This window comes from Methylobacterium sp. CM6246, assembly GCF_054818005.1.
In genome coordinates this window covers 167,596-220,894 of the sequence record NZ_JBTXKY010000003.1, presented here as the reverse complement: position 1 = coordinate 220,894, position 53,299 = coordinate 167,596, and the positions used below count along the sequence as shown (strand labels likewise).

The following is a 53,299-nucleotide window of genomic DNA, read 5'->3' as shown; positions in this document are numbered from 1 at the left end:
TCGCATTCGCGAAAAGCTTCCTCGACGGGGGCAAGCCGGTCGCCTCGATCTGTCACGGCCCCTGGACCGTCATCGAGGCTGGCGCTGCGCGCGGGCGACGCCTGACCTCCTGGCCGTCGCTCCGGACCGATCTCCGAAACGCGGGGGCCGATTGGGTGGATGAGCAGGTGGTCGTGGACGGGAACCTGGTCACCAGCCGCAAGCCCGACGACATCCCAGCGTTCAACCGCGCGGTGATCACGCTGTTTTCAGGTGCGCGCGGCGGCGTTCGGCCCGCGTGAGCCGCGACGAACGCGTCCGGGCCGCTCCGGCACCGCCGTCCGGCCCGCGGCTGACGCAGGTCGTCGCGTGCGCTCCGGATGGCCCGGGCAACGGGAGACGCCCGACGACGGGGCACGATCAAGCTGCTGCGGCCGCTCTCCCCTGGAGCCGACGCGGCGAATGATCATCGATCGTCGAGATCCTGTTTGAGGCGCTCGGCCGCCGGCCCGGACGAGGCCGGGTTCTGACCGGTGATCAGCAACCCGTCCCCGACCACGTAGGGCTGCCAGTCGCCGGCCTTGGAGAACAGGCCGCCCTCCGCCTTGAGCTCGTCCTCGACGAGGAAGGGGACCACCGCGGTCAGGCCAACGGCCTCCTCCTCCGTGTTCGTGAAGCCGGTGACGGCCTTTCCCGCGACGAGCGGCTGGCCGTCGGGCGCCCTGGCATGACGCAGCACGCCGGGGGCGTGGCAGACGAGGGCGACCGGCTTGCCGGCCCGGAGCGTCGTCTCGATCAGCCGGATCGAGGCGGGGTCCTCGGCGAGGTCCCACAGGGGGCCATGGCCACCGGGATAGAACACCGCGTCGAAGCCCACGTGGGTGACGCCGTCGAGCCGGCTCGTGTTCGACAGTGCGGCGTCGGCCTCAGGGTCCGCCTCGAAGCGCCGGGTCAGGTCGGTCTGGAAGTTCGGCTCGCTGCTCTTCGGGTCGAGCGGCGGAGGCCCGCCCTTCGGCGAGGCGAGGACCACCTCCGCACCGGCATCCTTGAACACCTGGTAGGGCGCGGCGAGCTCCTCCAGCCAGAAGCCGGTCTTGCGGCCGGTGTCGCCGAGCCAGTCGTGGGAAGTCAGCACCATCAGGATCTTCATGGTCATTCTCCGGGGCTGGTCTGGGTCGGTCGTTCCGGATGCTGTCACCCTCTTCCGCCGCTGATCGCGCGCGGAATCCGGTCGCCGGGGGCATCAGGGCATCAGGGCTGCCAACCCCCATTGGCGTCGGCCTCAAGCTCCTCCCGCAGGTACGGTGCCGTGCGGCTCGCCCGCGCCCGGGCCACCACCTCGGGCCGGCCGGCCGCCACGACGGTGCCGCCCAGGCTTCCGGCACCGGGCCCCACATCGATGACGTGATCGGCCCCCGCGACGACGCGCATGTCGTGTTCGACCATAACGACCGTGTTGCCCGCATCGACCAAGCCGTTGAGCTGGAGCATGAGGCGATCCACGTCGGTCGGGTGCAACCCGGTCGTCGGCTCGTCGAGGACGTAGAGCGTGCCGCCGCGCTGCCCCCGCTGCAACTCGGTCGCGAGCTTGATCCGCTGGGCCTCCCCGCCAGAGAGTTCGGTCGCCGGCTGGCCCAGGCGCAGGTAGCCGAGTCCGAGATCCCGCAGCACGCGGAGCGGCCGCAGCACGGAGGGCTCGTCCGCAAAGGCCGCGCAGGCGCGCTCGACGGTCAGCCCGAGCACGTCCGCGATGGTCAACTCGTTCCAGGTGACCGCCAGCGTCTCCGGCGCGTAGCGGGACCCGTGGCAGGTCGGGCACGGCGCGTAGACGCTCGGCATGAATAGGAGTTCGACGCTGACGAATCCCTCGCCTTCGCAGGCCGGGCAGCGGCCCTTCGCGACGTTGAAGGAGAAGCGGCCGGCGTCGTAGCGGCGCCGGCGTGCCTCAGGGGTGGCGGCGAACAGCTTGCGCACGCCGTCGAATAGGCCGGTATAGGTCGCAAGGTTCGAGCGGGGCGTGCGCCCGATCGGCTTCTGATCGACCTGGACCAGACGCCGGACCCCGTCCATGCCGCCGACGATGCGTCCCTCGGTCGGACCCGGTGCCGCGTCGAGGGGATCCTCTGGCTCGTCGTCCGTGTCGATCGGCCGGCCGAGACGGGCGCCGACGAGTTCCAACAGGGCCTGGCTGACGAGGCTCGACTTGCCGGAGCCCGAGATGCCCGTGACGGCTGTGAGACATCCCAGTGGGAACGAGACCGAGACGTCGCGCAGGTTGTTGCGGACGATCCCTTCCAGTTTCAGCCATCCCGCGGGCTTACGCTGCGGACGCCGCGGCGGCTCGGCGAGCCCGAACAGGTGAAGGCGCGTGCACGACGCCTCCACAGCGCGCAGGCCCTCCGGTGGGCCGCTGTAGAGCACTGTGCCCCCGTGCTCGCCCGCCGCTGGGCCGACATCGACCAGCCAGTCGGCGCGGCGCATCGTGCCGATGTCGTGCTCGACGACGAACAGCGAATTGCCCGAGGCGAGCAGCCCAACAAGTGCTTCGTGCATGGCATCGCCGTCGGCGGGGTGCAGCCCCGCCGTGGGCTCATCGAGCACGTAGGCCACGCCGAAGAGCTGCGAGCGGAGCTGGGTGGCGAGGCGCAGGCGCTGCAGCTCGCCCGACGACAGGGTCGTGGTGACCCGGTCCAGCGACAGGTAGCCGAGGCCCAGCTCTGTGAGCGTCCCGATCCGTTCGATGAGATCGGCGGCGAGGCGCTGGGCGGCGAGCCGCTTCTCGATCGAGAGGTTTGGGGTTGCGCGCACGTCCGGGGCACCGGCATGGGCCGACGCCCCGGAGGCGGCTCGCCGGGCCCGATCCCGCCAGCCCGCTTCGCGATCGAGCGTCCCGGACTCGGCGTTGGCCGCGGTGTCGTCATCGAGTAGCCGGTTCTCGGCAACCGGCCGCATCACCGCGGCGAGGTCGGCGAGCGGCATGCGCGACAGGTCGCCAATATCGAGGCCGGCAAAGGTGACCGAGAGCGCCTCGGCCTTCAGGCGCTTGCCGTGGCAGGTGGGGCAGTCCTCGCTGACGAGGTAGCGCGCTGCCCGTCGGCGCATGAGCGCGCTCTGCGACTTGTTGAAGGTCCCGAGCACGTGGCGGCGGGCGCTCGTGAACGTGCCCATGTAGCTCGGCTCCAGGCGGCGCTGGCGGGCGAGGCGCGTCTGCTCCGGGGAAAGCCCGGCATAGACCGGCTCCTGCGGCTGGTCGTCGGTGAACAGGATCCAGTCCCGGAGCGCCCGCGGCAGGTCCTTCCAGGGTTTGTCGACATCGACCCCCCGGCTCACCAGGATGTCCCGCAGGTTCTGCCCGCCCCAGGCCTGCGGCCAGGCCGCGACGGCGCGCTCGCGGATCGTCAGCGACGGGTCGGGCACCATGGAGGCTTCCGTGGCCCGGTAGATGCGCCCCAGCCCGCCGCAGGACGGGCAGGCGCCCTGGGGCGTGTTGGGCGAAAAATCTTCCGCGTAGAGCATCGGCTGGCCCGGCGGGTAGGTGCCGGCGCGCGAGTACATCATCCGCACGAGGCTCGACAGGGTGGCGACGCTGCCGACCGAGGAGCGGGCGCTGGGTGTGCCGCGCTGCTGCTGCAGGGCGACGGCCGGGGGGAGTCCCTCGATGGCGTCGACATCGGGCACGCCGACTTGGTCGATCATCCGCCGCGCGTAGGGGGCGACCGATTCGAAGTAGCGCCGCTGGGCTTCCGCATAGAGCGTCCCGAAGGCGAGCGAGGATTTTCCGGAGCCCGAGACTCCCGTGAACACCACGAGGGCGTCCCGCGGCAGCTCCACGTCGACGTCGCGCAGGTTGTGCTCCCGGGCGCCCTTCACGGTGACGTAACCCGGCCGTCCCGCGCCCGATCGCGCCATCCCGACGAGGTCTCTCGGCTTCGGCTGGTCCATGACTGTCTTTCCCTCGATGCGCCCTCTCCCGTAGGACACCGAACGTCGCCGCGCCGACGAGAAATTCAGGAGCGCGAGAGCAGCCCTCTGCCGAAGTGCACCGAGGGGTTGACCTGCCCTCGGATGCCAGCTGAGGCTGCGTAATCTCCGAGGCCTTGTCGAACACCTCCGGCTCAAGGCGAGTAGAGATAGTGTCGGCCGTCCGGCGTAATACCCGGATCCGTCCTACGTGACATGTCGGACGGGCAAGCGCTCAAGCCTTCGCCGCAGGCGGCGCCTGGAGTTGGCGCGATGAGCGCCACGCCGTCCTTGCGCACGCAGCGAAGCAATCCAGAACTGCGCCACACTGACAGATGGCGCACTACCCTGGGTCGCGTCGCTGCGCGCGATGATGGGTTGGATCGGACAGGTCTGCGTTAAGCACCCTGAAACGGCAGGCTCTCGGGCTGTGGCGATGGTTTTCGCCGCCGGATCGCCCCGCGAAGCGTGCGTCGTCGAGCGGATGACATCAGCGGCGCGTGCCAACAACGGGACCATCCTTAGGGACACCCCTCATCAAACTAACCCGCTTCAGCCGATGTTCTCCAACCGCGACATGGTCGGGCTGTTGGGAGCCGGTCACGCCGCATCTCGACGCGCCGCCTGACCATCGCGCCGGCGCGCGTCGCAGCAATCCGATCGAAGGGGGGGCCCATGGCAGTTCGATACGGCAACGGCAGAACGCGCGACCAAAGGGAGTTCGATCGCGCTGCGACAGGCTCGCGGGCGCATGCCGGGCTCGGCTTCGGTGGCGTCGGATGGGCGCTGGCCGGTGCGGCCGGTGTGGCGGCCCTCGCCGTCCTCGGCGCCCAGCGGCTCGATCCGGCGCATCGCGGGCGGGCGCGGGAGACCGGCGCGGCAAACGGCTGGGGCGACGAGCCGGAGGTCGCATACGCCATCCCCATCGAGCGCCCCGCCGATGACCTCTATCGGGTGTGGCGCGACCCGGCGACCCTCCCGCGCATCCTGGGCTTCCTGGCCGGAATCCGCCCGACCGGAGATGGACGGAGCGAATGGCGTGTCGACGGCCCGCTCGGCCAAAGCCAGGCCTGGGTTATGCAGATCACCGAAGACCGGCCCGGCGCGCTGATCCGCACAAGCTCGGACGGCGGCGGCCTCGTGACCGAATGCGAGATCCGCTTCCGCGCGGCATCGGGTGGCCGCGGCACGATCGCCACGTTGCGCGTCCGCTTCGATCCGCCCGGGGGCATGCTCGGCGACGTGGCCGCCCGCCTCTTCAACGGTGTGGTCCCGAAAGAACTGGCGTCGAAAGCGCTGCACTCCTTCAAGAGCCTTGTCCTGACAGGCGAGATTCCCACCACCGATCGTCAGCCGGCGGCCCGGCGCGATACCCGTTGAGGAGCCTGATCATGCGCGCGCTCTACTGGAACGGCGTCAACGACCTGCGCGTCGGAACCGTCAAGGACCCCGAGATCGTCAACCCGCGTGACGCCATCTTGAAGGTCAGGTTGTCGACCACCTGCGGCTCGGACCTGCACTTCATCGACGGCTACATCCCGACCATGAAGGCCGGCGACGTGATCGGCCACGAGTTCATGGGCGAGATCGTCGAGGTCGGACCCGCGGTTAAGCGGGTGAAGAAAGGCGACCGGGTCGTCGTCCCCTCGTTCATCGCCTGCGGTGAATGCTGGTACTGCCAAGAAAATCTCTTCTCCCTCTGCGACTGCACGCACCCGAAGCCGGAACTCCAGGAGCCGCTGCTCGGCTATCCGACGGCCGGAATCTACGGCTACACACACGCCTTCGGGGGTTATGCGGGCTCCCACGCCGAGTATATCCGCGTGCCGCATGCCGACGTGGATTGCTTCAAGGTGCCCGAGGGTGTCGCGGACGAGACTGCGTTGTTCCTGTCAGATGCCGCGCCGACGGGCTACATGGGCGCCGATTTCTGCAGCATCCGGCCGGGCGACACGGTCGCGGTCTGGGGCTGCGGCGGCGTCGGCCTGATGGCGCAGCAGAGCGCGCGGCTGATGGGGGCCGAGCGGGTGGTCGCGATCGACCGCTACCCCGAGCGGCTCCGGATGGCGCGCGAGCACGCCGGATCCGAGACGCTCGACTACACGCAGGTGCACAGCGTCCTGGAAGCCTTGAAGGAGATGACCGGCGGGCGCGGGCCGGATGCCTGCATCGACGCCGTCGGGATGGAGGCGCACGGCACCGGACCGCAATACGCCTATGACCGCGTGAAGCAGGCTTTGCGCTTGGAGACGGACCGCGGCCAGGCACTCCGCGAGGCCATCATGGCCTGCCGCAAGGGCGACACGCTGTCGGTGCTCGGCGTCTACGGGATGATCGACACGTTCCCGATGGGGGTCATCATGAACAAGGGCATGACGGTGCGCACCGCCCAGCAGCACGGGCAGGCCTACATGGACCGGCTGCTCGCCCATGCCGCGAAGGGCGAGCTCAACCCGGCCTACCTTGCCACGCACCGCTTCAGCCTTGAGGACGGACCGCGCGGCTACGACATGTTTAAGCACAAGACGGACGGCTGCGTGCGCGCGGTATTCGCGCCGTAGGCGCCGCCCGGCGCAGGCCTGCCCGTGTCGAGCCGACGGGGCAGTCCGGCCCTATACCCTACGATGTTCAAATATCGCGATCCGAGGGCACTCTCCTCCCCCGTGCGGGGAGGAGTTGGAGGTGGGAGTGGTGCAGGAGGCACCGTCACGCTCAATCCTGCGCCACCCCCACCCCCTGGCCCCTCCTCACAAGGGAGAGGGAAAAGCGCCTTTTTTTCAAAGCGTTGGTGTCAGACCCGGACGTGTGGATCCGCTAGGCCTTCTTCCGGGGGTGATCAGGCCGACACATCCGGCGCTGCGGAGCACGCGCCGTCTACGCGAGGAGGGGAGAGCATGGAGCAGCGCCCGTTTGGTCCCGTGCCGCGCGCGGTGGCGGTGATGGGCCAGGGAACGTGGTACATCGACGACGCGTACCGGCCCACCGCGGTCGCGGCCCTGCGCCGCGGCCTCGACCTCGGCATGACTCATGTCGACACCGCCGAGATGTACGGCGACGCCGAGATCGTGGTCGGCGAGGCGATCGCCGGACGGCGCGAGGAAGTCTTCCTCGTCTCCAAGGTCGTGCCCAGCAACGCCTCGCGGGCCGGGACCGTGGCGGCCTGCGAGCGCTCCCTCGCGCGCCTGCGCACCGACAGGCTGGATTGCTACCTTCTGCACTGGCCCGGTCCGCATCCGCTCGCGGACACCTTCGCCGCCTTCGAGCGGCTTCGCGAGCAGGGCAAGATCCTGTCCTGGGGGGTGAGCAACTTCGACGTGCCCGAGCTGGAGGCCGTCTGGAAGGCCGGGGGCGAGGGTCGGATGGCCTGCAACCAAGTGCTCTACCATCTGGAGGAGCGGGCGATCGAGCACGCGGTGCAGCCCTGGTGCGAGGCGCACGGCGTCGCCGTCGTCGCCTACAGCCCCTTCGGACACGGCAGCTTCCCGAGCCCGCGCACGCCGGGCGGCCGCCTGTTGGAGAGTATCGCAGCCCACCACGGCGCGACCGCCCGTCAGGTCGCACTGCGGTTCCTAGTGCGGCGGCCGTCAACCTTCGCGATCCCGAAGGCATCGAGTCCCGAGCACGCCGCCGACAACGCGGGCGCGAGCGCGCTGTCGCTGGCGGAGGCCGAGCTCGCTCGGCTCGACGCGGCGTTCCCGCTCGGTCCGCGGCCGCGTCGTCTGCCCATGCTGTAGGGCCGTGGTGCCCGCGCGGCCGGAGCCGGCCGCGGGCGATCCCATTCCAGGCGCTGCCGGCATCGTTCGCCTGGAGGAGGTCGCACTCAGCGCTGAGGTAGGAAGCCGATCGGTTGGCGCTGCGGGCCCTCCTGCTTCAGGGTGCGCACCATTTCCTCGTAGTCCCGCTCCATCTCGGGGGTGACCGAGGGCCGGGTTTCGCGGGTGGCCTGCTCGAAGTGCGCGCGCTGCACCTGGGTAGCCTCCAGCGATTCGCGCAGGGCCAGCAGTCCGGCACGGCGGGTGAGATCCTCCAGATCCGCGCCGGTGAAGCGGGCGGTGCGCTCCGCGATCACGTCGAGATCGACGTCGTCCGCGAGCGGCATGTCCTGCGTATGAATGGCCAGGATCCGGCGACGGCCCTCGATGTCCGGAACCGGTACGTAGATGAGTTCGTCGAACCGTCCCGGGCGCAGCAACGCCGGATCGAGCAGATTGGGGCGGTTGGTGGCCGCCATCACGACGACGCCCTGCAGTTCCTCCAGCCCATCCATCTCGGCGAGGATCGTGTTGACGACGCGCTCCGTGACGGCAGGCTCGCCGAGAGCCCCGCCCCGCACAGGTGCGAGGCTGTCGATCTCGTCGATGAAGATCACCGTCGGGGCAACCTGCCGGGCCCGCTGGAACAGACGCGCGACCTGCTGCTCGGATTCGCCGTACCATTTCGACAGGAGGTCGGAGGATTTCGTCGCGACGAAGTTCGCCTCCGCCTCCCGCGCCACCGCCTTGGCCAGTAGCGTCTTGCCGGTACCGGGTGGCCCGAACAGCAGGAAGCCCTTGGCCGGCCGGATGCCGAGGCGGCGGAAGGCCTGCGGCGACCGCAGGGGCAGCTCGACGCCCTCGCGCAGGCGCATCTGGGCTTCGGCCAGGCCCCCGACATCGTCCCAGGTCACGTCCGGAACCTGGATCATGATCTCGCGCAAAGCCGAGGGCTGAATCCGTTTCATTGCCGAGTAGAAGTCGTCGCGCTCGACGCTCAGGCCCTCCAGGATCTCCGCCGGGATGCCATCGCGCAGGTTCACCGCCGGCAGGATCCGGCGCACCGCATCCATCGCGGCCTCGCGCACCAGCGCGCCGAGATCGGCCCCGACGAACCCGTAGGTGGTGCGCGCGACCTCATTCAGGTCGACATCCTCCGCGAGCGGCATGCCGCGGGTGTGGATGCCCAGGATCTCGCGCCGGCCCGGCTGATCGGGCACGCCGATGATGATCTCGCGGTCGAAGCGGCCGGGACGGCGCAGGGCCTCGTCGATGGCGTCGCGCCGGTTGGTAGCGCCGATTACCACGACGTTCTGGCGCGGCTCCAGCCCGTCCATCAGGGTAAGGAGTTGCGCCACGATCCGCCGCTCGACCTCGCCGGTGACCTGCTCGCGCTTCGGGGCGATCGAGTCGATCTCATCGATGAAGATGATCGAGGGCGCGCTCTGGGCGGCCTCTTGGAAGACCTCGCGCAAGCGCTGCTCGGACTCGCCGTACCGGCTGCCCATGATCTCGGGGCCGGCGATGTGGAAGAAGCGCGCCTCGGTCTCGTTGGCCACGGCGCGGGCGAGCCGCGTCTTCCCGGTGCCGGGCGGACCGTGCAGCAGCACGCCCTTCGGCGGGTCGATGCCAAGGCGCTGGAACAGCTCCGGGTGGCGCAGGGGGAGCTCGACCATCTCGCGGATCTGATCGACGATGTCGCCGAGGCCGCCGATATCGTCGTAGGTGACGTCGGCGCGCCGCCCATCCTTCGGCTCCTCAAAGAGCGGCCGGAGCTCGATCTGCGTCCCCTCCGCCACGTAGACGATGCCGCGGGGCTGGGTGGCGACGACGACGAGGCGGATCTCCTGCAGGCCGTAGGGCGGGCCCTCGAGATAGGGACGCAACTCCGGCGGAACGCGCGGGTCGGACGCGGCGCGCGACGGGGTGGATGTCGAGATGACGTCGCCCGAGACCAGCGGCCGCCGGAACAGGGTGCGGCGCAGGGCCTCGCCCGAACCCTGCAGGCGCATGTTCTTCTGGGCCGGCGCGACGGTGACGCGGGCGGCAGGTCGGATCTCCGCGGGGTGGATCTCGACATGGTCGCCGCTCGCCGTGCCGGCATTGACGCGCTGGAGCCCGTCGAGGCGGACGAGGTTCAGGCCCTCGTCTTCATCATAGGGACCGACCGCGATCGCCGCCGTGTGGCGCTTGCCGACGATCTCGACCACGTCGCCCTCGCGCAGGCCGAGTTGGATCAGGGCCGCGTGGCCCAATCGGGCGATGCCCCGCCCCGAATCCTGGGGGCGTGCATTGGCGACCTGCAATCTGAGCGCCTGCTCCTCGGCTTCAGCCATCTGAACACCCGGGCGGGACCTCTGTCATGAGCACATTTGATCAACCGTCTGGTCCCCGGTTGATTCGGCCCGGGTCAGGAAATCCCTACGATACGACGACCATGGCGGCTGCGTCGTGTCGCGACGGCCCGAAGCGACGCTACTGTCATGACGTACTCTTCTATGGACGTAGAGGTGAATTGGGCCGGCCGGCACACGTTTCAGCCGGAAGATCCCCTAGGGATTCTCCGCGAAGAGCTGTTTTCTGGGGCCGAGCAAGAACTTAATGCGCAAGGACGTTAGAACCGCGTCACTCCTACGGGAGTTTCCGGATCGTCTTGCGAGACGTAGGTCGTCACGTTCCCGCCCCTGCATTGTTTCAGCCCCCCGCACTACGCTAACCTCGACGCACGTCTCCCACCTTTCCGTTCAAATTTGCGCGCCTGTGCAGATGTGCAGCCCTGCTATCGTGCCTTTCTATCGGTGTTCTCGACGCAACGACCGTTGCCGAACCTACAGTCCCATTGCGTGAGGTAATTGAAATACAGGTTCATGATAGTAAGAATGAAGGTGAGTGGGGGATTTTACAGTAGGATGTGTACCATGAATATTTCATCGTTTCTTGCTTCTATCGTCCCGATCCTTGTGTGGGCGAGCACTGCAAACGCTGAGACCGTTATCCGGCCTGCTCCTGGACAAGGTGGTAGTATTATCCTAGGAGATGTGGCTGGCTCGGGTTATTATACCTTAGAACAGAACGGGTTTCATATCGTAATCACGCTTACTAAGGATGATAGTCGACCGGTTCGCTTCGAGACCGTGCTGACGCAGGGGCAAAGCATCACGCTTTCAGCACCAAACAAACTTGGTTCCAAAGCAGATACAATTAAAATCAATCGCGTGGGAGACACACTGGTTGTTAATCAAACACCCTAAACGTGGATTTTATTTGTTTTATAGCACCTTTCTAGCGGGCTGAAACGAATGTGTTACAACGGGACCGCACGCTGGCGGACCTCAGGCACAAAGGGTGTATTACGCTTCGTCATGTCTCCATCTTCCAAAGATTTGGAGCATTCAGGAGCCCCGGCTGCGACACACGCTATCCGCCGTGCTTGCGCCTTCGCGGAGGGCAAAGGCTATGGTGGCCCGATGCTGGGTGTTCGCGGTTGAAGCAGCGGCTTACGCGGATCGACCCAGGCCCAGTGGGCTTCCTCAATCCGGCCATGCCCATTGAACACAGACCGCACCTAAGCTGGTATTGATCCATGCTGCGCATCGCTAAGATTTGATCGAACACTGCCACGGTCGAGCTGATGGGGCTCTCGCCCTAGATTGCTGCCTTGCTGTGTGCCGAATCGGCATCTGACGTAAGGGGGATCCGGCTATTACGCTGAACAGCGGGCATCATCTGAAGTCGCTCTGGAGAGGAGGATTGGGATGGAAGGGATCCATGTCTAACACCGGTCAAGTGAAGCCACCCGCCGCCGACGGCCCCGGTAAGCGCGTCTCGAACCAAGGCGGCCCCGACCGAGCTGCAGATGCGGCCCCGGAGCCCCGTGTACCCAACGAGGATTTGAAGAAGCGCCAAGACCAGTTGCTCGACGAAGCCGTCGAAGAGACCTTCCCGGCGAGCGACCCCATCGCGCCAAAGCGCATCATTGAATAGGCGCCGAATAGGTTAAGTCACCTCACCGAACGGTCCGAATGGGCAAGCCCTATTGGAACGCTGCCTCTTTCATCCGCGCTTGGGAACAGCGCGCGTCGGCATTAGCGGCAAGACCCGGTTGGAGGTTGCACGTCCGCTTTGGGACGAAAGGTCAAGGTCCGATTGCCACCCCAAGCCGAAGTTGCCTAGGGTCTGGACTCGATCAGCACCAGAACGCGATGACGGCGGCGAGAGCGACAGCTGAGGCGTAGTTACGGGCGAGCTTGTCGTATCGTGTGGCGATGCGGCGGAAATCCTTGAGGCGGTTGAAGGTCGCCTCGATCCGCCAGCGTTCGCGGTAGCGGCGCTTGTCGTGGCGGATCCTCTTCTTCCGACCGCGCTTGCCCGGGATGATCGGCGTGATGCCCTTCGCGCGCAGGTCAGCGCGCAGCCAATCGGCGTCGTAACCCTTGTCGGCGCTCAGGCGGCGGATCCGGCCGGGGGCCTCAGCCAGCACGGCTGGAGCTGTGGTGACATCGCTGGCGTTGCCGGGCGTCAGCAGGAGGACGCCGGGCCGGCCGAGGACGTCGGTGAGGGCGTGGATCTTAGTCGTCTGGCCGCCGCGCGACGGGCCGATGGCTTGCGCACGCGCCCCCCTTTGCCGCCGTGGGCCGAACGGTGCGCCCGCACGTAGGTGCTGTCGATGGCCGTCGCCTCGCCCGACCATCCGGCTTGGGCCATCGCCGCCAGCATGGCCTTCCAGAAGCCGCGCCGTGACCACCTGTTGAAGCGGTTGTAGACGGTGGTACGTGGGCCATACGCGGCCGGGCAGTCGCGCCAGCGGCAGCCAGAGGTGAGTACGTGCAGGATGCCGGAGATGATCTGCCGGTCGTCCTTGCGCGCCGGTCCGGGTTGATCCTTCGGCATGAACGGTTCGATCACCGCCCACTGCGCATCCGAGAGCCAGAACAGCTCCGCCATCGTCGCCTCCGTGCTGCACGCGGCGGCCCTGAATCACGAAAGCGCAAAGCTCGCAAGAGCTTGGTGCGGTTCACACCCTAGCGGGCCACGGATGACCGCTTTCAGGAAGCACTGGCGGCTCTCCGCACGACTGGCATGGGTCGCTACAAGACCGTCCGCTTTTCCAGCGAGCGTTCTCCGAAGCGGCCATTCCGCTTTCGGCCAGACTACGCCACACCGGATCGCCGACGGGCGCAAAAGCGGTCGTTCGGCTTTGCGCCCATTGCTGCCGTACAGCACTGCTCGACGTTAGCCCGCAAGCAGACCTCGTGGAGGCTCGCACCTGCAGTCTAGGTCTTGCAGGCAGGTGAGGATCGCTGCTGGCGTGAGATCCTCACACGCGAGATCATACCACAGTGCCTGATCCGTGACGCCGCACGAGCAGCCGGCGAATGACCCAGCCGATAACGGCTTGACGACCGCCCAAGGCCAAGGGTCTGCGCTCAGAAATGGAAACGTTGCGTTTCGCCGGTTTCCATATTCGACGCTGACAGGATCACGCAATGTGCTTCCGGTGACGCGTCGTCAGGGCGCATCCCGTCTCACCCGGTCGGGCTTGGCCAAAACAGGAGAAAGAGTGATGAGCTGGCACAGTGCGGATGATCCGGTTCCGGGCGACCATTTCAGCTGCGACGCGATCCAGACCTTGATCGTCCCGCGCTCGCGGGACCTCGGCTCCTTCGCAGTGCGCCGCGCATTGCCCTCGACCGAGTGTCGGATGGTCGGGCCGTTTATCTTCTTCGACCAGATGGGCCCCTCCGAGTTCCTGCTCGGCACCGGGATGGACGTGCGGCCCCACCCGCATATCGGTCTCTCGACCGTCACCTACCTGTTCGACGGCGAGATCATGCATCGCGACAGCCTCGGTACCGCGCTGCCGATCCGGCCGGGCGAGTTGAACTGGATGACCGCCGGACGCGGCATCACCCACTCCGAGCGCACCGCACCGACCCTTCGGCAGACCGGCTCGAAACTGTTCGGGATCCAGAGCTGGGTTGCCCTGAGTTCAAAGGACGAGGAGACGGCGCCAGCCTTTGAGCACTACGACGCGCCGTCGCTACCGGTCCTGACCGGCGAGGGCAAGACTGTCCGGCTGATCGCGGGCGAGGCCTTTGGGGCGCGCTCGCCGGTGCGGACCTCAAGTCCAATGGTCTACGCCGACGTGGCGCTGGAGGCGGGCGCTGTGCTCCCCCTTGATCCGACCTACGACGAGCGGGCAATCTACACGGTCTCGGGCGCTATCGAGATCGCCGGCGACGGCTTTGGGCCCGGGCAACTGTTGGTATTCCGCCCCGGTGACCGCATCAGCATCCGCGCCACGGAAGCTGCCCGGTTCATGGTACTCGGCGGCGAGCCGATGGACGGGCCGCGTCACCTATGGTGGAATTTCGTATCCTCGCGGCCCGAGCGGATCGCACAGGCCAAGGAGGATTGGCGCCAGGGCCGGTTCGATACTGTGCCGAACGATGCCGAGTTCATCCCACTGCCCGAGGATCCGCCTCCGGTCCGCTATCCGTGAGTTGACGCCAGCGCCGCCCCCGTTCACGGCGGCGTGATCGCGGCTCATACAAGGTTCCGCGGACCATCGCGGGCGCTCCCGCACGCACGAGGTTGGACAACGCCATGGCTGTCGAAGCGTCCGGCGCGGGAAGCGATCTCGTGCAAGTCGTCGCCCTGCTGGCGGCGGGGGTCGTCGCCGTGCCGCTGTTCAAGCGGCTCGGCCTCGGCTCGGTCCTCGGCTATCTTCTGGCGGGGCTGGCTATCGGCCCCTTCGGCCTCGGCCTGTTCAATGACGCCCACGCCATCCTGCACGTCGCCGAACTCGGCGTTGTGATGTTCCTCTTCATCATCGGGCTAGAGATGGAGCCCTCCCGGCTCTGGGGCATGCGCCGGGCGATCTTCGGGCTCGGCCTTGTTCAGGTCGGTGCCTGCATCGCCGCCCTCACCCTGGTCGGGATCGGCCTGGGGTTCTCAGTCACCGTGGCCTTCGTGGCCGGCACCGGCTTCGTGCTGACCTCGACCGCCATCGTCATGCAACTGCTGGAGGAGCGCCGCGCACTCTCCACGCCGAAGGGCCAGCGGATCGTGGCGATCCTGCTGCTCGAAGACCTCGCCATCGTTCCCCTCCTCGCCATCGTCGCGCTGCTCGCGCCAGGCGGCGTCGAGTCGAGCGGGACGGAGCGCGCTGTCGCAATCGCCATCGCCCTGGGCTCGGTCGCGGCGCTTGTGGCCGCGGGTCGCTGGCTGCTCAACCCGCTGTTCCGTATCCTCGCTGCCGCTAAGGCGCGGGAGGTAATGACGGCTGCGGCTCTTCTGGTAGTGCTCGGCTCGGCGCTCGCGATGCAACTCGGCGGCCTCTCCATGGCGATGGGCGCCTTCCTGGCCGGCGTGCTCCTCTCAGAGTCGAGCTTCCGCCACCAACTAGAGGCAGATGTCGAGCCGTTTCGCGGTATCCTGCTCGGCTTATTCTTCCTCGGCGTCGGCATGTCGCTCGACCTAACCGTGATCGCGGCGAATACGGGCCTAATCCTCATGGGCGTCGCCGCCTACATGGCCGTCAAAGCCCTGCTCATCTACAGTGTCGCCCGGCTCTTGCGCGCCTCGCACGCCGAATCGCTGGAGCGCGCGGCCCTGATGGCCCAGGGCGGCGAATTCGCCTTCGTCCTCTACGCGGCGGCCGCAAGCGCGGGCATCATCGACGGCACGACCAACTCCGTCCTGACCGCGACCGTCATCCTGTCGATGGCGATCACGCCCTTGATGGTGATCGCCTTCGACCGGCTCGTGCCGAAGGCGGTGACCTCGACTGACGGCGTTGATGCGCCGGAGGACCTCGTCGGGAGCGCCCTGATCGTCGGGTTCGGCCGCTTCGGGCAGATCGCCAGCCAGCCGCTGATCTCGCAGGGCTGCTCCGTATCGATCATCGACACGAACGCCCAGAACATACGCCTTGCCGAAGGCTTCGGCTTCAAGGTCTATTACGGCGACGGCACCCGGCTCGACATCCTGCGCGCGGCGGGCGCCGAGACCGCACGGGCGATCCTGATCTGCGTCGACGATCCCGCGATGGCAAAGCGCATCGCCGAACTCGCGAAGGCCGAGTTCCCCCTGGTGCCGGTTCTCGCCCGCGCCCGCGACCGGGAACATGCGGTCGCGCTCATTGAGGCCGGAGTAGCCTACCAGATCCGCGAGACGGCCGAGTCAGCCCTGGCACTGGGCAAGCAGGCGCTCCTGACGGTCGGGGCCGAGCCTGAAGTGGCGAGCGCGATCATGGAGCAGGTTCGCCGTCGCGACACGGAGCGGCTCGATCTGGAAGTCGTGGGCGGCATCTACGCTGGTCGAGAACTGCTCCAAGGCAACATGGAAGGCTCGGCGCACATGGTAGGTTAGCACTGCAAGCGACTTGGTACTTGGCCAGGAAGCGGACGTTCGGCGCCGCGCCCATCTCGGTCATTCAGCCCGTTTCGAGAAAGCGCCGAAGCGGACATCCCATCAGAAAAGATCCCGGGCCGGAAAAGCTCCTACACGGTGAAGATTTTCGCGCCTTCGACCGGTCGCCGCTCGCAGGCATCGGCACGGATCAGGCTGGCGCTGACCGCGAAGGTCCCGCCATCGACCAAACGCTCGCTGATGCGGTGCTGCACAATGATCTTGAACACCGATCGAGGAGGTCGTCCCGAGCGCCCGCGCTTCATCCGGAGCAGCCACGCTTCACAGCCCCCTCACGGGTTGCTCGGCACCACGGCCCCGATGCTTGCCGCCCGACCTTTCAGCCTTGCGGCGGCCGCGGCGTAGCCTCCGCCAGCGCCATCGATGAAGTGCATGTGCCCGCTGCCGGGCACCGGAGGGCTGATGCAGGTCAACTGCGCAGCCAATTGCCGCTCCAGGCCGAAATGGCAGATCCCCTGCGCCTCGGCAGCGGTGAGCTGCGCCTCCAGCTGATCCGCGAAGACCTCGGTGCAGTCCAGTGTCATCCGCAGCGCATCATCGTATTTGCGGAAGTCCGTGTTCCCGACGATCTCGTGCCGAAGCACCGCGGGATCGAACGCTCCTAACCTCAAGCCTGTGCGATAGATCAGGTATTCCGGAATTGATCGTGCTACGAGGCGAAGCTTGCGCCAGAGGCGGCTCCTACGAGAGCCCGGCACGGCGCGCAGTTCAAGATCCAGCCCCGCCCACGGTCCGCGCATCTGCGGTCCCTCATCCTGCATCGGACGTGCGACCTCGTCACTGATATCCAGGCTGTGCAGGATCTCCTGCACGAGTTGCCGGAAGGCCGGCGCGTCGCCGCTGTGCTGCGGCACAAGCATGAGCGAGAGCATCAACGCGTGGCGGGGACGGATCTCCTGCCAGCGGCAGGAGAGGCCGGTCAGGTCAGGCTGGCTGCCGGGCTCGGCCGGCGCGACGGCATAGTCGCCGGCCTTCATGGCGGCTTCTGCCCAGGGAAGGCCGCCTCCGCTGAACATGGCGTAGGACACGTGGGGACTGGGCGCGTAGCGCGCGACGCGCACGTCAAGCCCGCGATCGCGCACGGCTGCGACCGGCAGGAGAGCGGTGCGCAGCTCGAGTTGCAGCGCCTCACGGACCCAGACGGCCGTTGCCGCCAGCGCGTCTCTGGCGGTGTCAACGTCTTCCGAGGCAATGGCGAGGCTTGCTCCGTCACCGCCGAAAACGAAGGGGAACTCGCGCCGGCCGAGGGCATTCGAAACGGCCGCGATGGTGGCGGCGCCGGCCGCATTGACCGCCTTGTAGCGGCCGAGCCCGATCTGCTGCTGGGAGCGGACGACATCGGCCACACCGAGCCACCAGGTCGCGGGCAGCGGCCGATACAGGCCTGGATCCATTAGGCTGGAGAAGGCGGTGAACCGGGGCAGGCTTCCGTAGAAATCAGGGGCCGTGCGGCGGATGGCGGCCCCGCCCTGCCGAGCTGTACCTGCCGATTTCCGCATCGCCGCCATCGCCCTGCTCCCCGGCGCAGCCTCCGGCCGCGTGACGCGCCCGGATCCCGGCACCGACATCATCCTCGGTGGAACCACCATCACCACGGTTACGTGCACGCTTTCAGGCGAACGCGCTACGGTGGCGACACACTCGCGACCGCTCCGCGCAGGAGCGAGCCACACCTCTAACGCGCTTGCGGTTCGCGTTTCGATATTCGCGCGGTGTCTTCGGGACGAATGGGGCGGGGGTGCCGTCACTCAGTCCCTCGTCGCAGCAGGCGGTGGTGTCACGAGATGGGCCGACCGGCCGCCGCTGCGTGTGCAGCGGCGGCCGGTCTCTGGCCGAGGGCTCAATGAGCCGGGATGGATGCTTGGTCAGCTACAGACGCGCTCGTGTCCGAAGAACAAAGGGTTGTAGACGAAGCGGCAATCCCCGAAAGCCGAGCTGAGGAAGTAGCTGCCCGCGGGATAACCCCAGTCGAACCCACCGAAGCGCCGACGGACGCCACGGTGGTGGAAGTATTGATGGTGGCCGAACCCGCCGTACCCGTATCCGCGATGGCCGAAGCCGCCATGATGGCCGAACCCGCCGTGATGGCCGAAGCCGCCGTGACCGACCCCGCGGGCGTCGGCGCTGGCAGCACCGCCGGCCAGTGTCGCGAGCGCGAGACCCGCGACCATCATCGTCTTCGTCGAAATCGTCTTCATCGTGCTTCTCCCTGTTGGGGTGACAGCACGTTGCGCCCGACGATGGCCGGCCGCTGTGACCCCGGTCACAAAGACCCGGACGCGCGGCGCGGGATCTACGGCAGGGGCGCAGGCTCGCGCTTCAACCAAACCTCGATGGGTTGGGACCGTCCACGGATGGCCGCTATCCGCCGCTCGTCGAAGAGGCCGCCCGGCTCAACGATGCCGGCAGCCGTCAGGAGATCGGCGCTGACGGCGAGGCGGGCCTTGGCCTCCGACGCCACGGCCAGCAGGCGGCTCGCGACGTTGACGGTATCGCCCGTCGCCGTGACCTGCTGATTGGTGTCGCTGCCGAGACGCGATAGGATCGCCGGTCCGGAATGCGCGCCGATCCGCACGTCGAGCGCACGTCCGGCGCCCGCCAGTTCGGGATCGCGCTCGATCCAATCGCGGGTGCGCGCGATGAGATCACCGGCTGCCCACACGGCGTTTTCCGCCTGCGCGGGATCGGGGTCCAGCGCGCCGAACACGACCATCGCACCGTCGCCCATGAAGTTGACGACGAGACCGTTGTGCGACGAGGCGGTCTCGTCCACGAGATCGTGGAACGTCTTGAGGAGGGCACGGGTGCGGACCGGGCCGAGGCGCTCACTCTGGCCGGTGAAGCCGGTCAGATCGATGAAGAGCACCGGGATCTCGCGCGTAAGCGGTGCAGCCAGATAAGTCGGGTCCCAGGCGAGCCGTTCCGCGAGCGCGGCGGGTTGAAGCCGGCGCAGGGCCTGCTCCGATCGCGCGAGCCTCAGGCCCTGGCGGCGATCCAGCGTCTGGCGGGCCACCGCGCATAGGAGCGTCGGGAGGCCAGCGGCTGCGAGCGGCAGGGCGGCGCTCAGCCAGATGCCCTGGCTGAAGGCGACGGTGCCCAGAGCGAACCAGGCGGCCAGGAGGAGGATCACGAGGATGGCTGCCGGGAGTGGAGGGGCCAGCGCGATCAGGAGCACGGCAGCGCCCGCGAGAACCACGGCCGCCACCCCGTCGAGCCGCCGAACGCGCGCATCGCGCACGAGCCCGTCGCCCGTGGTCAGATGGGCGATGCCGGTCGCGAGCAGTTCGACGCCGGGCATCACGGGATCGAACGCCGTCGCGAAGGTGTCGCTGCCCCCGAGCGCCGTCGCGCCGATCACGACGATACGGTCCGCCAGAGCGGCGACCGGAGCCGTGCCATCGAGAAGTGCGGCGGCGCTCACGGTCTGGATCGTGCGCCGCGGCCCGTAGGGACGGAGCGGAAGATGATAGCCGAGGTCGAGCCGGATGACGGCAGGCCCGATGCGTACCTGTCCCTCGGTCAGGACCGGATCGCTTCGGGCGGCCAGGGCCGCTGTGCGCAGGACAAAATGAGCCGCAACGCCACCGTCCGCCCTGGCAACGAGAGGAAGGTGCCGCGGAACGCCGGCGGCGTCCTCGGAAAGGTTGACGAGTCCCGTCAGCGCGGCCGCGCCGATCGCCGGGATCGGGCGGTGCACGGCGGTGGCGACCGGGATGCCCCCCTCGTTCGTGGCCTCGTCGAACACGGCTGCCGCCGCCAGGACGGCAGGCAGCTTGCGGAGGGCGGCGGCGAGGGCACGATCCGCCTCCGGCTGGCGCCCGTCTTCCAGGAACAGGACATCGACGGCGAGCGCGCGGGGGTGGGCGGTGGCGATCGCTTCGATCAACCGCGCCATCGTCGCGCGCGAGACGGGAAAGCCTCCTTCCCGACGGACGATCGCGTCGTCGATGGCGACGATCGCGACATCATTGGGCGGCGTGCGCGGACCGGCCAGCCGCATGCGCAGGTCCGTCGCCGCCGCCTCCACGTAATCGAGCGGCGTCGCCTGTCCGGCGATGTGCAGGTGCGCGAGCCAGCCGCTCCACCCCAGCGCGGCCACGAACACGAGGAGGGCGAAGCCTCGCTTGGTCCGCCGGGAGGTTGGGATCGACTCAGGTCCCGGCTTCAGACCCGCGGCTCTCACCGCCCGAAGCGCTCGAGCAGGCTTTTGACGCGCTCCTGCGGCCACCGTCGCACGTCCAGGGGGCCCTGATCCTCACCGACATCGACGCCCTCACCCGGGCCCAGTGTGACGGCCACGGCCGGGGTGTTCCGGCGCGCGACGGCGACGCGGCCCCGGGCCACGAAAACCGACGTCTTGGCGGTGGTCACATCGACGGCGTACATCGTGCCGCGCACGGAGGCGATGGCGTGGGGGGTGAGGATCTGGAAGCCGCCCCGCCGCGTGTTCGAGGGCGGTGGCAGGGTCACGAGTACGGCGCTGCCGTTGATCTCCGCCCCCTCAAGCTGCCCGTCGCCATCCCGATCCACGGGCCGTAACGGGGCCCCTCGCTCGGCTTCGAGGGTGAGACCGTCGGTGCATCGCAGGATCCGCAGAGGCGGGTCGAAGCGGGTCGATTCCGTACAGCGCGTCTGGGCGTGGGCGGTGACCGGGACGACGACGGCCGCGAATGCGGCCGCGACTCGCGCGAGAGGCCTCATATGGTGGATCCCTTCCGTCGCCTCAGATCCGTGAGGGCTCGCCGAGGGCCGCCAGACGCGGCGCGACCTTCACACGCACGCGTGAGCGCCCAAGATCGATGATGCCGGACCGACGCCAATCCTGAAGGACGCGATTGACGCTTTCCCGCGCCGCACCAACGTACGCGGCGAGCTCTTGCTGTGTCACCTGGATTTCTGCGCCGTAATCCTCTGACAGCATAACCAGACGCCGCGCCAGCCGAGCATCGAGGGGAAGGAGCGTGGCCTCCTCCATGCGCTCGCTCATCCAGCGCAACCGTCGACACAGGAAGCCGATGATCCGCGCCGCCAGGGTCGCGTCGTGCGACAGGAGTTCGAGGAAATCCCGCCGGTCGATGACGAAGAGATCCGTCGCCTCGAGCGCGATGGCCTCTGCGGTGCGGGCATGGCCATCGAGCAGGGCGATCTCGCCGAAGACATCGCCCGGGCCGAGGAGGTTGAGCGTCACGGACCGCCCGTCCTCGGTGCCGGTGGCAATGCGGATCTGCCCGCGACGGATCGCGTAGAGGTCATCGCCTGGATCCCCCTTCTGGAAGAGGATCTCGTGACGCGCAACGCTACGCATCCGGCAAAGGCCGGCGATGGCTTGAAGAGCGTCTTGGCCCAGCTCGGCGAAGAACGCGTTGGCGGCCAAGAGCCCGACAAGCCTGTTCGGCGCGATCACGACATCCTCTCTCGACTGCGCCGACCCAGGCTCGTGTGCGCTCCGCAAAGTTTTCCGCGGCGCAGCCTCGTGTCAGCATGACGCCGCACCGTGTCGCCTCTGACCGGCCGGCGGGTCCGTGACAAATCTCACAGCGCGGCTCGCCACCCCGTCCCACAAGGCCCAGCTATTGGCCAGCGATCGGCGTGTGGCTGCCACCGCCTCTCGGGGTGACTCGATCCAGGTCGCCCGCTGAACCTCCGGACGGCCCTGCTCGGTTGGAAGTTCCTAGAGCCAGGATGCGGCTGTGACCGAGGATCGGTTCGCCACGAGGCTTTGCAGAAGATCGGACTAAGACGCATCTCCGACCGCAAGATCGACGACAATCGCGTGGGGGTGAACGGAGCCTCTCATGAGACGCGCGGCCTGCAGAACCGCGAAGATCTCTGTAACGCATTCGGGGGCCGAAGCGAACAGGCCCTCGTGAACTTCAGCCCGCGCTTCCGGTGTGACGACGATCACAGTCGCGGAGGTCGAAGGCATGGAACATCCACCCGAATTCCTGCGGATTAGGATAAATTTCGCGAGACCCGCAGTGTTGGCGGAATAAACCGTGCCGTTTCTCAGCAACGGCTGCGGAGCAGAAGAAGGATGTTGCCTATCATGAGCCAGTCTCGTCGCGAGGACCGCGATTCATCCCGGCGCGCGCAGGAGAACCAGCAGCGCCTGGTCGCCGAGCTGCGGTCGCAATACGATGTCATCATTTGCGGAGCCGGATCCTCGGGCTCGGTCGTGGCGCGGCGCCTCGCAGAAAATCCCGACCTGCACGTGCTGCTGATCGAAGCCGGAGGGAGCGACGATGCCGAGACGGTGCTCGACCCTGCACAATGGCCGGCCAACTTGGGCAGCGAGCGGGATTGGGGATTTCAGGCGCAGCCGAACCCGCACCTGAACAATCGCGCCCTGTCGATGTCGATGGGCAAAGGTCTCGGGGGCGGCTCCAGCATCAACGTGATGGTCTGGGCGCGCGGACACCGCAGTGACTGGGACTACTTCGCTGCAGAGGCTGGCGATGCGGGGTGGAGTTACGACAACGTCCTCCAGATCTATCGTCGTATCGAGAACTGGCAGGGTTCACCCGATCCTCGGTATCGCGGCGATGCCGGACCGGTCTGGGTCCAGCCCGCCTCGGATCCCAGCCCCATCGCACACGCGATGCTCGATGCGGCCCGCGAGGTCGGCATCCCGACGTTCGCGCATCCGAACGGCGTGATGATGGAGGGGCCGGGCGGCGCCGCGATCTCAGACATGCTGGTTCGCGACGGCCGGCGCCAATCGCTCTACCGGGCCTATGTCCACCCTTGGCTCGGCCGCCCCAACCTGACGGTCCTCACCGACACGACCGTGCGGCGCGTCCTGTTCGAGCAGCAGCGCGCGGTCGGCGTCGAAGTGGTTCGCGCCGGGCAGGTCCTGGAGATCAGAGCCCGGGCCGAGGTGGTGCTGTCGCTGGGCGCCATCCAGACGCCCAAGGTTCTGATGCATTCCGGCATCGGGGACCAGGCGGAGCTGACGCGCTTCGGCATCCCGGTGGTGCAGCACCTGCCGGGCGTCGGACAGAATTTTCAGGACCACGTCTCGTTCGGATGCATCTGGGAGTATGCCGAACCCATCGCCCCCCGTAACAGCGGCAGCGAGGCGACCCTGTACTGGACGAGCCGCCCCGGGCTCGATGCGCCGGATGTGCTCTTCTGCCAGGTCGAATTTCCCGTGCCGAGCGATCGGACCGCGGCGCGCGGCGTGCCCGCGCAGGGCTGGACCATGTTCGCCGGTCTGGCGCACCCAGCGAGCCGCGGCCGGCTTCGGCTGACGAGTGCCGACCCCTTGGTGCCGTTGGCGATCGAGGCCAACATGATGTCCGATCCCGCCGATATGTCGACGGCTGTCGCCTGCGTGGATCTGTGCCGCGCGCTGGGCAACGCTCAGGCGTTTCGGCCGCATGTCCGCGGAGAGGCCGTGCCGGGCGACATCAAGGGAGACGCGCTCGAAGACTTCATCCGTGATGCTGCCGTGACCTATTGGCACCAGAGCTGTACGGCCAAGATGGGCCGCGATGCCCTATCGGTGGTCGATGCATCGTTGAACGTCTACGGTATCGACGCTCTGCGCATCGCGGATGCTTCGATCATGCCGCGTGTGACGGCGGGAAACATTCAGGCCCCTTGCGCCATCATCGGAGAGCGGGCGGCACAGCTGATCGCCCGGGCTCACGGCCTGTGATCACCCTGCGGGTCGCGGCCCGGCATGGTTCTGAGGCTGCCGGGCCGCGTTCTTCTCCTTCTGGCGCCACACTTCGTCGTAGTGATCATCAGACTGGCGGTCGCGAATGACTTTCCAAACTCTTGAACGCAAGCTGCGGCAGATGGGCGATGAGGCAAGAAGCCTTGCCGCGATCGGTGCAGCCTTACGCCTGCGGCAAGAGGCACCGGACGTTCATCCCGAAGTCGCGCGCCGGTTGCTCGACGTGGTTGCCGCCGTGGTGCCCGGCGGCCTCGACGACCTTGATCAGGCGCAGATATTCGCGTCCCTGGCATCTGTCACGCACGCCCTGCAAGAAGCGCGGGATCTGTTGGAGTGTCTGGAACGACCGCCGGTTTGGCAGGTCCGCGATCCTGCGATGTTGCAGGCCCAAGGCCAAGCCTCGCGCGTCGTCGTACGACGCTTGGCGGGCCTGGCAGCCGAGCGCCCAGCGCTTGCAGCCGCACTCACCGGGCGCTTACTGGATGTCGGCACGGGTGTGGGCGGCATGGCTCTCGAAGCCGCAGCGCAGTGGCCCTCGCTGCATGTCGTGGGCCTGGACATCTGGGAGCCGGCCCTCGAACTGGCCCGTGCGAACGTGGCGGCAAGCCCATTCCGCAGCCGTATCGATCTCCGCCTGCAGGATGTGACCCAGGTCGATGATCCAGCCGGCTACTCGCTGACGTGGCTTCCGGCACCCTTCCTCTCTGCGGACGCGGCTCGGACGGCGCTCGACCGGCTGACGGTTGCCCTCGAGCCGAAGGGATACCTTGTTGTCGGGCTCTACGCTCCGCCTCCGGATCCGGTCGGCGCCGCGCTTGCAGCCCTGCGGCTGGCCCGAAGCGGCGGCCACCTATGGTCGTGTGCTGCTATGGAGGCTGAACTTCGCTCCCGTGAGTTTACCGCCATCGAGACCTGTGCGGGACAGCCGGTCACGCTCGTGATCGGACGACGCGCTTAGAACGCTTTCCGTCGAGGCGGTGGCCTGCCGCGATGCGGCGCATTGAGCCAGCCAGTACCGGCCGGGTCTAAAGGCAGCGCAATCTGGACCGAAGATCGGGTAGCGCGAGAGGCGCTGCCGCGTCGCGCCTTCGAATGACTTTCGAAGCAGCGATCCGGTTGATGGCGCGTACTCTGAGGCCTCTGCCTGAACCGCTTCGAGTGGCCGCTCCCGTGCAGTTGCCCCCCAAAGCGGACCGGTGGGTATCGGCCAATCTCGCCCTTTCTAACGCGATCAGATCGCAGGCAAGCAGCGCTTCCGAATGCCAGCGGCGACCGACCGTTGTGGACATCCGGAAATCGCCGTATGCGCGACGGCGATGCCCAGGCGATCAACGCGCACCATCCGGTACGATAGCCTCTTTGACGAGGTCAGCTTGCGGCTCCCGCTGTTCGAGGGCCTCTCAGCCGACAACATTCAGCATCTCTCAGCCTTGGGATTCGGTCGCGGTTTCCTGACAGCTTCCCTCCGAGCGCGCCTGCGCAAAGCAGGATTTCGCGACCTATCTCATTTAGCTCAGTCTTCCCCGGACGAGATCGCTAGCGTCAGAAAGTTCGGACCGGTCCGGGTCGAGCTTATTCGGATTTTCATTCTCGATGAGATTGCACATTGGCTGCCAAGCGCACGTCAGACGCACGCAGTCGCGGCTACCAGGGAACGAAGGCTCGAGCTGTTGTGCGAAACGCAAATCGAACGTCTGGCACTGGACGCCGACATAATCGCAGCGCTCGGGTTCGCCGGCGGCTCTTGTGCGGATATGGCCGGCCGTTCACGCCTCAACCTTCTCGGTACAGGAATTGTGACGCCCATCGAGGTAGACCATTTCGTCATGACGCTCGCCCGTTTTCTGGGAGCGTGCAAGACGACCGCTCATTGCCCCGGCGACGGGGCTAGGGAAGCGCTGTCAGCGGAATTGGAGACAATCGAGGCCCGTCGTGCCGCATTGCTGGCGGACCAGGATCGTGAATGGGAGGAGGCAGCTCCCGCCAGAGATCGGCGTCGGAGTGGCACGGTTCGGAGGGTTTAGGGCAACGACAACGCGGGAGCACGGCAGAATCGTGAGGAAGTGGTCAAGCTAAGCAGTATCGATCACAGAGTTGGATCAAGCTATCTGCAACCGGGCCTCTGAATTTCGGAGAGGGGTGGCAATCGGACATGTCCTTCGCGCATAGGGAGACTACGCGGGCAGGACGAGACAGCCATCGTCAGCGAGGATGAAATCCGGGTTCCAAGCGACCTCCCACAGGAAACCGTCCAGATCGCAGAAGTGCCCGTGATGGCCACCCCAGACTGCATCTTGCGCGTGTCGCGTGATTTGCCCACCGAGAGCTTCCACCTGCGCGAGCACCCTGCCCACCTCGTCGCGGCTGCGTGTGTTGTAGGCGAGCGTGAAGCCCTGAGAGGGCCGGTTCTCCAAGGGCACGCCAGTGTCCTCGGCGAGGTTGGCACGCGGATACAGCGACAGGCCCAAGCCGCCGAGTTGAAAGAAGGCGACACCCTGCGCCAACCGCACGCGCCGGGGCCATCCCAACCCTTCGTAGAAGGCAGTCGCTCGACCGAGATCGGCGACGCCGAGTGTGATGAGGCTCAGTCGTGGTTCCAAGGCCGATGCCCTCCGGCCGTAGGCGCGAAGCCTTTATGGGCCTCTGTCGGTGACAGCCGTCAAGGTCCGCTCCCGGTCGTGAGTCACCGTTGGGTCGCTGCCAGAAAGCCGACGTTCGGCCTTGCGCCCATCGCGGTCATTCAGGAGGCCTCTGCCGCTCCTCCATAACGGACATACAGCGCAACGGCTGTCTCGCCGGATGATTCGCATCAAGGCATTTTGTGGAACGGGACTCCGGGCCGTTCGGATATACTCGTTAGCTTAAGACTGACGGGTCGGGTGACACTGAGCCGACCCGGGGGGGGCTGCAATTCTGGTCTGTGCGGACGGGCGCTGAGTTCGAATCAGGAGCGTGATCCGGTAGCTTCGAAAGCGTTGCAAAATTGTCCTGGGTTGGAGCGGTGGGCCGGTAAAGCGCAGTAGCTATCCGGTATGGCCAGCTCCCCGATCCTGTCCGACCTCGTGAAATCCAGAGAGGTCACCGGTGCGCAGTTGAGCGCCGCGGTCGATGCGGTGCTGGCTAATCCCAAGACCGGCCCGTTCGAGTTGGCTTCCGGCTGGATCATCGACCTGAATGCAGCCGTGAAGACAGACCGGCATGCAATGGCTATCTTGAAGGAGCCTACAGCTAGGCCGGGCAGCAAGCGAGCTGCGGTCAAATCGGCGCTCTTGCTGACGCATCCGGTGAAGAAGTGATCCCTGAAGAAGATCCCGTCGCCGAGGCCATCACCGTCCTCACAACCCGCGGCCACATCGTCGAGCCGGACGAAGAGTTCAAGAACTGGCGCGTGGACGGCGGTGACTAGCTTACTGCTGGGGACGTGCTGGTGCTGGCTATCTATCTGGGCTTGCGTGCCGGGGTTGGGAGGTTCCAATAGCGCCGCGCGTCGAACCCACAGGTGCCCGTCGGCGCCGGAATGTCCGCGTCCGGATCCGCGTTTTGGCGGCGCTCACATCAGAGCCGGCAGCCGCTGCCCAAATCGCTAAACGTACGGGCATACCGGGCTGGGAACGGGGTAGGGAGGCCGCCCTGGCACTGATCCGGCTTGAGGCTGACGGTCTGGCGATCAGAGAGGTGGGTCGACGGCTGGCACCGCGCTGGCGTGCGCTTTCGGCCGCTCTTGCCGCGATTCGATCCAGCAGCGATGCCGAAGGGTGACCCCGTGTGCGGGTCACAGCAGGCCCGCAGGCTAGCCTTCGGTTCTGCCGGTACCCTCTGCGGCATCCCGGACATACGCCAGGCACGCCTGTCTGATTTTCGGATCGGCAATCTTTGAGAACAAATCCAAAAGTTCTAACGTCTGCGCGCACCTAAAGTCGCCATTAAAGTTTTTCGAATCGTCGGCAGCACTGTAAAATACATCCGCCGAAACACCTAGGGTATGTGCTATTCGTTGCAATCTGAGGAGGGCGGTGGAATATTCCATCTCTCTTCCTAGCAGCATCAGGCCGGGTTGAATTCTACACATTTGCGCTGATTGATATCATTACCCCCATCGCAAAATAATCCGCCTGCGCAAATCACAATTGTGTCATTTGACATAGCGACCGGGCGCGGATCAGCTGCGGTTTTATAACCTATGTCAAACGATTACACCCAGGTCTGAGATGGAAGCTCAGACGTAGGAAAGCGCAGCCCGATGGTATCTATGACTGCGTCGGTGCCAGCTTTGCGGGCAGCCGGGTTGATCGGTATTTGGAATACGGACGTCGCCGCAGGTCGCTCCGTGCTTGATGAAGGCGCTGCTGCCGTGTTGGCCGGCAATGCCAGCCTCGCCGGCCAGCCGCTTCCCCTCGAAGCCGCGCTCGGACGTACACATCCGGACGACCGAGATTGGGTCTTTGAGCGTATTCGTCGCGTCCGGCGAACCGGTGGCCCGTTCTCGGCTGAGTTCCGGGTCCTGACCGAGTCGGGCGAGGTGCGCTGGATCCTCAACCGAGGCACCCTTTCGCACAACGAGAGCGGCGTGATGCAGGGCCTTGGTGCCTACATCGATACTACGGACAGCCACCGCAGGTCCGCGATCTCGGCAGCCCTGCTCACGACAGTTGTTGAGGATCCGCTGTTCGTGGCCGCCGATCACTGCCTGGAGGCGCACACGGCGCTCAAGCAGGGTACTCTTGTCGATCTGCGCACCCTCTCCGAAACGCTGCTGATAGGCATCGGTCGAGCCATCGCTCGGCGTCGGTTAGATTGATGTGCTGAGAGGTCGCGACGGGTTGGCCCCGGCTGTCGCTTCGCGGTGGCTCGGCCCATACCCTCTGAGATCCGGGCTGCGATCCGCGGCCTTCAACTCGAAACCCTCTGCGCCTGCATCCTGTACCCGCAGGGCATGCGGTATGGGCGCACCCGAGCGTCACGCCCGTTTCGCGGGATAGCCGAGGTGGTAGACCATCTGCCCGTGCGGCCGCCCACAGCTCTCACCGCGGCCCTGCGCTCGGCCGAAGCGGATCGCCATCGACAACTCGCGCCAGTCGATCGGGTAGAAGAAGCGGTGCTCGGGCCGGATCGGCATGGTGCCGGCACTGTGCCACCCATGGTGAAGAAAGCGTATCAGTGAGGCGCCTTCACGGATCGCATGAAAGCACTCATCGGAACGCAGGCGGCTGCGGCTGCCTCAGTCGTTCGCCAGAAATCAGTCATGCCACTGGGCCTAGGTCAAATCCCGATCCTGCCCGACTGGCTGCTGGAGGCCGACGATGCCGGGGACAACGCGAGCGATTGACGCCCTGTACCTTGGCCACGTTTGAGAAGAGCCGCGAGAGCCGGGCGGCCATGCACCCTTAGGCCGCAACTCAGAGTGGGCGCGGGACATTGGGACAATACAGCCGCTTGGCATCCCAAGGTCTTTTCATGTTGTTGATCTCATCCCTAGTAGCAGGCACGTTCGTGCTCGCCACGTCGTTCTCGCTCATCGCGGTGCTGACGGACTGAAGGTGCCCGCTCACCGCCTCAGTTCTTGAAGATCCGGGGCTCGCCCTCTGCAAACGCTGCACGCTGTTCAGTGCACCACTGTTGCTCGCCGACCTCTTTCACCTCGGCGTAGCGCCGGGACAGTTCGTCTTTGAAGGCGGCATTGGCCTGTTCCTGGCCGAGCACCTTGGTGGCCACGTCACGCGCCGTCTGAGAGATCCGCAAGGCGGTCGTACCGTCGATCGCATAGTGCTTGCCGCAGAACGTGATGATCGCCGACTGCGCGCTGGCGGCGCGAAGCAGGCCCAGGGCTTGCTCATCCTGACTTTGCGCGTGAACGGGCGCGACGTGCACACCGACGGCAAGGGCCAGGGCTACGAGGGCTCGGCTGCGCACGACCGTCTCTCCGGCAATCGCCAGCACATCGAGATGATCGCCGGCGGCAAGCCCCAACGTAGACGATCTGTTCCAAGCTACGCCAGGATCTCGGAGTTAGGCCGGCGTTACCTCATCGCCTGTGGGGTCCGTGATGGGGTGCCGGAGAACGTAGCAGGCGTCAGCGGGCAACCGGGATGGCTTCGGCGGTGGTATATCGTGTAGCCACCGGTAGGAGTGAAGTTGCCGGCGATGGTCACCTGGCCGGGGCAGGCGGGGCAGCGCCTGGAAGCTGCACCATAGATCGTGCGTGCCTCCGTCAAGCTAACGGGCTGCCACGCCTCTTCGATCTTCACCTCGCAGGTTGGTTCTCTAACAGCCGGCATGCTGCGTTCAGTGTGCCGCTGCTACGTCATGCCGAGAACGTGCAAACAGGCTGGCGCCGATCGTGGCCCCCGCCGCTCGGATAAGACTCGCCTCCGCGCAGGTAGAGGCTACACGCAGGTCTAGTGGTTGCAGCCGCTCCGTCTCGGCACAGTAGGCAGCAACCCGCGCGCGCCCGTGCTCGGGTAGGGCAGACAGCAAGCGGTCGCGCTCGCCATCGTCTGCGCGGTAGAGGGACGAAATCAGTCCGATCGGCACTGGGTACCGCGCCAAGAACGCTGCCGTTGGCCAGGGTAAAGCTGCCATAGGATCCTCGCCGCTTCGCTGCTGCAGCAAGGGTCCGCCGATATGGTTAACGGCTCGTTTCCGTAGCGATTTGATACGGGTACCGGAAGCATCTGGGGGAAGCCCCAAATGCTCTACAGTGTCAGGCGAAGTGCATCGGCAGGGCGAGGCTGACGAGGGCAACGTACGCGCCGACGAGGAAGGCACCAGCCGGGACGACAACACCGCTGAGCAGGACGAGGCGGGATGAGAGGGGCATGACGATCTCCAACAAGGTGGGCGGCGGCTGCCGTCGTTGAGGAAGATCTATGCTCAAGCTCCCCGGCTCGATGTGCTGTTGGACACCGTCTGATTGCTGCAGGCGTAGGAATGATTGTGAGCCGAGAGCCAAGAGCGAGCAGATGTCCCAACCCCTCAGGTTGGGCGAGCGCGCGCTGACTATAATGGCTCGATTGGCAGACAGGTCTGCTGCGAGCCAACGGATATCTTAATCCAGATTGATTTGAGCTCTTTCGTCGTCCTAAATTTCGTATAACCCTCAAATCAAGTATTGCGCCACATAGCAGATAATGCGATCACAACGTCAGTTCGCGGACGGGTGTATTTTGCCGTCCAGGATTGATTCCATGCAGGTTATAATTTCACCCAGCCCGCAGCGACGTGGGCCGATCACGCATCATCGTACTGTAGCTGTTGCTAACGTACGATGGTTTCGCGCTATGGCGTGGCGCGCTCTGCGTGATGGTCAACCGCATGGAGAACTGCGCGCAGCCAACGCGCGGGCAGCTGCCGGCATCGTGCTGCGTCAGGCAAAACGGCACGCTGTCATCAACCGGCTGGTGACCGATGCGCTGGCGATCGGAGGGTAATCACTCGATCCCCTTGCGCCCCGCCTTGCAGCGATCTGCTCGCTCGGCCGGTGAACTGGTTCGAAGCTCATGGCGCGCCTGCTCAAGGTACTCCTGTCGCTCAAGCTCCGACAGGCAGGCGACGTTGTGGCCCTGACGGGCCTCGCGGTCGGTGAACCCTGCATCCCACGCGCGGTCGTCATGGTTCTTGGCGATAAACGTGCGCTTGGCGCGCGCCAGCACGTCGTCTTCGGTGGGCTCGCTCATGGCTTAGCTCCCGTCCAGCCAAAAGCTTACTGGAATGGCGCGGCCCGTGCGAACCGATATCCGCGGTGAACGGCGGCTTTTGTGAGCTCCCGGCCCTGTGCCAGCTGCTGATCGAGCGTACGGCGCACGATGCCGAAGGAGACCGCATCCGCATTGCGGATCTGCCGGGCGTCGTGGATCGCTTTGCGTATCAGGCCAAGGTCGATGACGGGTGCTGGGCGTTCTCCGACCGGAACGCTTAGCACTACCGTCGCGCGGACCCGCTACCTCGCACCGCTCCTGCGGGGCGTCTTACCCACCGGCAAGCCGGCGCTTCGCGGTTAGCTATCTTAGCCAAGGCCATGGATCAGGCTGCCGATCGGATCGAAACGGTCGGCAACCTTCGGAGCTGCTTCGAGTGCAGGGACTTGCTCATCCCTAGCGAGTGATCTCGACGCACTGCGGGCCAGTGAGGCTGGGCGCAAGTGGGGCCGACGCTGTGCCATCTTGTGTCGCCGCGGCGCCGCAGGCTTCCGCAGCTGTTCCGGTGATGCTGGTGCCAGTGATGCCACCGGCTTGGATGCCGCGAGCTCGGACGCGATCAGCTGAGGAGCTACGGGCCTACCCTCGGCCGCCTGAGCGGTCGTAATCGGCGTTGGACAAGGCGCTGAGGGCGCTCGCAAGTGCCGGCGGATCGACTCAATCCTCGTCATCGTCCTCACGGCGTAGGCGCTCGTCGCGACGGAGCGGATCGCGCCGCCCTTCGCGGAACTCCTCACGACGGTCCTCGCGGCGCATTTCATCTCGGTCGCGCTCGCGCGATGAACGCGGATCGACCCTCACCCCACCCGGTCCGATATCAATGCTCTGCGCGGAAGCCGGCAGGCTTGGGACGGTGAAAAGGCCGACTGCAATGAGCCCACCAGCAATGATATTCCTCACGACGGTATCCTCCAAAGCTCGGGCAGTAACGGACCTGGCAGGTTCGCGTTCCACTCAGGCCGCCACCCACTACGGTCGCCTACGGCGCCTGCACCAGGGTGGTACGGCAGATGGCACTCATCACCACCGTCACGATCGAGGCTCAAACCCAATCGACGAACTCGACGCCGACCTGCCCCTCCTCACGCCACACGGTTCGGCACCGGCGCAGATTACCAGATAGGTAGGTCTGAAGCTCAAATTGGTCTGGCACCGTCACACAGCCTGACACCAGCAGCCGCGCTCCACCAACGGAGATATCGGCGACAGAGCACCCGGTCATCCACCCGTCGTGCGAGATGACCGCCGATCTGGATACGGATTGGCGATGGGAACGTGGAAGAACTGCGGTCATTAAGCGGGTCTCAGCGGCGTTGTACGCTAAGAGTAGGTCTGAAAGGTTGCCTAATAGCCGTTGTAGAGGGCGTCATTAGGCTAAGCTGTGTATGAGCCATGGATAAGAGGTGGCCGGCGGGCGAGCTCCGTTCCGGATCCGGAACTGCAGCACTCGCCAGCAGGCATAGCCCCCCTCCTGCGCGACCAATCTCAGCGTCGGTTCGTCAGACTGAAGTGCGCGAAACCGGTCAGCGCCGCGAGGCCAAAGGCAAGGGAGCGGTTGGCCTGAACGAAGTCAGCAGCTCGCTCTCCAAAGTGTCGCAGATCGTTGCCCAGCGGCGAGCCTGTCAGGATGCGCTCGGCACGGTCTCGGTTCTCCTCGCGGGTGTTGATCGAGACCTCGAACGCGTCGCCCTGCCGGTCGATGTCAATGCTGTTGCGGGCAAATCCCGCGCGAGCGAGGCGGTCGCGCGCGGATCGTGCTGCCTTGAGGGATGGGAACGTCACTGAAGCTAAGGTGCTGTCCGACATCATTTTCCTCCGCGGTGCGGGTCGAAACTCGTCGGCGCTAAGCCGGTTTCTTCCAAGCCAGAACCAACAGGAGCAGGACGCACTGGGGTGCACCTACGAGGGGGCAGAATGCTTCCGGGGTACTGTCGCCTGTTTGCAATCCTCAAACGTCCGTTTCTCGCTTCACGATCGCGTCCTCATCGGTACCCTACTGCGTCAGGCCGACCTCCGGGCCTTCAGCGGGGTCTGAAGGCGCCTTGGGGGTGATCGGCGGAAGGGACTGTTGCTCGGCACCGACCTGAGCCCAGCGCTCTGCGTCGTACTCGGTGTTGGCGAGATCCTGCGTGTTGGCGGTCAGCGGCTTGTCGGACATCGAGCGCTCTCCGTGTTTGAGAGAAACACGGTGAGTGATGGCTAAGGTCCGTGACGCCGTGATCCGAGCCAGCCACCAGGCCGCTGCCGATGCCCTTCAGGCGCTGGCCGAGTGCTTGCCGAGATAGCTACGTTCGAACGGCCTTACGGTTTGCTGTCCCCGGACCCGCAACACGAGCCGGGTCGTCCTGCCGGCAGATTGAGCAGAACCGCATCCCCGAGGGGAGCACGCAGCTCGGGGCGGCCACCGCAGCATTCCTCCATCAGGTACGCAACGAGCTCGCCCAGTGCCTCGGGAACGGCCGTGTAGATCACCGATGTCGCCTGACGTCGCGACCGGGCTAGGCCGGCCTGTTCAAGCTGCGCCAGGTGGAACGACATCGTCGAGGGCGTACCTTCGACCGCAGCAGCGATGCGTCCAGCGGCCAAGCCGACTGGGTGGCTCCGCAGAAGCGCGCGCAGGACCTGCAAACGCGTTCCCTGGGCCAGGGCGGACAGTACGGTTAAAGCCTTATCGTCGTTTAGCATGCGTTCATGTTTCGATTGATATCGAAATTGGAGTTGTTACAAACAGCTTGGCCGTAGTGACCTGGATCTGATCACATTATGCGCGATATTTTTCAAGAAAATTCGCCAGAGGTCTGCCAGACAAACAACGCGGGACTTTCACCGGTTCTTTCGGAGCCCCTGACTTCTTCGTTACGAGAGTACTTTAGCGGCATTGAGCAAGAGCCTTTGCCGGTAGCACTGGCGGAACTCGTCACTCGGTTCGAGACGGCGTTCGCTCGGACTGGGCGGACGGTCGCGAATGAGTTCCGCGACGATCTGGTGAAGGCACTGCCAGCCCTGCGCACCTTTGCGCTCTCGCTCACCGGCGACGTGAGCCGTGCCGACGACCTCGTGCAGGAGACGTTCGCACGCGCCTGGACGAAGTGGCACCACTTCACTCCCGGAACGAACTTCACGGCTTGGCTATTCACGATACTGCGTAACCAGCTCTACACCGAGATGCGGAAGCGCAAGCGTGAGATTGAGGACGCTGATGGGGTCCAAGCCGGCAAGCTGACGGCTCTGGCAGATCAGGAAGATGCCAGCACGCTCAAGGTCGTCTGGGACAAGATTGGTAGGTTACCATCGACCCAACGCCAAGCCCTCCTCTTAGTCGGCGCCGAGGGTCACACCTACGAAGAAGCGGCGGCGAAGCTCGGGTGTCAGGTCGGCACGGTCAAGAGCCGTGTCAGCCGAGCGCGTGCAGTCTTGGTTGAGCAGCTTGGGACGCAGGACCGGCGTGTGTCGGCCTGAGGCGCCACCCACCGCCGCAATCGTAAGCATCTCACCCTGCGCCGCCGCGCGGTAAGATCCATGAGGATGGCCTTGTCTGAGATCGAGCGTCGCTACGTTCTGGCCGCCACAGGGGTGCAGTCGGTCGAAATCACCGACGGTGGTGATACGTTGGCCGTTCAATTGTACGAGGCGGATGGCGGTGAGACCTGCGTCCTGCTGCCGATTGGTGTCGTGGGTGAGCTGCTGTTCCAGCTCGCAGAAACGATGGTCGCCAGCCCCCAGAGCGCGTCACAGTCGTCTCGGTGACAGAATGCTCGTGAGGGACGATCCGGTCCTGATCGCGGTGGCTGTCCTCCAGGCTTGCTGCCATACCGTCGAACCGGACGTCGAGTTTGAACTCTGGCAGGTCGATGGTGGGGAGTGGGTCTCGCTCAGCGCCTTGCTAGCACTGGCTGTGCATCTGGGTCTGCGGGAAGGACCCGGCCGAACGCAGTAGCCTCCTGTAAGTCGACCCTCCCGATCCTTGGGAACTTCGTCGACCAGTTCCTTGGCCACGTCGATTGGGTATCTCTCTAGGGGCTACTCTAAGGTCGAAAGCCGCACCCTACTGCCCGAGCCGTCGAAGCATCTGCCGGTGCAGCGCCTCTGCCTCCCGCAGCTCGGCGTTGGTGGCCCGCACCATGTCGCGGAGTTGCACGAAGGCCGCCCGCATCTGCCGCTTCATGGCCATGTGAGCCGCCGAGCGCCGGCCGTGGGTCAGAGGCGCCTTCCTGGCACGCTCACGCCCCTCCAGCGTCCTCGGCGCTGTGCTGGCACCCCCATGCATCCGGCAGCGCCCGTTCGGCATGGCCGGGCATTGGCAGGAACCGCCCGCTCCGGTCTTGGCTCCACACCGAGCCGCCTCGCGGGCCCGAATTAAAGCGCCCCGCCAATCGGGTTCATAAGGTGGTTTGTCGAAATCAGGCTGCACCCCGCCCCCCTCTTTTCCGCCGTCCGGCCCCTCCCCCCACCTGCTGCTGGCCACCGATCACGGCCTGGCCCCCCTCGCCGACGTAGTTGTGCTGAACAACCACCGTCTGCTGTCCGCCTGCTCGCACCCGCTGCAGGGTCTGCATTCCGGGCTGGAACGACCCGTTCATCCGGGCCACCGCGCCCGCCATCCGGGCCGCCTCGACGCACGCCGCCTGCTTGGCCGTGCCCATCGTCCTGTCCGCGATATCGAGCTGCTGGCCCATGACGGCTGCCGCCTTCATCGCCAGGACGTGCGTGGTCGCGAGTTGATGGGCGAGCTTCCGCTCCAGGGCATCACCGGCCTAGATCGCGTCGGCGGTGTCGAGGGCGAGTTCGAGCGAGCCCGTGTTCTTGGCTAGGTCGAGCCGGTCGCGGCTGGCGTCCGCCGCAACCGCATCCAGGCTCACCAGCGTGTCGAGGATGGCCGGCAGGGTCCTGGTGGCGAAGTCCTCGCCCGGCACGAGCTCGCCGCCCACAGTACGCTTCGGAGCCTCCACAGGCGCCCGCACGGTCGCCTCCTGCCGATCGGCGTAGCCCGACGGTCCTCCGCGCTCCTCGACGCGGCAGCGTGAGGCACCGAGGAGGGCATCTCCGGATCGTAGCCCCGTCATGATTATCCCCATCGAAGATGCTGGCCGAAGCAGTCAGCCAGATATCACACCGGCCAACAGAAAGCTCATCGTCAAGGTGAGGTCTGCGCTGATTGATTAAATCATTTATCAGTAGGGCAGCTTGTCATTATCGATGAGGTGTGCGCGGATGCGGCGTCAAAGATCTGGAGCTAATGACGTGGACGAAAACGCAGAGACCATCGACGCTCCGGCCGTCGATTTCATCGAACTGACGGCTGATATTGTCTCGGCCTACGTCTCAAAAAATTCTGTCCGACCTGGTGACATGCCGGAGCTGCTTGCCAGCATTCACGGCGCGTTAACTGCGCTCAGACAGGGCAGCGCACCCGAAGCGCCAGCGGTCGACAAGCCCACCCCCTCGCAGATCCGGAAGTCGATCACCCCTGACGCGTTGATCAGCTTTGTCGATGGCAAGCCGTACAAGACGCTGAAGCGCCATCTCAGCGGCGCCGGTATGACGATCGAGCAGTACCGGGAGCGCTACGGTCTGCCGCGCGACTATCCCTCGACGGCCGCCAGCTACTCCGAGCAGCGTTCGAAGCTCGCCTTGGCTCTCGGTCTTGGCAACCAGCGCAAGAAGGCCGCTCCGAAGGCTTCCGACCCCACTGAGACCGTCTCCGACAAGCCGAAGCGTGCCGGGCGGCCGCGGAAGGCTAAGGACACTGCTGAGGCGTAGAGCACTGGTAGTTGAAAGGGTTACGGGATCGGTGCCGTCATCTCGACGGCGCCGTTGGGCGTGAACCGTTCAAGTCGGGGGCCTGGCTTATCGGTTTCGCCTTCCAACCGATCTAGTCGGGCATTGATGGCCTCGATCCACTCCGCGTTGGTACACGTGCCCAGGAGTGGTTCGAGGATCCCTGCAAGATCGCTAGCGAGCGCGTCCCGGTTCATGTCGCTGAGCCGGCCGCCGCTCTCCTCAAAGGCTGTAGCGGCGGCCTCCCCCATAGAGCGTGCCTGATCCGCCCCTGATGGACCCACTATCTCGACGCCTTCCTGAGATCGCTTCGTCAGCATCAGCTTACCCAGTAGCTTCCCGTCCCGCCGATGGCCCCATGAACCACCGTGGCGCTCAAACCGTTGCAGGATGAATTCCGTCCGGTAGCGGGAGGCCTCCGTGGCTAAATCGAAGCAGATGGTCGACGCGCTGGTACGCGATCGGCAGGGTAGCACCATTGCGGCGACAGCTGCACTGGGCGGCATCGCGCTAATCGTCGGTCTCGCGCTGAAGGCGCTTCCAGGTCGCGCCCCTGTATCAGACACGACACCTCCGTCCCCGGAAGCAAAATCGCCTACGACTCCCCGCACACCGTTCGATCATTCTGAGGTCGGCGAGGACGAGGCCCGAACGATGCTCCGCGCCATGGTGGCTGCCACGATGGCTGATGGGCTGATGGATGCGGGAGAGCGAGAGCGTCTCGATGGTGCCCTCTCTGCTGCCAAGATCGGCCCTGCTGGTCTTGCATGGCTGGATAAAGAATTGGCCGATCCGGCAGACGTGGATGAGCTCGCGGCGGGGGTGAGCAGTCCACAGCAGGCGGCTCGCATCTACGCGGCCGCTCGCCTGGCGATTGAACCAGACACTCTACAGGAGCGGCAGTTCCTTAAGATGTTGGCTGAGGCACTGGATGTTCCGGCCGAGGCCATGGTCCGGCTCGATAACGAACTGGCGGCCTGACAACGAAGGCATCCCCGACAATCGCTACGGCAAGCGATGGTGCCTCGCGGTCCAGGGGTAGCGCGGGTTGACCGGAGTACGGAAATTAGAACCCAGACGGCTACCGCGCAGCGCGACGTGAATGGCAGCAGTTGGGTCGAGCGCAACGCACGATCTATAAGAGCTTAGCTTCGACACGATCCTGACCAAAATCCGCCTGAAGCCGCTTACCAGACGGAATTTTTGCTAGGATTTTAGCGATATGAGAACGTAACCTATGCTTGCTTATATCTATGGTGGCATCAGCTATTGCGAAAAGCCGATCAGGCACCGCAATCATTACTGCCTCCTGGATCATTGATGATTTAATAATTACTTTAAGCTTGTTTAGTTAAATTTAAAATTGAGCAATTGCGAGATTGCTTATTAGCGCGTTTTTTTGATATAAGACAAGCCGGAATAAGTACCCAGAAAGGCCGATTGGATACCTTTATTTGCCCCCCCGCCATCCTTAGCATGAAGTCGAACTACGTAGGCCGACGTGCCAGCCGCTCCGCGTAATGATCGTGCTTCAAGGAGCTTGGCAGTGTCCACACGGTTCTTTTTCGATGTGACAAACGGCGACGAAACCATCCGAGACGAGGTTGGCGTCGAAGGTGTAAGCCTTGATGAGGTGCTCGCCGAAGCACGAGTTGTCGTCGCCGAAATGGCGTATGACGTCATCAAAGTTGATCCGGATGCGTCGTGGGCACTCATCGTGCGAGATGAGGCTGGGTCGCCAATTGGGAGCATACCTATCGAGCAATGAGATAGGTTTTATGGCGTTTGCAAGAAGGTTTCAGCGATTTTGACAGCGAATTATATTTACGGGCGGTGGCGATTTGTCCAGAGTTGAACGTAGTTGTCATTGCTTAAAAATTAGACTCGACGAGTCTATAATCGGTCAATTATAGCCGTGTCAATACACTATTAATGACTAATTTTTCCTTTCTGGATTGTGTGGCTACGCCACCTTGCGTATCAGGGCGTCCAGGCCGTATCCGAATGTCTCTCCTCAGCAAAATCCGTCCGGTGTTAAAGGCTGACGGGACGTCCGACCTTCGCTTTGGAGCACTCCAGGCGGCTCTGGTGATGAGCCAGATCGCTTCCGAAGTTGAGCCCTCTTTCGTCGTTATCGATCGGCGCCCGCTAATCGGCCAATGCTTTCTCGCTTCCCTGCGCGATGCCCGGCCGAACCTGGCTTTCATGGGCTTCCCGAGCGTGGCCGCTTGGCAGGACTCGGCGGCATCGACCTCGACCAGTACCGTTCTGCTGTGCCTACCTGGCGGCAGCGCACCTCAAGCGGAACGGGATCAGATCGCTCGAGAGCTCGCCGAAATCCATGCCTACGCTCCGGGCGTGAGGGTGGCGGTCATGTCCGACTGCGAGAGTTCTGGTCAGATCGTTCAGGTGTTGAGGATTGGCGTCAAAGGCTACATCCCAACCAGCATCTCTCTGGAAGTGGCCATCCAGGCTCTGCAACTCATCCGCGCTGGTGGGGTCTACCTGCCGGCAGCGTGCATGATGGGCGTTCTAGCAGGGCTGGAAAGTACGTCGGACCAAGCCCCCGCAGATCACGCCTTCTCCCCTCGTCAGCTCAGCGTCGCTCGTGCCCTGCGTAAGGGCACGCCGAACAAGATCATCGCCTACGAGCTGAACATGTGCGAGAGCACCGTGAAGGTTCATGTCCGCAACATCATGAAGAAGTTGAAGGCAAAGAACCGCACTGAGGTCGCGTATCTCACGAACCAGTATTTCAGTAGGGAGCAATTATTATAGGAACCCGCTCCCCGAGTGCCTCTTGAAGGCGTTCGCTCGCCGAATGTACCCAACCACGGTCCGCGGATCCCGGTGGCCGGACTGATCCATGATCCGGGCGAGGTCGGCGCCGCGCTCGGCTGCTGTGGTGATGTAGCCGGCCCGCAGGGAGTGCGCCCCGAAGGTCGAGGCATCGAGCCCGGCGGCTGTGCAGTACCGCTTGATGATATCGGCCACGGCCTGGGTGGTGAGACGAGGCGGCTTTGCGGTCCCCGCATCTGGGGAGCGCACATTCCCTGACCGCGACACCGGCCGGAACACGGGTCCCTCGACGATACAGGCCGCATTCAGCCATTCCCGCACCAGGGCGACGGGCCGAATGAACCGGCCGTGCGGGATCGCCTTCTCCAAACCCCTGCCCTCTTGGTCCGTCTTCGACCGGCGCACCCGGACCCGCAGGCCTTCCGGATGCTCGACCAGGTCGGCGACATCGAGGGCCACGAGTTCGGACCGGCGGAAGGCTCCCGCGAATCCTAGCGCCAGCAGCGCGCGATCGCGCTTGCCCGTCAGGGTGTCGGGCGTGCGCATCAGCAGCGCAGCCAGGATCTCGGCTGTGGCAGCTGCTTTCTGGGTCGGCGCCACGCCCACCTTGCGCCGGGCGCCCTTCATCGCGGCGCGAACACCCTCGTCTTCTGTCGGATCGTCGGCGCCTGCCAGCTTGTGCGCGTACCGGATCGCGGCGATCCGCCGGCCCAGCGTCGAGGCTGCCCTCCCCTCCTCTGCCTGGGACACGATGAAAGCGGCCACGGCCTCCGGGTTCGCTGGTAGGGACCGAAGCCCGAACCGGGCGCACCAGTCCTGAAACACCCGGGCGTCCGAGGTGTAAGCCCGCACGGTCGCGTCGGCCTTGCTGGCCCGCTGGTAGGCGCGAACGAACGCCGCCGCTTCTACGGGAAGGCTCGCCAGCAACTCGGGCGCTTCGACGGACAGCATGTCAGGCGTCGTTCTCGGGCGCGAACACCTCGCCCTCCTCTGCCAAGCGCGCGTTGTCCTCGTCGGCTTGCAGATCACTCAAGGCGCGGTGCTCGGAGAGCAGCCGTCGCATCGTCCGATCGGCGTCCGAGCAGTCGGCCGGCTCTGGCGAGGTTGGGTCGCAGCCCTCAATCGTCTCGGTGGTCTGCTGATCAACCGCGGTGCGGTCCTTTCGACTGAGCTCCACTAGATCTCCCAGGCCCAGGTCGCGCGCGACATGCGCGGCGATCTCCTCACGCTTGGCGTGCAGCGCTAGAATGCGGGCCTCCGCCGGGTTTGCTGCATCCTGGCGACCAACCTCTCGAGCGAGGGCAAGCCGCCAACCGCGTGGGAGGGACGCACCACGCAGGCGCATCCGATCCGTGACGCTAGCAAGGACGAGCTGCCAGTGCTCTGGGCTCATCTCCGCAAGGGGTTTGCTGAGGCCGAGGTTACGAGCGGCGAGTTCGGCAGTCTCTTTCCATTCCGGCGAAAGCGCGAGCGTCTCCGTAGGAATGATGATGGGCGCATCTGGCATATCGGGCCACCTCCCGGTTGAACGCGGACGATACTAATCAGACCTGGCGCACGGTCGCCATCTGACGCGGATGCTAGTCAGTCCTAAACTTTCGAGAACGACCGTTATCGAAAGTTAACGTCGAACGTCCCGCTAGCAAGCCCGCAAGAAAATTTGATAAAAAGATTGCGAGTGATCGACACGTCTGTCGGTGCTCGTTGATTAGTCCGGCTTCGGCTTGCTGGTGAGTTCCGGTCGCGGCTCGCTGCGAAGCGCTGCCCGTACCATTTCGGCCAGGGTGTCGGCGTCGATCTCGATCAACACGCGCTCCGCACGGCCGAAGCCTATAAGGCCGATCACCGACACCGTGTCGTCCTTGGTCCGCTCGATGCTCGCGACCCGGACGTGACGCATCTCCCCGCGCTCGCCGACCCGGATCTTCACGCAGTACCTCGCTGTGAAAGATCGACAGCTTCGCATCGAGCGAGATTGATAGCTCGTAAGCTCGGGGGCCTGATCACTTGCTATGCCGCGCCACGAAATCGCGGATCGCCTCCTCGCAGATTTCCTGAATGGTCCGCTCCTGCTCGGCCGCGATGACCTTGAGCCGCTTGCGCGTGGCCGGGTCGATCCGCGTGAGGATCTGTACCCGAGCGTCGGTCTTGGCTTTCACTGACCGAGCGGAGGACATCGGGGGCTCGATAGCCGCGAGTGCTGGTTCGCCGGTATTGGTCGGTTCGCTATCGACGTTGGCAGCGGCGATCGGTGGATCCTTCCGAGTGAACCGGCCGGCCAGGCTGTTCAGGGTAGGGCGGGGCGCCTTGCTCATCGTGACTTCTCCCCGGCGGCCAGCACCGCCTCGACTTCCTTCCATAGCGCGGCGACTTCAGCCGCCGCCTTCCCATCCGGTTCGTGCTCGTTGACCGTCGAGCCGGTTAGGATTGCGTGAGACATGGCCACTCTGTTCGCCAGCGCGGTTGCTGCCACGGTCGCTCCCCTGGCGACAAACGCGGCTCTGGCCTCGGCCACGATCGCGGGCTCGGCTGATCCAGTCCGAGCCGGCGCGTGGTTGATGACCGCGAGAGCCGCCTTGCCGACGCGTTGTGCCAGGTCGAGGGTCGAGGCGACCGCCGCCAAGTCTAGCGGCCCCGGCCGGGTTGGGACAAGCACGAGGTCAGCCGCCCGCATGGCCGCGAGGATCGAGTCCTCGGCGTGCGGTGAGGTGTCGATCATGATCCGGCCGAACCCCTCACGCCGGGCTCCGTCTACGAGGACGATATCGACGCGGTTGAACGCTGATGAGCTACCTGATCGCATCCGGGTGGGGCCTTGCCTCCCCCTTGAAGTGCTGCGGGGGCAGTGTGCAGCCATCGTGAATATGAAAGTGCGATAGCGCCGTGCGCCTCATCGGCGTGTAGCCGCCCATGATCATTATCAGTCCGCCACAGGCCGGGCAGCGTTTAACGGCGTCCCGGTGGCGGGCCTGAACCTCGTCGACCGGCATGGCCACCTACTTCCCGTCGGACAGGACTTCACAGGTGAAGGATGATGGCGCGGGCATAGCCAATCATGCTGGAGCCGCACCGTCGCCGCTAGGCCATCGAGATCACACCGGAGGTCGCTCGGCCCCGCCGCTCACTCCACTCGTAGATGGGGCAGGGTGCTCCCACATGCTGAGTATGATCACCTTCAAGCCGAACCCGCACAAGCTGCGGGTCACCCCATCCTTGAAGGAGCCGGGCCGGTTCGACTGGTCGGTCACGCGGGATGATGTGATCGTGCGTCAGTCGGCTCGGTCCTTCGGTTCGGAGGGAGCGTCAGAGGCGAACGGCGATGCGGCACTTCGAGAAATCACATCTCAATGGCTGAGTGAATGATAGGTGCGGACTGCTCGTAGCTGGCCGCCCCCAACGATTGCTCTCTCACAAAAATTGGCCGCCCAAGGCGCAGCCACGATCCACGAGGTGTTCGGCCTCAACGGATCGAAGCACTGCTCTTTGCCCACTCGGCGGCGATGATCGCCTTCCGCGCGTCTGCGTAGGCTGGCGATAGTTCTCCAATCTTCCGGAGGACGGTACGCATCATGTCAGAGCCGCCCGACGCTGCGAGCGCTCGGCCATGTCGTCGGATCGCTGTCCGATGATCCGACGCACTGGAGGCGCTTGGCGTCCGCTCGATGGCCAGGACCAAAGCTGCGACAGTACCGACCGCGGCATCAACCTCGGAGAGGCCTAGTCGGATACGTGGCGTCCCCTGCAACGGCATACAGCTCCCCGGAATGTAGGCGTGGTGTCCGGGGGTGTAGACGCAGGGGTCGTGCCGGACTCGCTAAGGAGCTACCTGCCGGCAGTCTACGGTGAGGCGCGTGGTGTTGAACGCGACGTGTTTACGGGAACCGCTGGTAAGGCTGAAGGCGAGGACGAGACTGCGCATTTCTGCATCGCGCTGACCGCGACCAGTCCCCTCGAATTACGCTGACAAGGCCTGGGCGCTATCGGTGGCGAAATCGAGCAGCCGTTGCGCCAGAAGCACCGCCGTCGCCGCATCGACCGCAGACGCATCTGCTCCAACCCGTTTGACGAGCTCAGGATGCTCAAGGAACACTGGCCCCCCAACCATGATCCCAATGGCTGGGTTGCAGGATGCTTCGCGCACGGAACCGATTGCAGTCGCAAGCTGATCGAGGCGCGTCCCGTCGCTGAGCGTCAGGCCGACGACATCGAACCATTCGTTCGCTACCAAAGTGGCGATCTCCTCGGAGCTGGATGAAAGCCCGATCGACACCGACCAACCTGCCCTGCGCAGGAACTGCTCGACGATCCGTACGCCGAACGTGTGCTGCTCCCCTGGAGCCCCCATCAAGAGTGCGCGACGTTCGCCGTCGAGTGAGAGTGCTGCTCCGTCGACCCGGAACCGAGCCACGAGGCGCTGAAGCCGAGCGACGCCGGTCGTTACCTCGAGGAAATCGCACAGATCTTCGTCCCACATCCGGCCCAGGAGAGCCGCGGAGGGCGCAAGGAGGTCGAGGAACAAGCGGTCGACCGGGTAGCCTTCCGTGACCAGCGCCGAGAAAGCCTCCACGACGGGCTGTTCATCCTGCGCGAGCGCCAGATCGGTGAAGGCAGCGACCTGCGCCACGTCCGGCTTGTACGCCGGTTTCGTGATCTCGGACACGAAACCACGATGGAGCAGCACCAGCTGGGGGATAATCGCGGCCTGGATGACCTGACCCAGTAGGAGGCAACGTTCCCGGGCAGCCTCGGCGGCGCGTTTGCGCGCATAGATTTGACGAGCCTGGGCCGCACGTTCGGGCTCCTGCGAGGCGCTCTCGCCCCACGGGCCTTCAGGCGTAGCGAGGTTCTGCATCTGCCCCCTCCCGGTGCTACTGCGTCACGGACCTTGCCGGCCTCTCGATCGCAGGCGGGCATCAAAGCTGGCGACGAGCACAATGTAAAGCTTGGCAATTCGTGTTATTCGCCCGCTCAAAATCCGCGTGGTCGTTCAAGTCGGGATTGATCCGGCTACGTGATTTCCGGCTATGAAACGCGAGTACGCCAGCCTGTTGGGGGTTCGACTCTCTTCGCCGTGTATATGCTATCGTTGATCTGTGATGGTTGGCTGCATCATACGAGCAGGTATCGTGGATATAGCGCTTTGAAGTTTGCCGGTGTTTTTGGGCGCCGGTTTCGTGACGGGAATCCGGCTCGATCCAGTCGCGGTGTACGTCCAGAGCGTGCGACCCTTACGTGCGCTGCGCCGCCGGGGGCGAGCGATCTGCGGGTCTTAACACCACCGGCCCCATTCATTGGAGGATACGCTCATGCATGCGGGCAAAGCAGTTGTGGTGGTCGGGATCGGACCGGGGCTCGGCCTCGCGATCGCTCGCTGCTTCGCTCGCGAAGGCTTTTGCGTGGTTGGGCTGGCTCGCACTCTGGACAGAGTATCCGCCGAGGAGCGGATCGAGGTTCGTCAAACCGACGCCGTGGATCTTGCCGACCTCGACGCAGCCTTGTGTTCCATCGAGGCCGATCGAGGACCGATCGAGGTCCTGATCTACAACGCCTACAGGGTCAGCATCGGATCGCCGGGCACACCGACACCGAGTGATGTTGCGGCCGACCTGCAGGTGAACGTGGTCGGAGCCTACGCGGCAGCTCGAACGGTGCACGGTCTAATGGCACCCCGCGGCCACGGCAGTATCTTTCTGACGGGCGCCGGTCTCGCCATCGATCCCCGGCCTTGGCCGAGTGCTTTCTCCCTATCTGCTGGGAAAGCCGCCCTGCGTAATCTCGCCTACTCGATGTCGGAGGCTTTCAAGGTCGATGGTATCGCCGTTGCGACCGTCACGATTGCAGGCCGTATGCAGGAGGGCACGCCCTTTGCCCCCGACCGGATCGCAGACGTGTTCTGGCAGTTATATCTGCAGGGAGTGAGCATCAGTCCCGAGGTGATGTTCACCGGGAGCTGACCCGCAGCAAGCCCTTCGGAATGTGATTAGGAGTGGCCGTTATCAAACGGCGCTGATCTAGATGATGCCGAATTTTGATGATCCTTTGGCGCGCGAGTTCGTCGATGGCCTCGTGCGATCCGCCATCGCCCGGAGGGTCGATCCGGTCGCTCGGCTTCAGCAGTTTCGCACGCTGCAACAGGCGGTGATTGTGATGTCGCGGGATCCTGGCTTGGCTCAAACCGCCGAGCAGATCGTCCATGCGATCGACCGCATTCTGGAGGAACTAGCGGCGGTCATCGAAGAGTAATTTCGTGGATGAGCACCAATCATGTTTGGACCGGACCTCACAGGCGGTGGCGCGCTCACCGGCGCCCGCCATCAGCTCCCGGCTTCAAAGACCGCTCGATGGCCTCCATCGCGCTCTCATGAGCCTTCGCTTCGCTGCGGTGCGCGCGATCGGAGCGCTCAATGAGTTTGCCGCTTCGGCGGATCGTCCATTGGAAATGCCCTTCCGGCTTGGGAAGCGGCGACACTTCGATGGAGTAGGGATGGGGAACAGCGTCGGGCATAGATGGGCTATGCCAGCACCGTTCTGACGATGCGAGTCATATGCACGGACCTCCGTGGCTGTTCCTGCGGCGAGCCGGCGGCGATAGCGCTGGCGTGGCACTTCAGCAGGCCATAGCGACGCCCGATCCAGCCATCTGTGAAGCGAGGATCAAGGGCACCTGGCGCTCGATCGGCCTCGCTGACGCCAAGAGCATCCACGCGATGGCAACGAACCACTTAGCCGACATGCAGAGATGGAGCGCGTGCTGGAGGAGGCACTATTAGGCCGCTTATCTCCAGGGTGATCGTCGCAGGATTTTCCTACAGCACCGCTTCTTCCCGCCGGCGCAGCCGCGACGATCGCGAACCCACATGGCTCGTAGCTTGAGCTGAGGCATGTGGTAGGCCCAGCCCTACAACATGCATTTCAACCTCACCCACTGCGCCTCGTGCGCCATGCCCGTCGTCGTTATCACTCACGGAGCGTGTGTTGTCGTTCAGGTCGACCAGTCGCTCTGGCGAGCGAAATGCGCCCACAAGGACACGACCCCCGGCAATGGAATGTGCCGCAACCTGCACACAGCGATCGCTGACATCGACCTCGATACGGACGATGTCGGCCAAACCGGGCTACCTAAGATGGTTGGCTAGATGTTTGATCCCAGGGTTTGATGGTGCACTCTTCACATTGGAGTGGAGGGACGCGCTATGGGTCAGGTTCTTCACGGCAGCGCCACAACGACGGAGCGGCTGTGTTGAAGGTCAAGAGGTGATCGACCGCCAGGGCGTGCGGTCGCGAACGATGGCGTTGAGCGTCACCAGGAGCTTTCGCATCACGGCGACGAGGGCGACCTTCTTCGGCCGACCTCGCTGGGTCAGCTGCTCGTAGAAGGACCGAAAAGGAGAGCCTCGCCGGATCGCGGTCATAGCGGCCATGTAGAGCACGCCCCGCACCGAGGTTCGTCCACCCGCGATGGATCTTCGACCTCGCAGCCTCGCGGATCGCGTTCTTCACGGTCGAGCGGCAGACGCCGGTGACAGCGGCCATGTTCTCGATCGACAGCCAGCACTCCTTCCGACGAGCGACCTCAGCGGCCACGAGGGAAAGCACTGCCTGCTCGGCCAGTGTAAACTTGGCGGCGAAACCGGGCGGCAGGCGCCCAGAGGCGGCTCAGCGGCGGCGGCGCTCCATCGAGGCGTCCCGTGCGTGGCCTGGAGCCGACACTGGGTCTCCTGGGGCTGATCTGACGATCCTGAGGGGTATGCCGGTTGGTAAGGGCCTCAGTCAGCGGCCGACGAGCTGCGGGCGCGTCCGTGCGTGCCTCGATCAGCCCAGACAGCGACTCAGCCTCGGCTTCCGTGATCTTTCCGGCGCTGTAGGCGCGTCAGAGCGCAGCCGTGATGGTGGACAATGAGGCGCGCGCGGCCACCTCCGCCTGTCGGCGGATCTCTTCGGCATAGTTAATCGAACCCGGTCCCTCACGGGCCGCGGCTAGGGTCCAGGCAAAGCCTTCCGGTTGACGGAAACGAGTTCCGTCTTGACACCCCGGGGGCTCATGGCTTGTGGGGAGGACCGACGCGGCCCCACCAGGCCTCAGGATTTTCAGCAGCCTCTTCCTTGCCGGGAAGGGGCTGTTGGCTTTTCAGGGTCTATCTCGCGGCGACGGTCTCCTGAATTGCCGGCTCTCGACTCGCCAAGGCGGGCCCGGCCGTAACATCCCATGTCGTCCGGGCGGCACGGTTAAATCAACGTTTGGACCCGAGTCGCCAGCCTGCGCATTCTCGGTGGTGCACACAGGGTCCCATTGATCATGATCGCACCGACCCCATCGGACATCGGTCGCAGGGTGGCTTATCGTGACCGCCCGGAGGTGGAGCCCGAACTGGGCGTCGTGACCTCGTTCGACAGGTTCTTCGTGTTCGTCCGCTATGGCGCTGACGCGCACAGTCGAGCGACCAAGGCCAGTCACCTCGAATGGGTCCGTCTGGCCTCGTCCGGTTGACCACAATGAGGAGTTGTTGTGACCGAGCTTGAGAAGGTCGAGCGCGAGATCGCCACCCTGGAGGAGAGCGTCCGATCCTCGACGCGAGCACTCGAAGACCCGGACCTGTCCGCGGAAGGGGCGAGGCAAGAACGGGCGAGCATCGAGCTCTATCGACGGCACCTCGGCGACCTGCTCATGAAGCGCGACGACCTGCAGTCCCTGATAGGCAGGTGAGGCGGCTGTCTGCGTTCTGGTGTAGCCGAGCTTGCAGAGGTATCAGGCCGACATGGCCAAGCGCGCACGACAACTCCCGCAAGACCGCGGCTCCGTCCTGTTCGACGTCGTCTTCGAGGACGGCAGTCGCGCCTCGAACCGGCGCGTGCCGATTGAGATCCTCGGCGGTCTGGACGGCGATCAGCCGGCCCACGAACTGATCGAGCAGCAAGAGGCTGAGATCGCCGAGAAGGCCGGTCGAGCGCCGCGAGCGATCCAGACCCTCATGCGAACGGCTAAGCCGGAGCCGAAACCCGTTCGGGACTAAGGCAAGGTACCAACCCTTCGATCGATACCGATATATCCGCCGCCTGGCTGACCACGCCTACGATGATGAGCCTCAGTGCACCTTCGAACCGCCTCTGTTTGGTGTCGCGGTCGCCCGTCCTTCCGGCAGCGAAGCTGCTATCTCGCGACCAAGTTCAAGCATCAGCGCATGAATAAGCGGCTGTAGCCGGGCGGCACTGTCTGCACTCAACTCGTCCCGCAGTTCCCATAGCTCGAGTGCGCGCTCGGCCATACGCTCTGCAGGCGACAACGTCGCCTCGGGCACTCCAAGGAAGCGCGACGGGCCATCTACGTAACCCTCGGTCCGTGAGTCGGTGACGTCGATGAGGATGCCGCGTCCGCGCATTCCTCCATCCAGACTTCGCTCGAAATGGCCACGCGCCAGCACCCAGCGCACTACACCCGGCACGGGTATGATGCGGTGCTCCCACACGAACAAACCGCCGTCTTCGCGCACCCGGCGGCGACGCACCGTATCCAGTGCCAAATCCTCTGGGTGGAAGATCGAAACGAGCCGAGACCATGAAATGCCTTGGGCGGTCTCGGCGTCTAGCAACCCATAAATCCGAGCGAACACGGCATCGCCCCGGATACAGTCGTTGTCGACATCGTCCTCCCACAAGCCGATGTTGAGGTTGGTCAACGGCAGCGAGGCCGATGAGAGCGTGTCATCCGATAACCGACGCGGCATGCGCCAACCCGAGCTTTCCGCAGTTTGAGCAGAAACCAGGATCACAACTTTTCGTTGCTCGGCAACCCGGTTATACAGTCGCACGGTTACAGGCGACGGCAGGCCCAGGATGGGCGAACGCGATAAAGGTGAAGGCCGTGAATTCGGTCTGCCCGCAACGGATCAAGCCGCTGCGGCTCGCGAGCGCGAGCGCAAGCTAAGAGTGTTGAAACGACTTGGCGAGGCTCTGGGCTGCTCAGTCGAAGATTTCTACGAGCCTTCCGTTGAGACCGATGTGCCCAAGGATGACCCTGGCGGCAGCGAGTGAGGATCAGTCTTCGCCACTACCCGTGATCCTCATATCTATTCGTTCCCACGGGAGATACTGAGATATCCTGCACGCCAGGACAAGCGCTCGACGGCAGCGGCAACCTGGGATGGATTTCGGATACTTGTCGACATCATCTCACGTTTACAAGGTCGAAGAGGGCTACGCCGGCCGCAGCGAGGACGTTCCCGCGCCCGCGCCAAGGCAAGACAACCGCCTCCACCGCCATTTCCGGCAGCACGGCCTCGGGCGTCTCGGTCTCGCGGTCGGCATCGTTGCCGCACATCCAGACCACCTGCGATCCGGTGTGGTTCTCAGGCGCGGCCAGTGACGGCTCGGCGTCGGCGCCATCCTCAAGGTCGGTGTCGCCGTCCATGCGGTCCAGCACGCCGATGATGCGGTCAGCCGCGTCGAGGGCGACTTGGGCGGCCTCCTCCAGACTGGCGCGGATCTCCGGCCCGGTCAGCGGTTCCAGGGTCTCGGGAGCGGCCGATTTCAGACGCGGGGTGAAGGCGAGCACGTCGCCCATGATGTCAGGTCTCGGGGTGTGAAGGGGAAGCCCGGCAGGCACCGGCCGGGGCGGTACGCACGGCTACAGAAGGGGTGGCGGGCGCCGTCAGCGCCCTGCCCGCTCGGCCACGGCGTGAGCCGCCATCTCGCCGGCCAAGGCCGCGATCTCGTCGGGGTCGCCGTTCTCGATGGCCGGACCCGCGAGGATCGTCAGGCGGGTTTCGCGCTCATCCGGCGTCTTTGGTCGGCGCCGCCGCGCCTCTTTGCGGGCTTCGTCCGCCACGTTGGCCAAGGCCTCGCCGAGCCACTGCATCAGTTTGCCGGCGGCGTTGTGCTGCTCGCCTGCCGGTCCGGTGTGGCATCGCCCGGTCCAGGCCATGGCGTAGGCCGCATTGCCTACGCTGTGGGCGCTGTCCCAAAGCGCCCGCAGATCCTCCATTGAGCCTGAGGCAAAATCGATCTGGCCAACGAGGCTGGTGCCGATTGGAGCGGGCAAGGGCGAGGGCTCGGCCGCCAGGGTGGGCGTCATGGCGGGCTCGACAGCCGGCGCCGCCTCGTCCCGAACATCGCGCCAGAGCGAGTGCGACAGAGCCTGATCCGGATCCGGCAGTTCCGGCGGGTCGAGGTAGAAGAAGCTTGGGTTGTAGCAGGCCAGTGCCCTAAGCTTCACTCGGAACCCAGCAACGGTGCGCGCTGGCAGTTCGGCGATACGCAGCGCGAGATCCGTAGTCTGTTCCCCAGCCTTGTTGGCGGCATCATCGAGTGCGTCCGTGACGTACTCGCCGTGGATCCGCAGGCGCTCGGTGTGCCACGCCTCCCAGGCCGTGACGATCTCGTCCGCCCGCTCCTGCGCCTCCGGCCACGGGTGGGTATCGACCACCGTGTGCGCGTCCCACGGCAGGTTATCCTCTGGGCGCACGGGGCGGCGGACCTCGCGGACGTAGGGCTTGCGCTTCATCCACGCGATGTCGTCGGCCGTGATCTCCGTGCCTTCGAGGTGATCCGGGTGGGTGAGGTACTTACCCAGACGCAGCGGGTGGTCGAAAGCACGGAATAGGAGAGCGGCGGGGCGCGGGCATATGCCGGTTGGCCTCCTCCTGCGCCGCGTTGCAGGCGTCGCACGCCGCGGTCTCGCGCTTGCGGGCGGCATCGAACTGGCGGCCGAGCTGTAGCAGCAAAGCGTCGCCGGTCGGGTTCTCGTCTGGCAAGCCGTCGGCGCCGAACGCCAGCAGATCACGGGCGAGGCCATCACCCAGCCCGTCTGGCCACTCTATGCCGATGTCATCGTAGCGCTGGGCGACTCGTGCCTTGAGGCGCAGACCCGCCAGGGATGCTGCCGGTAGCTCGGCGATCTGGTCCTCGATCGCGCCGAGTGCCCGGCACGCCTCGCCCGATGCCTCCTCGGCAGCCTCGACGCCGGTCCGCTCGCGCCACACTGCCACCTGGCGCGCCCATTCGACGTGCGGCTGATCGTGCGACGGTCCGGGCTGGGCGGCGTCCGAGACCGCGATCTGCTCCTGAATGGCTTGATCGTAGGCGTCGCTCGCAGCCTGCCACTTCGGCGCAAGGGCAACCAGGTCGGCGTCGGTGGAAGCGCGCACCTCGGCTGAGATGGGCTCGGCCCCATTGCGCAGATCCTGGGCGGCCTTGAACGTCCGGTCCGAATGGAACGCGAGGGCGAACACCGCATCGGACCGCATCTCGCGCCGGATCTTGGCTTCCCAGGCCGCATACTCCTCGGCTGGGAGCGGGTTGGCCTCGATGATGCGCCGCCGACCCATCTCGTGCTGCACCCGGTTGTGCATCTGCAGGGCGTTGAAGCCGATCCAGTGCCCCATCGGGCGGCGCGAGACCTTCCCGGAGGCGTCGGCGTAGGAGACCCTGCCGTCGCGGTGGTCGATGCCGCCGCCGGCCAGTACATCGTGGTCGGGGCCGGCCTGCGCCACCTGGTCGGCGAAATCAGGCGTGGGCTCGACGGCAGGCGCAACCGGCTGCCGAACGACGCGCGAGAGATCGACCCGCAGGTTGGCGGCGCGCTCCCGGAGGCTCGGGCGCTCGGCATCGCGGCGGATCAGGTTCTTGAGAGAGGCACGGAAAGACATCGCGGGATCCTCGAAGGAGGGACGCGGGCGACCGGCCCGCTCGGGTTGCGGGTCGGTTCAGAGAAGGCTGACGAGGCCGGTGAGCACCATGCCGCCGCCAATGATGAAGGCCGCGGTCGTGCAGGCTGCGGGAGAGCTTGGTCCAAGAGACGGTGCGATGGGTCATGGCCTTGGCCTCCAAGGCGACTTTCGATACACTCAGGGTGTAATACACGCCGTCTGAGGTGTCAGCACCTGGCGCGCAACGCAATACCTCTGAGGTGTATTTTGCTAACTGCTGAACAGCTACGCGCTGCCCGAGCCCTGATCCGGTGGGAGCAATCAACTGTCGCCGAAAAAGCGGGGGTCTCGGTTGAGACGGTAAAGCGACTGGAGAAGATGGACGGACCGCTCATGTCCACGAAGTCAGCGACGATCCACGCTCTGGAGGCGGCATTCCGTGAGGCGGGCGTCGAATTCACCAACGGCGGCGAGCCTGGCGTGAAACTGCGCCGCAAGGATCCGGCATGACCGACGAGCCCCCCTCCCCCGAGCAACTGTCCGAGGTTTTACGCCTCTGCACCGTGCTCGCCGATCGCGTGT

At 65.3% G+C, this 53,299-nt stretch carries 62 protein-coding genes and 3 pseudogenes (2 of these 65 running past the window's edge); 28 read left to right on the top strand and 37 right to left on the bottom strand.

Features of this window, described 5'->3' with window-relative positions:
• Positions 1-281, top strand: partial view of a type 1 glutamine amidotransferase domain-containing protein gene (locus tag ACYQPG_RS31305; protein ID WP_461232811.1) — the end only. The gene continues 286 nt to the left of window position 1, outside the view; 281 of the gene's 567 nt are visible here — the last part of the coding sequence; the start codon falls outside the window, past its left edge; the stop codon is at positions 279-281.
• A gap of 164 nt (positions 282-445) precedes the next feature.
• Here ACYQPG_RS31305 and ACYQPG_RS31300 read toward each other — a convergent pair whose 3' ends face one another.
• Together ACYQPG_RS31300 and ACYQPG_RS31295 are read right to left on the bottom strand one after the other, a co-directional pair.
• Positions 446-1,129, bottom strand: a complete 684-nt coding sequence (locus ACYQPG_RS31300; RefSeq protein ID WP_461232810.1) for a type 1 glutamine amidotransferase domain-containing protein — start codon at positions 1,127-1,129, stop codon at positions 446-448.
• 101 nt (positions 1,130-1,230) lie between these two features.
• Positions 1,231-3,921: an excinuclease ABC subunit UvrA gene (locus tag ACYQPG_RS31295; RefSeq protein WP_461232809.1), complete on the bottom strand. Its 2,691-nt coding sequence runs from the start codon at positions 3,919-3,921 to the stop codon at positions 1,231-1,233.
• A gap of 693 nt (positions 3,922-4,614) precedes the next feature.
• Here ACYQPG_RS31295 and ACYQPG_RS31290 point away from each other — a divergent pair.
• The 3 genes from ACYQPG_RS31290 to ACYQPG_RS31280 all read left to right on the top strand — a co-directional run bounded on the left by ACYQPG_RS31290 (position 4,615) and on the right by ACYQPG_RS31280 (position 7,673).
• Positions 4,615-5,319, top strand: a complete 705-nt coding sequence (locus ACYQPG_RS31290; protein WP_461232808.1) for an SRPBCC family protein — start codon at positions 4,615-4,617, stop codon at positions 5,317-5,319.
• An 11-nt stretch (positions 5,320-5,330) separates the two neighbouring features.
• Entirely contained in the window at positions 5,331-6,500 is a 1,170-nt protein-coding gene (locus ACYQPG_RS31285; protein WP_461232807.1) for a zinc-dependent alcohol dehydrogenase, read from the top strand.
• 333 nt (positions 6,501-6,833) lie between these two features.
• Positions 6,834-7,673, top strand: a complete 840-nt coding sequence (locus ACYQPG_RS31280) for an aldo/keto reductase (RefSeq protein WP_461232806.1) — start codon at positions 6,834-6,836, stop codon at positions 7,671-7,673.
• Between the two features lie 86 nt (positions 7,674-7,759).
• Here the strand turns inward: ACYQPG_RS31280 and ACYQPG_RS31275 are convergent, their stop codons facing one another.
• A complete protein-coding gene (locus tag ACYQPG_RS31275; protein WP_461232805.1) occupies positions 7,760-10,027 on the bottom strand; it encodes a CDC48 family AAA ATPase in 2,268 nt (755 codons plus the stop codon).
• A 582-nt stretch (positions 10,028-10,609) separates the two neighbouring features.
• On the opposite strand from ACYQPG_RS31275, the gene ACYQPG_RS31270 reads away from it, so the two are divergent.
• Together ACYQPG_RS31270 and ACYQPG_RS31265 are read left to right on the top strand one after the other, a co-directional pair.
• Positions 10,610-10,942, top strand: coding sequence for a hypothetical protein (locus ACYQPG_RS31270; RefSeq protein ID WP_461232804.1), 333 nt, complete (start codon positions 10,610-10,612; stop codon positions 10,940-10,942).
• Positions 10,943-11,459: 517 nt separating this feature from the next.
• On the top strand, positions 11,460-11,675 hold the full coding sequence (locus ACYQPG_RS31265) for a hypothetical protein (protein WP_461232803.1): 216 nt from the start codon (positions 11,460-11,462) through the stop codon (positions 11,673-11,675).
• 202 nt (positions 11,676-11,877) lie between these two features.
• On the opposite strand, the pseudogene ACYQPG_RS31260 reads toward ACYQPG_RS31265, so the two are convergent.
• Positions 11,878-12,581: pseudogene (locus ACYQPG_RS31260) on the bottom strand (IS5 family transposase).
• Positions 12,582-13,254: 673 nt separating this feature from the next.
• On the opposite strand from ACYQPG_RS31260, the gene ACYQPG_RS31255 reads away from it, so the two are divergent.
• Positions 13,255-14,193, top strand: a complete 939-nt coding sequence (locus tag ACYQPG_RS31255) for a pirin family protein (RefSeq protein ID WP_461232802.1) — start codon at positions 13,255-13,257, stop codon at positions 14,191-14,193.
• Positions 14,194-14,297: 104 nt separating this feature from the next.
• On the top strand, positions 14,298-16,064 hold the full coding sequence (locus tag ACYQPG_RS31250; RefSeq protein ID WP_461232801.1) for a monovalent cation:proton antiporter-2 (CPA2) family protein: 1,767 nt from the start codon (positions 14,298-14,300) through the stop codon (positions 16,062-16,064).
• 131 nt (positions 16,065-16,195) lie between these two features.
• Here ACYQPG_RS31250 and ACYQPG_RS31245 read toward each other — a convergent pair whose 3' ends face one another.
• The 6 genes from ACYQPG_RS31245 to ACYQPG_RS31220 form a co-directional block, all read right to left on the bottom strand.
• The gene (locus ACYQPG_RS31245; protein ID WP_461232800.1) at positions 16,196-16,369 is read right to left on the bottom strand and encodes a hypothetical protein; all 174 of its coding nucleotides are present in this window, start codon (positions 16,367-16,369) and stop codon (positions 16,196-16,198) included.
• A gap of 27 nt (positions 16,370-16,396) precedes the next feature.
• On the bottom strand, positions 16,397-17,632 hold the full coding sequence (locus ACYQPG_RS31240) for a DUF3095 domain-containing protein (RefSeq protein WP_461232799.1): 1,236 nt from the start codon (positions 17,630-17,632) through the stop codon (positions 16,397-16,399).
• 357 nt (positions 17,633-17,989) lie between these two features.
• Positions 17,990-18,322, bottom strand: a complete 333-nt coding sequence (locus ACYQPG_RS31235; RefSeq protein ID WP_461232798.1) for a hypothetical protein — start codon at positions 18,320-18,322, stop codon at positions 17,990-17,992.
• Between the two features lie 95 nt (positions 18,323-18,417).
• Positions 18,418-20,229, bottom strand: a complete 1,812-nt coding sequence (locus ACYQPG_RS31230) for a CHASE2 domain-containing protein (protein WP_461232797.1) — start codon at positions 20,227-20,229, stop codon at positions 18,418-18,420.
• Positions 20,230-20,303: 74 nt separating this feature from the next.
• Complete coding sequence (locus ACYQPG_RS31225; protein ID WP_461232796.1) at positions 20,304-20,825, bottom strand: FecR domain-containing protein; 522 nt, start codon at positions 20,823-20,825, stop codon at positions 20,304-20,306.
• Positions 20,826-20,847: 22 nt separating this feature from the next.
• Positions 20,848-21,528 carry a Crp/Fnr family transcriptional regulator gene (locus ACYQPG_RS31220; RefSeq protein ID WP_461232795.1) on the bottom strand — a complete coding sequence of 227 codons (681 nt, stop codon included), beginning with the start codon at positions 21,526-21,528 and terminating at the stop codon, positions 20,848-20,850.
• Positions 21,529-22,170: 642 nt separating this feature from the next.
• Between ACYQPG_RS31220 and ACYQPG_RS31215 the strand changes: the two genes are divergently transcribed.
• Complete coding sequence (locus tag ACYQPG_RS31215; protein ID WP_461232794.1) at positions 22,171-23,784, top strand: GMC family oxidoreductase; 1,614 nt, start codon at positions 22,171-22,173, stop codon at positions 23,782-23,784.
• Between the two features lie 106 nt (positions 23,785-23,890).
• Complete coding sequence (locus tag ACYQPG_RS31210) at positions 23,891-24,763, top strand: SAM-dependent methyltransferase (protein WP_461232793.1); 873 nt, start codon at positions 23,891-23,893, stop codon at positions 24,761-24,763.
• Between the two features lie 1,216 nt (positions 24,764-25,979).
• Here the strand turns inward: ACYQPG_RS31210 and ACYQPG_RS31205 are convergent.
• On the bottom strand, positions 25,980-26,405 hold the full coding sequence (locus ACYQPG_RS31205; protein WP_461232792.1) for a VOC family protein: 426 nt from the start codon (positions 26,403-26,405) through the stop codon (positions 25,980-25,982).
• A 432-nt stretch (positions 26,406-26,837) separates the two neighbouring features.
• On the opposite strand from ACYQPG_RS31205, the gene ACYQPG_RS31200 reads away from it, so the two are divergent.
• Positions 26,838-27,101 carry a hypothetical protein gene (locus ACYQPG_RS31200; RefSeq protein WP_461232791.1) on the top strand — a complete coding sequence of 88 codons (264 nt, stop codon included), beginning with the start codon at positions 26,838-26,840 and terminating at the stop codon, positions 27,099-27,101.
• Between the two features lie 494 nt (positions 27,102-27,595).
• Here the strand turns inward: ACYQPG_RS31200 and ACYQPG_RS31195 are convergent, their stop codons facing one another.
• Positions 27,596-27,832: a hypothetical protein gene (locus ACYQPG_RS31195; protein ID WP_461232790.1), complete on the bottom strand. Its 237-nt coding sequence runs from the start codon at positions 27,830-27,832 to the stop codon at positions 27,596-27,598.
• Positions 27,833-28,054: 222 nt separating this feature from the next.
• On the opposite strand from ACYQPG_RS31195, the gene ACYQPG_RS31190 reads away from it, so the two are divergent.
• Complete coding sequence (locus tag ACYQPG_RS31190; protein WP_461232789.1) at positions 28,055-28,603, top strand: PAS domain-containing protein; 549 nt, start codon at positions 28,055-28,057, stop codon at positions 28,601-28,603.
• Positions 28,604-28,762: 159 nt separating this feature from the next.
• On the opposite strand, the gene ACYQPG_RS31185 is transcribed toward ACYQPG_RS31190, so the two are convergent.
• Positions 28,763-28,921, bottom strand: a complete 159-nt coding sequence (locus ACYQPG_RS31185) for a hypothetical protein (RefSeq protein WP_461232923.1) — start codon at positions 28,919-28,921, stop codon at positions 28,763-28,765.
• Positions 28,922-28,984: 63 nt separating this feature from the next.
• On the opposite strand from ACYQPG_RS31185, the gene ACYQPG_RS31180 reads away from it, so the two are divergent.
• Positions 28,985-29,131, top strand: a complete 147-nt coding sequence (locus ACYQPG_RS31180; RefSeq protein WP_461232788.1) for a hypothetical protein — start codon at positions 28,985-28,987, stop codon at positions 29,129-29,131.
• A 227-nt stretch (positions 29,132-29,358) separates the two neighbouring features.
• On the opposite strand, the gene ACYQPG_RS31175 is transcribed toward ACYQPG_RS31180, so the two are convergent.
• Positions 29,359-29,772 (bottom strand): hypothetical protein, encoded by a 414-nt coding sequence (locus ACYQPG_RS31175; protein ID WP_461232787.1) that lies wholly within the window; start codon positions 29,770-29,772, stop codon positions 29,359-29,361.
• Between the two features lie 1,460 nt (positions 29,773-31,232).
• Positions 31,233-31,478, bottom strand: a complete 246-nt coding sequence (locus ACYQPG_RS31170) for a hypothetical protein (RefSeq protein WP_461232786.1) — start codon at positions 31,476-31,478, stop codon at positions 31,233-31,235.
• A 65-nt stretch (positions 31,479-31,543) separates the two neighbouring features.
• Here ACYQPG_RS31170 and ACYQPG_RS31165 point away from each other — a divergent pair, with 65 nt between their 5' ends.
• Complete coding sequence (locus ACYQPG_RS31165; protein WP_461232785.1) at positions 31,544-31,720, top strand: hypothetical protein; 177 nt, start codon at positions 31,544-31,546, stop codon at positions 31,718-31,720.
• A gap of 436 nt (positions 31,721-32,156) precedes the next feature.
• Here ACYQPG_RS31165 and ACYQPG_RS31160 read toward each other — a convergent pair whose 3' ends face one another.
• From ACYQPG_RS31160 to ACYQPG_RS31140, 5 genes are all read right to left on the bottom strand, one after another.
• Positions 32,157-32,399 (bottom strand): hypothetical protein, encoded by a 243-nt coding sequence (locus ACYQPG_RS31160; protein WP_461232784.1) that lies wholly within the window; start codon positions 32,397-32,399, stop codon positions 32,157-32,159.
• A gap of 142 nt (positions 32,400-32,541) precedes the next feature.
• Positions 32,542-32,793 (bottom strand): PilZ domain-containing protein, encoded by a 252-nt coding sequence (locus ACYQPG_RS31155; protein ID WP_461232783.1) that lies wholly within the window; start codon positions 32,791-32,793, stop codon positions 32,542-32,544.
• A 191-nt stretch (positions 32,794-32,984) separates the two neighbouring features.
• Positions 32,985-33,305, bottom strand: a complete 321-nt coding sequence (locus tag ACYQPG_RS31150; protein WP_461232782.1) for a hypothetical protein — start codon at positions 33,303-33,305, stop codon at positions 32,985-32,987.
• A 187-nt stretch (positions 33,306-33,492) separates the two neighbouring features.
• Entirely contained in the window at positions 33,493-33,657 is a 165-nt protein-coding gene (locus ACYQPG_RS31145) for a hypothetical protein (protein WP_461232781.1), read from the bottom strand.
• Positions 33,658-33,800: 143 nt separating this feature from the next.
• Complete coding sequence (locus ACYQPG_RS31140) at positions 33,801-34,184, bottom strand: ArsR/SmtB family transcription factor (RefSeq protein ID WP_461232780.1); 384 nt, start codon at positions 34,182-34,184, stop codon at positions 33,801-33,803.
• Positions 34,185-34,262: 78 nt separating this feature from the next.
• Between ACYQPG_RS31140 and ACYQPG_RS31135 the strand changes: the two genes are divergently transcribed.
• Positions 34,263-34,958 carry a sigma-70 family RNA polymerase sigma factor gene (locus ACYQPG_RS31135; RefSeq protein WP_461232779.1) on the top strand — a complete coding sequence of 232 codons (696 nt, stop codon included), beginning with the start codon at positions 34,263-34,265 and terminating at the stop codon, positions 34,956-34,958.
• Positions 34,959-35,024: 66 nt separating this feature from the next.
• On the top strand, positions 35,025-35,246 hold the full coding sequence (locus tag ACYQPG_RS31130) for a hypothetical protein (RefSeq protein WP_461232778.1): 222 nt from the start codon (positions 35,025-35,027) through the stop codon (positions 35,244-35,246).
• Between the two features lie 298 nt (positions 35,247-35,544).
• On the opposite strand, the gene ACYQPG_RS31125 is transcribed toward ACYQPG_RS31130, so the two are convergent.
• The 4 genes and pseudogenes from ACYQPG_RS31125 to ACYQPG_RS31110 form a co-directional block, all read right to left on the bottom strand.
• Positions 35,545-35,670, bottom strand: a complete 126-nt coding sequence (locus ACYQPG_RS31125) for a hypothetical protein (RefSeq protein ID WP_461232922.1) — start codon at positions 35,668-35,670, stop codon at positions 35,545-35,547.
• 63 nt (positions 35,671-35,733) lie between these two features.
• Positions 35,734-35,910: pseudogene (locus tag ACYQPG_RS31120) on the bottom strand (HGGxSTG domain-containing protein); the annotation flags it as partial.
• On the bottom strand, positions 35,900-36,193 hold the full coding sequence (locus tag ACYQPG_RS31115; RefSeq protein WP_461232777.1) for a hypothetical protein: 294 nt from the start codon (positions 36,191-36,193) through the stop codon (positions 35,900-35,902). The pseudogene ACYQPG_RS31120 and the gene ACYQPG_RS31115, both read right to left, overlap by 11 nt.
• Before the next feature lie 60 nt (positions 36,194-36,253).
• Positions 36,254-36,562 (bottom strand): hypothetical protein, encoded by a 309-nt coding sequence (locus tag ACYQPG_RS31110; protein ID WP_461232776.1) that lies wholly within the window; start codon positions 36,560-36,562, stop codon positions 36,254-36,256.
• A 178-nt stretch (positions 36,563-36,740) separates the two neighbouring features.
• Between ACYQPG_RS31110 and ACYQPG_RS31105 the strand changes: the two genes are divergently transcribed.
• On the top strand, positions 36,741-37,259 hold the full coding sequence (locus ACYQPG_RS31105; RefSeq protein WP_461232775.1) for a Ros/MucR family transcriptional regulator: 519 nt from the start codon (positions 36,741-36,743) through the stop codon (positions 37,257-37,259).
• Positions 37,260-37,279: 20 nt separating this feature from the next.
• Here the strand turns inward: ACYQPG_RS31105 and ACYQPG_RS31100 are convergent, their stop codons facing one another.
• Positions 37,280-37,597 carry a hypothetical protein gene (locus ACYQPG_RS31100; protein ID WP_461232774.1) on the bottom strand — a complete coding sequence of 106 codons (318 nt, stop codon included), beginning with the start codon at positions 37,595-37,597 and terminating at the stop codon, positions 37,280-37,282.
• Positions 37,598-37,697: 100 nt separating this feature from the next.
• On the opposite strand from ACYQPG_RS31100, the gene ACYQPG_RS31095 reads away from it, so the two are divergent.
• From ACYQPG_RS31095 to ACYQPG_RS31085, 3 genes are all read left to right on the top strand, one after another.
• A complete protein-coding gene (locus ACYQPG_RS31095) occupies positions 37,698-38,258 on the top strand; it encodes a tellurite resistance TerB family protein (protein WP_461232773.1) in 561 nt (186 codons plus the stop codon).
• 565 nt (positions 38,259-38,823) lie between these two features.
• Entirely contained in the window at positions 38,824-39,045 is a 222-nt protein-coding gene (locus ACYQPG_RS31090; RefSeq protein WP_461232772.1) for a DUF6894 family protein, read from the top strand.
• Positions 39,046-39,368: 323 nt separating this feature from the next.
• The gene (locus ACYQPG_RS31085) at positions 39,369-40,055 is read left to right on the top strand and encodes a LuxR C-terminal-related transcriptional regulator (protein WP_461232771.1); all 687 of its coding nucleotides are present in this window, start codon (positions 39,369-39,371) and stop codon (positions 40,053-40,055) included.
• Here the strand turns inward: ACYQPG_RS31085 and ACYQPG_RS31080 are convergent.
• From ACYQPG_RS31080 to ACYQPG_RS31060, 5 genes are all read right to left on the bottom strand, one after another.
• Positions 40,050-41,027: a site-specific integrase gene (locus tag ACYQPG_RS31080; RefSeq protein ID WP_461232770.1), complete on the bottom strand. Its 978-nt coding sequence runs from the start codon at positions 41,025-41,027 to the stop codon at positions 40,050-40,052. The genes ACYQPG_RS31085 and ACYQPG_RS31080 overlap by 6 nt on opposite strands.
• 1 nt (position 41,028) lies before the next feature.
• Positions 41,029-41,583, bottom strand: a complete 555-nt coding sequence (locus tag ACYQPG_RS31075; RefSeq protein ID WP_461232769.1) for a hypothetical protein — start codon at positions 41,581-41,583, stop codon at positions 41,029-41,031.
• A 201-nt stretch (positions 41,584-41,784) separates the two neighbouring features.
• Positions 41,785-42,006, bottom strand: coding sequence for a hypothetical protein (locus tag ACYQPG_RS31070; protein WP_461232768.1), 222 nt, complete (start codon positions 42,004-42,006; stop codon positions 41,785-41,787).
• 73 nt (positions 42,007-42,079) lie between these two features.
• Positions 42,080-42,391, bottom strand: a complete 312-nt coding sequence (locus ACYQPG_RS31065) for a ribbon-helix-helix domain-containing protein (protein WP_461232767.1) — start codon at positions 42,389-42,391, stop codon at positions 42,080-42,082.
• Positions 42,388-42,879 (bottom strand): hypothetical protein, encoded by a 492-nt coding sequence (locus ACYQPG_RS31060; protein WP_461232766.1) that lies wholly within the window; start codon positions 42,877-42,879, stop codon positions 42,388-42,390. The genes ACYQPG_RS31065 and ACYQPG_RS31060 overlap by 4 nt, the downstream gene beginning before the upstream one ends.
• Before the next feature lie 353 nt (positions 42,880-43,232).
• Here ACYQPG_RS31060 and ACYQPG_RS31055 point away from each other — a divergent pair, with 353 nt between their 5' ends.
• Positions 43,233-43,439 carry a hypothetical protein gene (locus tag ACYQPG_RS31055; RefSeq protein ID WP_461232765.1) on the top strand — a complete coding sequence of 69 codons (207 nt, stop codon included), beginning with the start codon at positions 43,233-43,235 and terminating at the stop codon, positions 43,437-43,439.
• A gap of 592 nt (positions 43,440-44,031) precedes the next feature.
• On the opposite strand, the gene ACYQPG_RS31050 is transcribed toward ACYQPG_RS31055, so the two are convergent.
• Positions 44,032-44,928, bottom strand: a complete 897-nt coding sequence (locus tag ACYQPG_RS31050) for a cobalamin B12-binding domain-containing protein (protein ID WP_461232764.1) — start codon at positions 44,926-44,928, stop codon at positions 44,032-44,034.
• Between the two features lie 454 nt (positions 44,929-45,382).
• On the opposite strand from ACYQPG_RS31050, the gene ACYQPG_RS31045 reads away from it, so the two are divergent.
• Together ACYQPG_RS31045 and ACYQPG_RS31040 are read left to right on the top strand one after the other, a co-directional pair.
• Positions 45,383-46,030, top strand: coding sequence for an SDR family NAD(P)-dependent oxidoreductase (locus ACYQPG_RS31045; RefSeq protein ID WP_461232763.1), 648 nt, complete (start codon positions 45,383-45,385; stop codon positions 46,028-46,030).
• Positions 46,031-46,094: 64 nt separating this feature from the next.
• A complete protein-coding gene (locus ACYQPG_RS31040) occupies positions 46,095-46,319 on the top strand; it encodes a hypothetical protein (protein WP_461231242.1) in 225 nt (74 codons plus the stop codon).
• Between the two features lie 55 nt (positions 46,320-46,374).
• Here ACYQPG_RS31040 and ACYQPG_RS31035 read toward each other — a convergent pair whose 3' ends face one another.
• Positions 46,375-46,581 (bottom strand): hypothetical protein, encoded by a 207-nt coding sequence (locus ACYQPG_RS31035; RefSeq protein WP_461231241.1) that lies wholly within the window; start codon positions 46,579-46,581, stop codon positions 46,375-46,377.
• Between the two features lie 742 nt (positions 46,582-47,323).
• Positions 47,324-47,563 (bottom strand): annotated as a pseudogene (locus ACYQPG_RS31030) (IS110-like element ISMno7 family transposase); the annotation flags it as partial.
• A gap of 845 nt (positions 47,564-48,408) precedes the next feature.
• Between ACYQPG_RS31030 and ACYQPG_RS31025 the strand changes: the two are divergent.
• Genes ACYQPG_RS31025 through ACYQPG_RS31015 form a run of 3 tightly spaced genes read left to right on the top strand, consistent with a single transcriptional unit; the run spans position 48,409 to position 49,087 of the window.
• Positions 48,409-48,564: a hypothetical protein gene (locus tag ACYQPG_RS31025; protein ID WP_461232762.1), complete on the top strand. Its 156-nt coding sequence runs from the start codon at positions 48,409-48,411 to the stop codon at positions 48,562-48,564.
• Positions 48,565-48,582: 18 nt separating this feature from the next.
• Positions 48,583-48,780, top strand: a complete 198-nt coding sequence (locus ACYQPG_RS31020; protein WP_147855220.1) for a hypothetical protein — start codon at positions 48,583-48,585, stop codon at positions 48,778-48,780.
• 52 nt (positions 48,781-48,832) lie between these two features.
• The gene (locus tag ACYQPG_RS31015; protein ID WP_461232761.1) at positions 48,833-49,087 is read left to right on the top strand and encodes a hypothetical protein; all 255 of its coding nucleotides are present in this window, start codon (positions 48,833-48,835) and stop codon (positions 49,085-49,087) included.
• 72 nt (positions 49,088-49,159) lie between these two features.
• On the opposite strand, the gene ACYQPG_RS31010 is transcribed toward ACYQPG_RS31015, so the two are convergent.
• Positions 49,160-49,882 carry a PAS domain-containing protein gene (locus ACYQPG_RS31010; RefSeq protein WP_461232760.1) on the bottom strand — a complete coding sequence of 241 codons (723 nt, stop codon included), beginning with the start codon at positions 49,880-49,882 and terminating at the stop codon, positions 49,160-49,162.
• A 25-nt stretch (positions 49,883-49,907) separates the two neighbouring features.
• On the opposite strand from ACYQPG_RS31010, the gene ACYQPG_RS31005 reads away from it, so the two are divergent.
• Positions 49,908-50,105, top strand: a complete 198-nt coding sequence (locus tag ACYQPG_RS31005; RefSeq protein WP_461232759.1) for a hypothetical protein — start codon at positions 49,908-49,910, stop codon at positions 50,103-50,105.
• Positions 50,106-50,238: 133 nt separating this feature from the next.
• Here ACYQPG_RS31005 and ACYQPG_RS31000 read toward each other — a convergent pair whose 3' ends face one another.
• The 3 genes from ACYQPG_RS31000 to ACYQPG_RS30990 all read right to left on the bottom strand — a co-directional run bounded on the left by ACYQPG_RS31000 (position 50,239) and on the right by ACYQPG_RS30990 (position 52,717).
• Complete coding sequence (locus tag ACYQPG_RS31000) at positions 50,239-50,634, bottom strand: hypothetical protein (RefSeq protein WP_461232758.1); 396 nt, start codon at positions 50,632-50,634, stop codon at positions 50,239-50,241.
• Positions 50,635-50,721: 87 nt separating this feature from the next.
• Entirely contained in the window at positions 50,722-51,573 is an 852-nt protein-coding gene (locus ACYQPG_RS30995) for a hypothetical protein (protein WP_461232757.1), read from the bottom strand.
• Between the two features lie 61 nt (positions 51,574-51,634).
• Entirely contained in the window at positions 51,635-52,717 is a 1,083-nt protein-coding gene (locus tag ACYQPG_RS30990) for a hypothetical protein (RefSeq protein ID WP_461232756.1), read from the bottom strand.
• Between the two features lie 506 nt (positions 52,718-53,223).
• Here ACYQPG_RS30990 and ACYQPG_RS30985 point away from each other — a divergent pair.
• On the top strand, positions 53,224-53,299 hold the beginning of the coding sequence (locus ACYQPG_RS30985; RefSeq protein WP_461232755.1) for a hypothetical protein. 236 nt of this gene lie beyond the right edge of the window; only the first 76 of its 312 coding nucleotides appear in the window; the start codon lies at positions 53,224-53,226; its stop codon lies beyond the right edge, outside the window.

Excerpts from the sequence above, each read along its gene's own strand:
- ACYQPG_RS31300 (WP_461232810.1), bottom strand. The coding sequence starts at position 1,129 with ATGAAGATCCTGATGGTGCTGACTTCCCACGACTGGCTCGGCGACACC.
- ACYQPG_RS31295 (WP_461232809.1), bottom strand. The coding sequence starts at position 3,921 with ATGGACCAGCCGAAGCCGAGAGACCTCGTCGGGATGGCGCGATCGGGC.
- ACYQPG_RS31290 (WP_461232808.1), top strand. The coding sequence starts at position 4,615 with ATGGCAGTTCGATACGGCAACGGCAGAACGCGCGACCAAAGGGAGTTC.
- ACYQPG_RS31285 (WP_461232807.1), top strand. The coding sequence starts at position 5,331 with ATGCGCGCGCTCTACTGGAACGGCGTCAACGACCTGCGCGTCGGAACC.
- ACYQPG_RS31280 (WP_461232806.1), top strand. The coding sequence starts at position 6,834 with ATGGAGCAGCGCCCGTTTGGTCCCGTGCCGCGCGCGGTGGCGGTGATG.
- ACYQPG_RS31275 (WP_461232805.1), bottom strand. The coding sequence starts at position 10,027 with ATGGCTGAAGCCGAGGAGCAGGCGCTCAGATTGCAGGTCGCCAATGCA.
- ACYQPG_RS31270 (WP_461232804.1), top strand. The coding sequence starts at position 10,610 with ATGAATATTTCATCGTTTCTTGCTTCTATCGTCCCGATCCTTGTGTGG.
- ACYQPG_RS31265 (WP_461232803.1), top strand. The coding sequence starts at position 11,460 with ATGTCTAACACCGGTCAAGTGAAGCCACCCGCCGCCGACGGCCCCGGT.
- ACYQPG_RS31255 (WP_461232802.1), top strand. The coding sequence starts at position 13,255 with ATGAGCTGGCACAGTGCGGATGATCCGGTTCCGGGCGACCATTTCAGC.
- ACYQPG_RS31250 (WP_461232801.1), top strand. The coding sequence starts at position 14,298 with ATGGCTGTCGAAGCGTCCGGCGCGGGAAGCGATCTCGTGCAAGTCGTC.
- ACYQPG_RS31245 (WP_461232800.1), bottom strand. The coding sequence starts at position 16,369 with ATGAAGCGCGGGCGCTCGGGACGACCTCCTCGATCGGTGTTCAAGATC.
- ACYQPG_RS31240 (WP_461232799.1), bottom strand. The coding sequence starts at position 17,632 with ATGGCGGCGATGCGGAAATCGGCAGGTACAGCTCGGCAGGGCGGGGCC.
- ACYQPG_RS31235 (WP_461232798.1), bottom strand. The coding sequence starts at position 18,322 with ATGAAGACGATTTCGACGAAGACGATGATGGTCGCGGGTCTCGCGCTC.
- ACYQPG_RS31225 (WP_461232796.1), bottom strand. The coding sequence starts at position 20,825 with ATGAGGCCTCTCGCGCGAGTCGCGGCCGCATTCGCGGCCGTCGTCGTC.
- ACYQPG_RS31215 (WP_461232794.1), top strand. The coding sequence starts at position 22,171 with ATGAGCCAGTCTCGTCGCGAGGACCGCGATTCATCCCGGCGCGCGCAG.
- ACYQPG_RS31210 (WP_461232793.1), top strand. The coding sequence starts at position 23,891 with ATGACTTTCCAAACTCTTGAACGCAAGCTGCGGCAGATGGGCGATGAG.
- ACYQPG_RS31200 (WP_461232791.1), top strand. The coding sequence starts at position 26,838 with ATGGCCAGCTCCCCGATCCTGTCCGACCTCGTGAAATCCAGAGAGGTC.
- ACYQPG_RS31195 (WP_461232790.1), bottom strand. The coding sequence starts at position 27,832 with ATGGAATATTCCACCGCCCTCCTCAGATTGCAACGAATAGCACATACC.
- ACYQPG_RS31190 (WP_461232789.1), top strand. The coding sequence starts at position 28,055 with ATGACTGCGTCGGTGCCAGCTTTGCGGGCAGCCGGGTTGATCGGTATT.
- ACYQPG_RS31185 (WP_461232923.1), bottom strand. The coding sequence starts at position 28,921 with ATGCCGATCCGGCCCGAGCACCGCTTCTTCTACCCGATCGACTGGCGC.
- ACYQPG_RS31180 (WP_461232788.1), top strand. The coding sequence starts at position 28,985 with ATGAAAGCACTCATCGGAACGCAGGCGGCTGCGGCTGCCTCAGTCGTT.
- ACYQPG_RS31170 (WP_461232786.1), bottom strand. The coding sequence starts at position 31,478 with ATGAGCGAGCCCACCGAAGACGACGTGCTGGCGCGCGCCAAGCGCACG.
- ACYQPG_RS31155 (WP_461232783.1), bottom strand. The coding sequence starts at position 32,793 with ATGACCGCAGTTCTTCCACGTTCCCATCGCCAATCCGTATCCAGATCG.
- ACYQPG_RS31150 (WP_461232782.1), bottom strand. The coding sequence starts at position 33,305 with ATGTCGGACAGCACCTTAGCTTCAGTGACGTTCCCATCCCTCAAGGCA.
- ACYQPG_RS31145 (WP_461232781.1), bottom strand. The coding sequence starts at position 33,657 with ATGTCCGACAAGCCGCTGACCGCCAACACGCAGGATCTCGCCAACACC.
- ACYQPG_RS31140 (WP_461232780.1), bottom strand. The coding sequence starts at position 34,184 with ATGCTAAACGACGATAAGGCTTTAACCGTACTGTCCGCCCTGGCCCAG.
- ACYQPG_RS31135 (WP_461232779.1), top strand. The coding sequence starts at position 34,263 with ATGCGCGATATTTTTCAAGAAAATTCGCCAGAGGTCTGCCAGACAAAC.
- ACYQPG_RS31130 (WP_461232778.1), top strand. The coding sequence starts at position 35,025 with ATGGCCTTGTCTGAGATCGAGCGTCGCTACGTTCTGGCCGCCACAGGG.
- ACYQPG_RS31125 (WP_461232922.1), bottom strand. The coding sequence starts at position 35,670 with ATGGCCATGAAGCGGCAGATGCGGGCGGCCTTCGTGCAACTCCGCGAC.
- ACYQPG_RS31115 (WP_461232777.1), bottom strand. The coding sequence starts at position 36,193 with ATGAAGGCGGCAGCCGTCATGGGCCAGCAGCTCGATATCGCGGACAGG.
- ACYQPG_RS31110 (WP_461232776.1), bottom strand. The coding sequence starts at position 36,562 with ATGACGGGGCTACGATCCGGAGATGCCCTCCTCGGTGCCTCACGCTGC.
- ACYQPG_RS31100 (WP_461232774.1), bottom strand. The coding sequence starts at position 37,597 with ATGCTGACGAAGCGATCTCAGGAAGGCGTCGAGATAGTGGGTCCATCA.
- ACYQPG_RS31085 (WP_461232771.1), top strand. The coding sequence starts at position 39,369 with ATGAGCCAGATCGCTTCCGAAGTTGAGCCCTCTTTCGTCGTTATCGAT.
- ACYQPG_RS31080 (WP_461232770.1), bottom strand. The coding sequence starts at position 41,027 with ATGCTGTCCGTCGAAGCGCCCGAGTTGCTGGCGAGCCTTCCCGTAGAA.
- ACYQPG_RS31075 (WP_461232769.1), bottom strand. The coding sequence starts at position 41,583 with ATGCCAGATGCGCCCATCATCATTCCTACGGAGACGCTCGCGCTTTCG.
- ACYQPG_RS31065 (WP_461232767.1), bottom strand. The coding sequence starts at position 42,391 with ATGAGCAAGGCGCCCCGCCCTACCCTGAACAGCCTGGCCGGCCGGTTC.
- ACYQPG_RS31060 (WP_461232766.1), bottom strand. The coding sequence starts at position 42,879 with ATGCGATCAGGTAGCTCATCAGCGTTCAACCGCGTCGATATCGTCCTC.
- ACYQPG_RS31055 (WP_461232765.1), top strand. The coding sequence starts at position 43,233 with ATGCTGAGTATGATCACCTTCAAGCCGAACCCGCACAAGCTGCGGGTC.
- ACYQPG_RS31050 (WP_461232764.1), bottom strand. The coding sequence starts at position 44,928 with ATGCAGAACCTCGCTACGCCTGAAGGCCCGTGGGGCGAGAGCGCCTCG.
- ACYQPG_RS31045 (WP_461232763.1), top strand. The coding sequence starts at position 45,383 with ATGCATGCGGGCAAAGCAGTTGTGGTGGTCGGGATCGGACCGGGGCTC.
- ACYQPG_RS31040 (WP_461231242.1), top strand. The coding sequence starts at position 46,095 with ATGCCGAATTTTGATGATCCTTTGGCGCGCGAGTTCGTCGATGGCCTC.
- ACYQPG_RS31035 (WP_461231241.1), bottom strand. The coding sequence starts at position 46,581 with ATGCCCGACGCTGTTCCCCATCCCTACTCCATCGAAGTGTCGCCGCTT.
- ACYQPG_RS31015 (WP_461232761.1), top strand. The coding sequence starts at position 48,833 with ATGGCCAAGCGCGCACGACAACTCCCGCAAGACCGCGGCTCCGTCCTG.
- ACYQPG_RS31005 (WP_461232759.1), top strand. The coding sequence starts at position 49,908 with ATGGGCGAACGCGATAAAGGTGAAGGCCGTGAATTCGGTCTGCCCGCA.
- ACYQPG_RS31000 (WP_461232758.1), bottom strand. The coding sequence starts at position 50,634 with ATGGGCGACGTGCTCGCCTTCACCCCGCGTCTGAAATCGGCCGCTCCC.
- ACYQPG_RS30995 (WP_461232757.1), bottom strand. The coding sequence starts at position 51,573 with ATGAAGCGCAAGCCCTACGTCCGCGAGGTCCGCCGCCCCGTGCGCCCA.
- ACYQPG_RS30990 (WP_461232756.1), bottom strand. The coding sequence starts at position 52,717 with ATGTCTTTCCGTGCCTCTCTCAAGAACCTGATCCGCCGCGATGCCGAG.